The following is a 57,671-nucleotide window of genomic DNA, read 5'->3' on the forward strand; positions in this document are numbered from 1 at the left end:
ATTTCTCTCTTCTTATTAGGTTTTCGATTTGGGATGCATGGTGTTTGTTGTGCCAAATAAATCTTTGTATAGCTGTAACTAATGTAATTATTCCTAATACTTCAGTTTGTATAGTCCGTTTATAGTCTTCTATACTAAGTTCATTCAGCAACACCAAAAAGCGATGATGCAATACTTCAATAAGTGATAGCGAATTCTCTACGGGCAACTTCTTGTAATCAATTAATTCTCCCCACAGATCTTCTCTATATGTATTTGCTAATGGATTATTTTCAGTTAATCCTCTTTTAAATCTTAGGTACGCATTCATGTCATTATCAGCTAAGTGATGTATGACCTGCCTTACTGTCCAACCGTTCGGCCGATGCGGAGTCTCCAATTGGTATTGTTCAAGACCAATCAGCAATGTATTTAATCGCTTAATTAGCTCAGGAATTTGTTTAATAAGATTTATTATTTCATCATTTGAAAGATTGTTTTTGGGTTGAAATTGACCAATCGGATATTAGACTTGATCCATTGTATTTCTCCTTTCTTCTTTAGAATTGCAATAATTACGCATAACGTTCCTGTATTCATGAACCCCAAAGGGGTTGTCTGCTGAAATGCCTCTCCGAGATCCACTTCGCAGACCAAGGCTCCAACGGAGCCGCTACTTGAATATTATGTTATACGATGGAATCACTTCTTCGGTTAACCAACATTCATTCTTGATTCTAATCTGTCATTTGTTCTGCTATATGTTCCAATAAATCTCCTGGCTGACAACCTAAAGCCGCACATAATTTATCAATCACTTCTAATGACACATATTCGTTCGTATTGAGTTTCGCCATTGTAGCAGACGAAATACCTGTCATTTTCAATAAATCCTGCTTCTTAATCTCCCTGTCGATCAATAATTTTTGAAAAGGCTTATAACTAATCATCTGATATTCCTTTCACGCATCAAGTGAATTTTTCTTTAATTATATGAAAGTATATTTTCTTTATCAAAAACATCTTCAACATGTATTGATTTAAATATTTAATAAAGTAAAATTATATTTAATAAATTCAACTTTTATTCATAAAATCAAATACATTGGATGGTATTCAAAATGTATAATTCCTTAGAAGTCTTGCTTGATTCACTGATTCAGACTCGAATTGAATCTTTATATGGCGAGCTTATCAAAAACAACTGCAGCTACAACCAGTTCTCATCCGAACGGAATCTCTACTTCAAGCAGTTACATGAAGGAGTACCGGAGAATATACAGAAGACCCTATTTCTTTACGATGATGCTGAGCTTTCTGTTCAAGCTATTTTAGAACATGAAATTTATTTGCTAGGTTTTAAGGACGCTCTTCATCTGCATAACGAATTACATATATCTTTAGATTGAGAGCCTTCTGGCTCTTTTTCATTTTGATTCAGTCGTATAACGTATGTACATTCCTGAAATGCCTCCGGCGACCAAGGGGCGAATGCCCCGCAGTAGGAATGTGATGTTAGGCGATGCAGACAGTTATACCCGAAAAATTCCTGACTTCAGTCTTACGATCTCATAGTTATTAGATCTTATATATTCCCATACCGGTTCTCTAAATTCTTTATAAGAACTTATTACTTTACTCTCCGGATCTATAGTACATATTCGTTGATTTCCCATATCACAGACGTAAAGAAGTTCATCGTAAAAGTATATACTTTCAGGTAAGTTAAATAAGGTTCCTTCAATGTCTCCTATAGAATACAATTCTTTGTATGTTTTAAGGTTATAACACTTTATTGTATTCCTTGTTGGGTAAACAACCCAAATCAGATCCTCAGAAACAGCAAAACCATAGACTGTATCAAATATATCTTGATGGATAAATTCTAGATTTCCGTTACTGTCAAACTTATGAATGTCTGATTGTTGATAGTATGATACATAGACGGAGCCATCTAATGACCTGCATGAATCAGTTATATTGTCCTGAAAATAATTCATAATTTCAACATAGTATGGACCGTACTTATGATAAAAGTATTCTTGTTTAGAAATAGTATTCACCTGTGAATTGGACCACTTAGCATAACCAAGCTCTTCACCTTTTTCACCCATTAGGTGAAAATAAGCCTCTTCTTCATCCTCGAATATTCCCCAGCCTCTTCTATGTATTAACTGCATTATATTCCTTCTTCCTTAAGCTCAGTTTCGCCTAACGTTCTTGTATTCAAGCCCCCAGCGAATGCTGGGGTGTTCTGTAGCTATCTCCTTCTCCGAAATCCTTCTGCGGGTCGAGGGCCTATGCTCGATGCGTGAATAGTATGTTATCAGATGGACTATGACAATTTTGAAGGTATTCACAAAATTTCTTCTGCCTTTAATATTTCATTTGAGAACTGGTCCACAGCCAACCACGTTGAAACATCCTCTTCGATATTCTTATTCCAAGCAATTAAAAAATGTACTTGGCATATCTCATTAGAATCAATTAGTGTCATAGGAATTTTAATGCCTTTATCAGAACTTAGGATAAAACCGTGCTTTTCAAAGTCAGAGTTTAAACATAGCGATTTAGGAATCATATCTCCTTGATTTCTTCTTGCCATTAACATATCCCCGTCTTGTGTCCCCAAGTGTAAACGGTATACCTGATTCTCGTATTCGACAGCTGCAAGATCTTCCCCAGTATTAGATTCATAATCTGTCCAACTGTAACCCTCCTTCCAAGAGGCAGAAAAGCTGCACGTACTTATTTGAGTGTTCGCATGAGGCTTTATTCTAAAAACTGCTCCCCAACATTCTTCTACTGTCAGATGTAAAGCGAGATTGAGCTTGGGTCTACAGACAACTAGCTCACAATCAAATGAATCATAATAATATTTATATAATGATCCACCATTTTTGAGTTTATAACTTTGTTCTGGATGATAGAAGTTATCAGAGACTGTGAGTGAAAATTCAATTATTCCAAGAGGAGTATGTATTTGTGGCTGTAAGAGATTGTTTTCTTTAATTAAGACTTGTTCTCCATGAAATAGCTTCATTATTTCCCTCCTCATAGTCTTTCTGATAACGTTTCTGTATTCATGAACCCCAAAGGGGTTGTCTGCCGAAATGCCTCCCCGAAATCCATCCGCAGACCAAGGCTCCGAAGGAGCCGCTGCTTGAATATTATGTTATACGACGGATTCACTTCTTGAATCTGCCCTCATTATTGATTATCTCCAGGTAGATATTCAATCAAATCAGATAATTTACAGTTAAATGTATCGCAAAGCTTGAATAAAGTCTCCAGCTTTGTTGTTTCTATATTCGTTTCCCTATATAGCTTATTAATTGAATTCCGACTCAATCCCGATTTCGCCATCAATTCTGTTATATCATCTATTCGATGTTCTGCCATGAGTTCCCTTATATTGCACTTGATTACAGTCATCTTTTCCCCTCCATAATTCTATCTTATCTTCCATATCAGTAATCATCAACGAAAAGCAAAGATTTAACTCTACAAAGTCAAATATTCACCTTGCAATTAACTCTATAAGGTTATATAATAACTTTATAGAGTTAATGAAAGGAGGAACAACATATGATTAATGCATTAGAATCATTGGCAGAACCACTTATAAGAATACGTTTAGAATTACTCTATGCTGAGCTTCTGGAGTACCATACGGAGTACAATCAGCTTTCTTCGGAGACAGATCGGTACTTTAGAACGCTTCGCGAAGCGTTACCCGATCAACTTCAACATACGGTTTTTCTGTACGAAGATGCTCAAATTTCTCTCCAATCCATCTTAGAAAGAAGCATCTACATACAAGGTTTCAAAGACGCTCTACAGCTCTTTAATGAATTGAAAAATTCTAACATCTAGAGGATCATATGATCCTCTTTCCTATTGTTTTTGATTCTGTCGTATAACGTTTCCGTGTTCACGACGTCCAACTCCCTTAAGGCCCGTAGGGCCGGCCGCAACGCGGTAGAGAGTTGGATGTGTCTGCTGAGTTCGCTTCCTTGAAATCACTCTGGCAGACCAAGGGAGCGTTAGCGACCGCAGTAGGAACATAGTGTTATATGATATCAGCGCCTTCTTCGAATTACCTACAAATTTATTTTCTTCCAGTCTTAAATTAACGTCCTCCGTTAGCTTAATTAACCACCTTATCCCGAATTATCAGATACCAATAACTTTTTGATTTCATCCTCTTGTTAGTGTTGGGTTAGACAAATGCACAATCAGCTGGACATCCCAGGTTCTCGAAAACTGTACGCGCGGCAGAATCTACCGGCAGGAAAACCTCAATTTGCGGATATAAGCGGCTACCTTCGGAAATCGAAACCTGTCTGTAGCGAATGGCAACAAGCTCATCGGAGCTTTCCATTCTGGCTAGTATGGTTTGTATTTGATCAACCTTTGCCCCTACATCCGGCACATTCAGATATTCGTCCACGTTATATTTCTGAACTCTATCAAACAATTTTTGATACCACGCATCATAACGCGAGAGCATGTGCTCCCTCTTGAAGGCGTGTATCCCGTATTTGGCGTGCTCCTCCCACTGCTCAAAAGACGCTTTGTCAAAAGTGGAGCGGGGCCTGATAGGCAAATCGGAATTAAAATGAAAATCGACCCTATTCATTAAACCGTCATATGAACGTTCGAGAGGGATATCGAACAAATGACGAAACGGCTCGTTAACCCCCTTAATGTCCTGCGTGTGTGTTACGATCATGGCGGGAAAAGGAATGATCGTCATCGTTTGCTGAGCCCACTCCAATGCACGCTCCAACGACCGCCCCTCCAATTCGGTCAGGATCGGAAGATAACCGGCTGCTAAAAGCAAATCGTTACGCTCGTCGGATGTACACTCAAGATATTCTGCAATATTTATAATCGTCTGACGATCCGGTATGCGGCGGGTACGTCCAACCAGCAGATTTTTATACGAAGGAAAAGCCTCGTCGTTCAGCTCTTGTTGAGTAAATCGTTTCAAGGACGGGTGAGGTCGGTCGGCAAGCTTTTGCTGGCGTTTCACCCGCAGCGCTTCAATTTCTCCCATTACGATTTTATGTCTGGAATTCTCCGTATCTATATCCATCTTCTCATCCCTCCTCTTATGAAGTGTAGTTCTGCACTTGGGCCAAACATTTATTTAAAGTATACTCCTCATTGAAATTGAAAGTCATCTAATGACACACAACCATACATGGAGGAGAAATCATATGATTCGTACCATTGTAGTTGATCCGCTTGCCCCGTCACATTTGGCGTTCAAGGAAGTTGACGCCCCGGAGGCAAAGCCTTGGGAAGCGCTCGTGCAAGTAAAGACCGTCTCTCTCAATCGCGGTGAAGTGAAAGACGCTAAGAATCAGGAAGCATCCAGCCGCCTCGGCTGGGATTTCGCCGGAATTGTCATCGAGCCGGCCAAGAGCGGTGCAGGTCCACAAAAAGGGGCCCGGGTTGTTGGTTTGCTCCCGATGGGAGCCTGGAGCGAGCAAGTTGCGGCCCCCGTATCGATGCTGGCCGAAATCCCAGAAAAGCTCACTTTTACGGAGGCGGCGACACTCCCCATAGCAGGGCTCACGGCTCTCTATGCACTCCGCAAAGGTGGCATGCTGCTTGGCAAACGTATTTTCATTACAGGCTCTACCGGCGGGGTTGGTCTATTCGCCCATCAGCTTGCAGCCCAATCCGGCGCATTCGTTGTAGGTACGGCAAGCTCGGAAGAGAAGGCCGAGCTTGTTCGGGAGGCCGGATCCGACGAAGTGATCATTGGATATTCCGAAATTTCATCAGCCCGCAAATTTGGGCCATACGATCTGATCATCGATTCAGTAGGCGGCAATACACTGGCGGCGTTGCTGCCGCAGCTAGCGCCCCAAGGGGTTTGCGTTGCGGTAGGATTTTCCTCTTCAAATACCGCAACGATCGATATGATGAATCTGGTAACCAGCGGAGGAAGAACCTTGTACAGCTTCTTTTTAGGCGAGGAACTCACTCGTCAATCAGCAGCGGACGATCTGAGCCTGCTGGCCCGGCTAGTCACAGTTGAGCGGTTAATCCCCCGGATCGAAGTGGAGGCGCCTTGGACCGAAATTGACACCGTTGCCCGTAATCTGATGGAACGGAAATTCTCCGGCAAAGCCGTGCTTCACATAGTTTGATTGTATAAGTTTGCAACTATAATGCCAGAAACCTAAAAACGAATCTGAAAAAGAACCGGCAGCGGTACTCCCTGACTCGTTTCGAATAGGGAGTACCGCTGCTTTTAAATGAACCCGGCTATTTGATCTTTATATTTGGTATAGTAGTCCATCCAGTTTTAATATGAAGACAGCTTTTTTCTCCGCCCTCAGTGGCCCCGTTTCAAAATCATCCGCATACAAGGATTAATAACTGCTAGTTCGACAAATTACTAGCTCCTATCTCATCAGAAGAGGGGTTATTGTCGCTAGCTGAATTATATGACCAGGGTAATACGAAGGAAAAAAGTTTTCATTGTTAAAAATGTCCATTTTCTCTCACTATCCTGTCCGTTCGTTGAAAAAATATGATTTTAAAAAGTATTAGTGTATTGCGCTGATTTCCGATAACGTTCCTGTATTCACGACTCAGCGTATGCTGGGTGGCCGGCGACTGCCGGACCAAGGACGAATGTCCGCAGCGTGAATATTATGTTAGGTGATGTACAAGTCTTCTTCGAATCTCTAAAACTCAGTTTCTAACTTCTTAATTAAGCTTTCTATTGTTCCGAAATCAGTATTATACAAAAAGACACCTCTTATATTTGAAAATTCATTTTCTTTCTTTGGGGTAGGATATCGCCCATCCCAAATTGTATAGCTTGTTAACCTATTTATTATTTCTTCTTCACTCTCTGTTATTTCAATTTCCAAGTAACTTACGAGATCTTTAAGGTTATGACTTAATCTAAACATCTTGTTTAAGCTTGCTTGATTATGAGGTTCTCTTGAGATAAAAATTCCTTTCAAAAAAACCTCTACTGCAAAACCAATCAGTAACATATACGAATTTGATAGGTTAGTTGAATTTAAAGTAACTCTTAAGCCTTGGGATTCATCATTCAACTCATTATTTAATTCTTGTTGAATACTGATTTTCAAAATATTCGCCACAGAAAATAAATCATGCGCTTTTATGTACCAAGAATCTTTGTTATAAATTGTTTCCGAAAAATTAGAACCAAATGTGGAAATTCTTTTATTAATGATATCCATATCACCAAAGAATTTTATGCTGTTAACATCCATGAGTTATACCTCTCTATGATTTTACTTGTATTTCACCTAACGTTGTTGTATTCACGACGCCCCACCACCTTAAAGGAACGAAGTGACTGGCCGCAACGCGGTTGGGTGGTGGGGGTGTGTTCGCCTGAATCCACTTTCAGCTTTGCCTCATCGGGCGAACCGAGGGCCGAAGGTCCCGAAGCGTGAATATTTTGTTATCTGAAGGATCGGTCTGCTTGAACTACTATCAATAACTATTCAACCTTTACTTCAGCAATAAAGAAATTCTCTCCAGGTATTGAATCTCCAGCCATTCTTCTTATCATTGACAATTGACCAACATGTGTCATTGCATCTGATAATGGTCCTTGAATCAGTTTTTCGATAATTCTATCTTTATTTGGTATTCCATTTGATTTTATTAAATTGTCTAAGTTATGCAGCTCATTAAAAAATGTCTGTACTTCGTCATTCCAGTTTCCTGATTCTTTCTTAAGTTGTACTTGGTTATCAAAAACGGATTGGGCATATCTTATGACATCAGACATGTGTGCCAAAATTTCAATTGGAGTTCTTACACCGTTACCGAGCTCATAATTCGGGTAATTACTTGGAGCATTTAGAATTGCTTTTGAACATCGATACTTGAGAGACGAGAGGTAATGTCTTAAAAAGTAAATTTCATCCATTTTTATTATCCCCTTTTCTAATTCTTCTCTTTTTAAAGTTCTACCGATCTTTCATATAACGTTCCTGTATTCACGACCCAGAGTATGCTGGGTGTCCGGCGCATGCCGGGCCAAGGACGAATGTCCGCAGCGTGAATATTATGTTATGTGATGTCTGCTTCTTCTTCGAACTACTTAGACAGCTTGTTTGATTTCTTTGCCATGCTTTTAAACTCTTCATATTTCTCTTTAGCAGCTTTAATTTTACTTTCCACTACATAAGGAGCATCATCTGAAAAACTGGGTAGTTTCTCATTTATGTAATCGTATAATGATTTTTTCTCAGCAGTCGTTGGAATTATCGGCGCAACAGGTATAGGTAGTGGCTTATCTTCTACTCCTACTCCCACTCCTACATGCAAATCAGCCATCCCAAAAGAAAGAAAATTATGAATAGCTCTTTTTCTATCTTCTTCTGTCTGTTTATAATTTCCGTCCGAATCTAAATGAAATCTATCAAATTCCACCATAAGTAGTTTATGCGGCTTCCTGTCTTTATTCCTGTAATATAAGATCACTTCAAGTACTTCCTCACCTGATAATTGAGGAACGGATTTATGCTTATGATCTTTAGGTCGGGCGATCTTTATAACTTTGCCTGCACGAGATACAAATAAATATCTGCTTTGAATCATCTATCTCACTCTTTCTCTCTTATTTAAGCTGATTTCACATAACGTCTTATTTACGAACTTCCGAAAAAATGCTCTCTTCGTCCTATTCACGAACATCGTGAATCCTGCACTTTTCTCCTTATTCCCGCACTTTCTGCGTTTCAATCGTCCAGCCCGCCCAGCCGATCTAACGGACTTTGAATCCGCCCAATGTCCCGCCTGCTCACATGTGTATACCGCTCCGTCGTTCGCACACTCTGATGCCCTAGCAGTTCCTGAATATAGCGAAGATCAATCCCATTCTCCAGCAAGTGGGTCGCAAAGGAATGCCTTAGCGAATGGATACTCACCTGTTTGCGAATGCCCGCTTCAGCCAGCGCTTTTTCAAACACTTTCTGCGCTGAACGTTCCGTCAGGTGGCGGCCTTTTCTCTGCCCTGGAAACAGCCAGTCTGCTGGCTGCTCCCCCCCTATATACTGCTCGACCACCGCAAAAGCCGCTTCGGAGAGCAGCGTTTGCCGATCCTTCCTGCCCTTTCCCTGACGGACTTTCAGCACTTTCCGTTCACGGTCGCAGTCTTCAAGACGCAACCTCACCACTTCGCTTACCCGCAGCCCGGATGTATACGTCAGGTACAGAATAGCCTTATGCTTTAGATTTTTCACTGCTTTCAACAGACGCATAACCTCATTCAGGGACAGCACATCAGGCAGTTTACTCTCCTTTTTCGGACGAACATAGGCGGCGGATTTGGGCTGCTTTAGCACATGGCGAAAGAAAATTTCAGCGCGCTGATCGCTTGGTTAACATAAGCGTGCGAAAGGCCTTTTTCGAGCAGCGCCAACGCATATTTTTGCACCGTCGCATCATTTATGCTTGCTTCGGTCCCTTGCAATCTTGCAAAAAAGCGTTCCGTTTGCGATATGTATGCTTTAATCGTCTTGCTGCTGTAGCCCCTTGCCACCAATGCATCGCGCATTTCTTGCCGCTGATCCGGGTTCCATTCACCTCGTTCCGAAGAAGAGGGAACCGCATTAGCCTGCGTGTCCCGCCGATCCAGCCATTCCCGGATGAACGGCAGCTCTTTATTCAAGCGCTCGTCGCACTCGAACTTGCAGCTCCGATACGCTCCCAACAGGCTTTCTACAGCCGAGATACTGTAAGGAATGGTCCATATTTTTTCGTCTGGAACCCATTTCCTGCTCGGTATGGATCGAATCCCTTCTCGCTCCTTGACTCCGTATCGCTCCAACCGTACGCCGATCGTTTTTTCATCCCGATAAAGTAGGTTTATCTTCATCTCACTTGCCTCCTTAGTATATCAGCCGTTCAAAAAATTGGAAATCTAATTTTACACAAAAAAAGGGACTTAAGATGGATATTCATCTTAAGTCCCTGATTCTTTCAGAGTAAATTATTGATCCATTAAGTTCAATTTACATTATCATAAAATGTCTTACCTTTACTTGTCCAGTTCCTCCGTCACATCATCCCATAGCAACGCCGTCACCTTCTCCAACAAATCCCCCGGCATAAGGTTCAGTAGGTATCCTCTTGGAACTTCCCCACCTCACCGCAGAAACAAAAGAAGAGCCTGATTATTTGTTTCTCATTTATTAAGAAAATAAGGATAAGCCGCTAAAAAGCGTAGTTTCCCACCGTTTCTTTCAGGCAAACCGCTTACATTACAATCATATATAAAGAACAACGAATTATATTTACCATCTATTTTACTCAAGTCATTTAATAGTGGAGATAAAAAAGAATCAACATAGGAAACATCTCTTATGCCCTCATCTGCTCCATCGATCAGAAAGACTCCTTCAGCAAAATCTTCGTCAAAATCATCTATTTTATGGTCATTTAAAAAACCGCTAAAAACATCCTCATTCTCATCTTCCGGGTAATTTATCTCAACATATTCAAATAACTCATCATCAGAGGCAAAGTGACCGTACCAGACGGACACCATATTTTTTTCAAAGCAATTCATATCTTCACCCCGCTAAAATTTCAGTTAACACGTATGGTCTATCTGTATCCCCGCAACAGCTACCATGAACCCTACCTCCACAACGGCTGTTGAATGAAGGAATCTGTTCACCTTTGCTTCGCAGTAACTATATCAGATACACGCCTACCTTTGTACCAAAAGAAGCAGAAAGCATCCTATTAAAAATTCTGCTATAATATTTTCCAGTGTCATTCCCCCTTATCAAATAAAAAGGTGAACAACCATGCTATCATTTTCCAGATTAATTAAATGCAAACCCCCGATCCCGTAATTCCTTTGCCAGCTTATTGAGATTTTTGAATGATAAGGGGGATACTGGCTGTGCAAAGAAAAATCTCAAATCCATCGTTGTTGTTATTCATTATCCTTGTCGGTTTCCCGCAGATTAGTGAAACGATATATACACCTTCCTTGCCGGATATTGCTCGTCATTTAGGAGCAAGCAATAGCATGATCCAGCTAACGCTCAGTGTGTACTTTCTGGGCTTTGCCTTCGGTGTTTTTTGCTGGGGAAGGCTGTCCGATTCTATCGGACGCCGTCCGGCCATGCTATGGGGTATTCTTGTGTATGCAATAGGCTGTCTTGGTTGTTACTTGTCTGCTCTGTCCAATGGTTATTGGTCTGTCGATTTATCCAGGCTTTCGGGGCCAGCGTCGGCTCTGTCGTCACTCAGACCATTTTGCGTGAGCACTTTGATGGGAGCCGTCGTCATGAGATGTTTGCCCAGATTTCCGCAGCGCTTGCATTTACACCCGCCATAGGACCACTCATTGGCGGATGGGTCGATCAATCGCTGGGCTTTCGGGCGGTATTTTTCACGCTCGTTGCTATAAGTGTAGCGATATGGTCATATACTTGGACTTCCCTACCGGAGTCCCGAGTGGAATCTACAGTGAAAATCAGTATTCTTGCTGTGACAAGACGCCTCCTCACTGATCGCAGAGTGTGGGGATTCGGGTTTCTCATCGGGGCAACCAACGGCATATTGTTCAGCTATTATGCGGAAGCACCATTTATCTTTATTAAATTTTTTCATATGAGTCCTGGTGTATTTGGTTTCTTCGGTATCCTAGTGGCGCTATCCTCCATATGGGGAGCGATGCTATCCAGAAGAATGCTGATCCGATTACAGGCAGAGCAAATTATTATGCGCGGCTCGATCATTTCAATGGTGGGCGCTATTAGTTTGACAGTGCTTGCTGTTATCGGAATAAAAGCTACCCTATCTGATCTGGTGCTCATCCTCATAAGCATTTTCATTCTACTGCTAGGCATAGGCATGACGATTCCGAACTGTCTCAGTCTGGCGCTGATCCAATATGGAGATGTTCTCGGTACAGCAGGAGCGATCTTCGGATTGGGTTACTATGTGATCGTTAGCTTGATTACCAGTGGCATGAGCCTTCTGCATAATGGATCATTGGTAACAATTTTTTCAGTCTGACCATTGCTATGGTTCTGGTAAGCCGGCTGCTTGCTCAATCTAAAGTGAGATAGTCTGGTATTTCAAACAATTTATCATCGTTAGCGCTGACTTTAGCTATAGTGAGCGACCATAGATGAACGAAGAGAAAGAGCCTGTATATTCGCAGGCTCTTTCTTCTCAACATTATAGCCGCCGAGCAAACACATTCTTGGTAAAAATATGCTTATCGTATGTCAATGAAAAAAGGATTCGACTCCCATTAACCGCCTTAAATCTGCTGTTGAAATAAATAGCATCCTCTAGTTCCATATTCCCTACAGTTAATTACGAAGAAAACCAATGGCAACTAGGAAAATGTGAAATTGAAAAAGCCCGCGCTGCACGCGGGCTTTGCTGTATATAAGTCAAAATCTTGCCTAGTAGACCTGTTACTCAACCTTAAACTGCTTTAATTCGTCTTGCAGCTTAGTGGACAATTGGTTTAATTGTTTGGATAGTTCAGCAACCTGTTCGAAGCTCTCCAATTGTTCCTGCGTGCTGGCACTAACCTCTTCGGTTGAAGCGGAATTCTCTTCTGTGGTGGAAGAGATGATCTCCAGCGCCTGCAAAATCTCATCTTTGTGCTTGTGGACTTTGGAGGTGTTCGTGCTGATCTGGATCATTCGCAATTTCAAATCTTCCAAATCCTTGTTAATGCTAAAGAATACTTGCTTCGTGTCCTCCACCGATCTGGCATTTTCTTCTGCAATTTTCAGACCGTGAACCGTATGCTCAACCGATACGCTGGTTTTTTCTTCAATCACACGTACCTTCTTGTAGATTTCCTGTGTCGCCAGCGCCGTCTGCTCAGCCAGCTTGCGAACCTCCCCGGCAACCACAGCAAACCCTTTGCCCTGTTCTCCCGCACGCGCAGCTTCAATGGAAGCATTGAGCGCCAGCAGGTTGGTCTGCGTTGCAATTTGGTTGACCGTATCCACGATGCTGGAAATCTCATGACGGCTCAGATCAATCTCCTGAATAATAGACGACATCGCTTGTGTGGAATTGTGATTCTCTTCCGCCCATCTGGAAAGCTGATCTACTACTGCAAGCCCTTGTCCGCTTTGCTCAGCAGAGGTTTGCACCATCGTTTCGATGGTTTTGGCATCATTGGCAATTTCGTCAATTTGGCCGGATAAAGCTCCGGTTTTTTGTAAAATGTTATCCGTTTCGATGGATTGGTAGTTCGTTGCATTGGCAATCTCATTAATTGCTGTCGCAGTATCATTCATCGTGATCGCGGTTCTGGAAGAAATGGATTGCAAATCATTTGAAGACTGATTCAAGACTTGAGCTGAGCCGCCCACCATTTGGAGCATGCCTTGAATTTTTTGAACCATATTGTAAATTCCTTGAGAAATTTGCCCGATTTCGTTGTTGGAATGCGTATCAAACTGAACGGTCAAATCTCCATTTTCAATCAGCTTGATTTTTGCAAGCAATTTTGGGATTGATCTCAACAGATAACGGAGCGTTATATAAGAAATCACAACCAGCAGAATGGTGGCTGCGGCAAAGCCGCCAATGGTAAGCCAGGTAAAGGTTTTTAATTCTGTGAGCACCTCTTCTTCTGAAATGGTTAAGCCTACAGACCACCCCGTATCTTTACTGGTTGCATACCCAATATAACGAGGTTCCCCATTATCATTAATGAGCTGTACTCCGGACTCACCAGCAATCATTTTCTTTCCGATCTCCCCAAGATCACCTGTGCTTTCGTTAATCTTTTCTTTCAGCACTTTATTTTGATCAGGGTGATACAAAATATCACCTGTTTTGGATGCAAGAATCGAATAGCCTGTGCTTCCAAGCGAATAGCTTTGCATAACGGCAGGGATGTCTTTGAAAGCAATATCGACAGCAGCAAATCCGATTAATTGGTTACTGCTATCTTTAATCGGATAGAAAATGCCCATGAGCACATTACCCGAATTGACGTCCTTATAGGGTTCTGAGTAGTATAAACCGTTTGCTTCAACTGCCGGTTTAAAGTACGGGCGTGTATTGATATCGAAATCCGGTTTGGAAGCAACACCATCGTTCTGGAGAAAGAAGCCTTTACCAGATATTCCTGCAATCCAGGCGTCGGCAAAAGATGGCTCTGCCTTTACAATGGCTGCCAACGTCGCTACTGTTTCCGCAGCATAAGGAGAAGTTTTCACCATTTCTACCGATGGGGTGGTTTCTAAATATTGCTTAAAGGTGTTGTTCGTTGACATTTGCTGGACAAGTGAGCCCTTTTCCTTAAACAACGCATCGAATTGACTAACCATGGCCTGCGTCTTGGTCTGGAGCATGGCCTCTTGCTGCTTGACAAGTATGCTTTGCGTGCTTGCAAACATGAACGTCCCCAAGGTTGCAAAGACGACAACGATAATGACTAACAAGACCATGGCCAATGTGTTCGCGATACTGGATGATCTGAATACGCGCTTCTTCATATTTTGTGACATGCTGCCATCTCCCCGAGGAATATTGAGCGAAAAGCTCTTAGATAATATGTCGGAAGTTCGCAGCTGTTTTAATAGGTTTTTAGTATACACAATTTAAAGTTTTCACAGGAGCTCCAAATGCCACAGGTATGCAGAAGATGCAGCGTATATCCGAATGAGCGCAGGCCTAACCGCTTCAGTTTGCAGCGGTTAGGCCTGCTATTGCTCTACTTTTTCAGATACGAGATCCTCCACACATACTTCGGCTGTATCGTCTCCACTAATTTATCAAGCTTACAGTTGGGTCAAGGACCGCTTTAATCTCATCAAAGTACATCGTGCTAGTCAGTTTGGCCCCATCCACAGCATTCGTATAAATGCTGAATTCTGTCACACTCTTAAGTCGATCTTTAGTGATTGAGCCTTGCGTACCATGCACGGGAACAAATTCATTAAAAGGCATTCTCTCCAGATGCGGCTCTGTATTGGTCGTCTTAGGATAGTATTCGAACAGCTTGCCGTCCATCTTGAGTTGAATCACAAGCTTCTGCCCTTGACCATCCGGTGTGAACTGCATCTGAAGCTGATTGAATGCTGACCAGTCTACACCGCTGAGTACCTTAGTGACTCCTGCGTAACCTTGAGTAGACAAGTTATACGTATACTTGAGCTGATGTCCACCTTTAGCATCATCTGACAAAGCCACCTGAACTTCATCGCCACTGCTTGCACGAACATACTTGGACTGGAGGATTTTGTTACCGCTATCGCCAGTTCCGTAGGATTCGAAGTCATCCACAACAGCCGGGTCCAAGGATGCCTCATAATAAGCATTGTAGAGCTGAATCTGATCCACATAGACTGGACCGCTTTTCAAACCACTGCCTACAATTGATACCGCCAGGCCCTCAGTTGCACTGGTTGGTGCCTTCATATCGATGACAGCCTCATACTCATAATAGGCGGTATTATTAATTTTAGCTTGCCCAAGCGAAGACACCTTCTTCAGCGTCTCCTCTTGACCATACTTCGTCTCCGACTGCCCTGGAATCATGGCCACTGCACGAAGCGAAGCGCCATCAACTGTCGAATTTACCGGAACGAGCAGTTTGAGCTTAATGCGATTCACCTGCTTGTAATCTACACTCGGATCTTGGAGCAGCATCTTAAACTCCTGCCAAGTCTGGCTTGGATCAAGACCGTTTACATTGATCTTGAGCATGCCATTTCCTTTCAACTGAACACGGCTGAAGGAAGTCTTCACGCTATTCGGGTATGCTCCGTTATTTCGAATTTCGTTCAGTTCCTTCGTATGATCGAAGCTGTAGGACTTGATCGGAATTTCGTTCACTCTGACGAATACCTGAATCTGTTGACTCAGCGTGACACGGTTTCCTTGATATACCTTAACTGCAATATTTGCCGTCTTGCCGTTCAGTTCCAGTGGCGGGGTCCAGTCGGCTGCATAAAACCCATTCGAATCAAGCTTCATCTGTTGCTCTTTCTCAAGTCCGCTGGCTGTGAACGTCACCTTGGTCGGCTTGGTATCCAGCACGCGAGCCAAAACTTTTGTCGTCCGGCGTGTGACAGAGGAGCCTTCTATCGGAGCAGCAATATGCATAAACGGTTCTTTGGCAATCGTATCCACCTTATAATCATAGACACCCTTCACATCCTTAAGGAAGCCTGTATAATCATTCCGATAATAGTTTACGAAATCATTCAACAACTCGTGGTCTCCAAGACCATTCGGTGCGTTCTTATATGGAACGAACAAATTGCCGTTCGTGCTGAAGTTCGCCCAAGTAAGCATATAGGACATGCGCTTCGCATCCGGATTGGACTTGATCGCATTCAGCACCTTAGTGAACCATTCCGTATCCAGGTTACCGCTGGCCTTCATTCCGCTGGGTGAGTATCCGAATTCAGAGAAGGTTGAGACCTTGCCGGTAAGGTCGGCCAGTCTGGAGATCATTGCAAGGTCACTAACCAATCCGTTCAAAAATGACTCTGTTCCTGGTTTAGCATCATTATCGTATTGATCCATTCCCAGGACATCAACATACAAGTCTCCAGGATAAGTGGTCAAATAGTGATCTTCTTTACCGCCAAATGGCCCATTCGGAGAATATACATATAGGAAGTTGTGAACTCCCTTATTATCCCGTAAATATTCGACCGTATAACGGTATAGTGCTACATACTGACTTGACGTGGTCGTCTTAGACCCCCACCAGAACCAGCCGCCATTCTGTTCGTGGAACGGACGAAACAGCACAGGGATTTGCTTACCTTGATCATCCTTGAGATCCTTGGCGAAGACTGCAATCTGATCGAGAAAGGCATTGAAGTCTTCATTCTTATCCCCTCCCGGTAAAATATGCTCGACTACATTGCCCGCAGTATCGTTAAAGCTACCTCCGGTCACAAAATTCGGAAAATGGGTACTCAGATTAAGAATAGCCCCCATCTCATGAGCCTGCTTCATAGAAGAAACCAGATTGCGGCGGCTCTGTTCAAGATCGCCAGCGACGCCCGGCTTCTCCTTGCCTTCAAGACTCAAGGTATCCCAACCGAAGACGGCAGGATATTCACCAACGGAGTTGTATACATCAGATTGAACCCCTGCCGCATCCGGCTTCAAGGTGATACCTTCATCTGTAGCATGCTGATGCCCGAACAAGATCTTTTTGCCCCGAATATCATTCAAATAGGCGAACAGAGAGCGGGTCTCTGCAGTTGCCTGAGGATCAACTAAAGTAATTTTGCCTGGCTGCTGTGTGACTACAGTGGGCTCTTCCTGGCTCGCAGCCCATGCTGGAGAAACTATCGAAAAGGTAAGAATAACAGTAAGTAGAGATACAGAATATGACTTCAATCCTTTCATGTAAACGCCTCCATTTATCGAATGATGAAATAACATTAAGCAAACAAATGCTAACAAAACGAAAAATAAACTACATAGCGAAACAAAAACTCACGCCACCTTTCATTTTAGGGATTTAAAAATAAATTGTAAACGCTTTACTATGCGATTATATGAAAAATGAATTCAAAAGTCTATGCTAATAAATGAAATTTTAGGTTGATTATATCCTAACAAAAATAACAAAACACGTGATTCAGCATATATAAACATAAAAAATCCACTCAGAGAGAAAACTCTAATGAGCGGCGTACTTTTTTCTTCATATCAATGTATTTATTTATCAACAGCTGCGGATCAGGTGTATGAGTGGTGTAATCTTTGAGGGCATTCCCAATCGCTTTCCTGCACACAGGAGCTCGAATATGGATTTGAATTTATTTCGCTAACCCAACTGCATCGTTGTGATACACGTATCGTTTTTTTCATATGTAGAGAATTCAGTTTCGGCCGTTTTACCTTCATGATTCACACTAATACGATATGTTTTATCCCTTGGTAGCCATAGATCAATAAAACCATTGGATTGTGATTTCATGGCGGCATTCTCCATGATGACATTCCCTTCGGAGTCGTGAACGGTCACATTGAACGCTCCGTTTTTTATTTCGCCTTGGCAGCCGGTTAGACTATGAGTTGCACAAGGGTGGGTCTGTTCCACATATGGCGCAATCGAAACAAAAAACTCGTTGTCAGGCAAATCATAATTCATGGTCTGAGTATCGTCCCCTGTGACAATCAACTGACTGGAATTAATGGAAGCGGACTGGGCTGTTGCCTTGCCTGCACTGATATCATGCACCAATTGCTTGATATCTGTCGTCTCATGGTTTTCCGCCCCTTCTCTCTGAATATTCCCTGCAATTAGGTACGTCCCCAATGCGGCAACAACCAACCCTGAAGCGACCAAGATTCCTTTTTTCATCTGGAGTTCATCTCCTCGTCTATTTTGTATTATTATAAAGGAGAACGCACCGTAATGGGCAAAATGGGGTGCTGAAGTCACCAGATATTCACATATCTGTGTTGTGTGCTCAGACATATTTATATCACATTAGAGGATTACCGATGAGCGAAGGAGCATGGCAACTCTTCTGTCTCAACGTAAAAACACCCCATTACACTCTTGTGGAGCAATGGGGTAGACTCGTTTTTTAACGGTCCCGGTTCACGACATAATGTATTAAGTGCTTCAGAAAAGCAATATTACGTGGGATTTCTTCCAATGCTTCCATCGCGAGGCAATAGTGTTCCCACATCTCTTTACTGGCACCTTCTAGACCAAGGATGGACACGAAATTCGAATTGTTATTATCAGAATCTTGGCCAACAGGTTTTCCGAGTAAGAGCATATCTCCTTCCACATCAAGCAAATCATCTTTAATCTGAAAAGCAATCCCCATATGATAGGCAAATTTCTTCAAAGCAGCAATTTCCGACTCCTTGACCTGTGCAAGCATGGCTGGCATAACCAGACAAGCCTCAAACGCCACTCCTGTTTTGTAGAAGCACACCATATTCAGCTGCTCCAAGGTCAGTGCCTTTCCTTTGGAATCCAGATCCATCGCCTGCCCCATACACATATCTTCTGCTTTCTGGGCCGAGTATTGTATCAAAGCAAGCACCGTTTCAGCACTGAACTGGTCAAGTGACGATTGTTCCCCAATCGCCTTCTGGATCAGATACAGACCGGTTAGTTCCGCAGTGGCGCTGTTGTGCATCTGATGCAAGGTCTGACGCCCTCTACGGGTAGAGGCGTTATCCTGGGAAGGCAAATCATCAAAAATCAGGGAGGCTGTATGCATATATTCCAATGATCTCAGAAGAGGCACAATTGCCGATGCATCTAATCCATATTCGTTCACGCCCATGACCCAAGTCAATATAGGCCGTATCCGCTTCCCGTCACCTTCGAGACTGTAATTTGCAGCCTCAATAAGCTGTTCTTTCATGGCCGGAATCCCTTGAGGCTTGGTAATTTTCAAGTGGTTGTTAATCTGCTCACGGACCATTTTGACCGTATTCATAAAGTCTTCCTTTTCCCTCGCATCGTTTTTCAGATGGGTAATCATTTGGTCCCGGAGCAGCTTATCTAAGAAATCTACATCATCCGCTTTTTGTACCATCTTCTGAATGAGATTATTAAATTCTGGATTTCCGGATGCAAAAATCTCCATTATTTCATTATACTTTTCAATACCTACACGTTCTTTATAACGTTTGAGCCCATTCATTGCACGGTCCAGTATCACCTCACGAGCCACGGCATCGGAAGCATATACGTTATGGATCAAATAGGAGATGACCGCCCAGTATAATTCAAAGGGATTGATCAAATCCGGTCTCTGATGATGATATTTTAAATAGTAGGTATAGGGTGTTACCGTACCGGCTTTCATATCGTCAACTATATCCGCGAAATCATCAGCAAGCTGGTTGTAGATACCATAAAAGAATGTTCGTTGCTCAAACCCCTCATCCGCAGGAGCACTAATTACGGAACGGACAATCAAACGGGACGAAGAAGATTTTAAGATAACGGGTATATAAAGCTCTTCATTAGTATAAGTAGCTCGCGTTAGGTCCTTAACACGGTCAATATCTTGAGAATGAAAAAAGACATAGGACTGCTCGAAAAATGTTTGCTGTGTGTCCGATCGCTGATGTTTCTTTATATACTCAAATGCATCCGAGAGCTCCGAATGTATGTATTGAATCAACTCCATATGATTTCCGGTCCAATCGCCCAACTCAGGCACAGATCCACTGAGAAGCGCGGCACGTATCATACGGGAATATTGTTCTTTCTCTTGAACCGTCAAAAGCTGGGAGTCGAGAAGATCATCAATGAAAGGATAGGTTAGACCATAGGAGTACCCAAGCCTGATGGCTTCATCAAGTCTGCGAGCACGTTCCACAGGTGACACAGCTTCGTCCATTTCTTCCATAACATGCAGAATAACTCCAATAATGATTTTAATCAGTTTGCGCTGGGCATGCTCTGCATCCATTTCGTCGGGAATATGGGAGGATACGAACCTAAGTTTGTTGATCACCCAAATTATCGCGGTCTCTATACCTTCCCTCTGGGCCCACCGATACACCCCGGCCAAATTCATAAATTCCGGTTGGTCTGCCCCGTTTGCACGGGTGGATTGGACCAAGTGTTTTTTTACGTCTGCAATGACACGCTGAATCCGGGTATGTGTATCAGGAGAATCCATAGCTTTGCCTAGGTCCCTCATATAAATATAGGAGACGCTTCGATCCAGATAATCATCCAATTTGCCTGTATAATTCAGCCATTGAATGTATCTATTATAGTCCCGAGTATCAGGTTTTCTCTTTCTCCGCGAAAAAAAGGATATCCATGAAGACTGATGAATATGATTCCTTTTCCACCTTTGAATATCTTCTGTCAAGGTAGTCACATAAGATTTGTCTATGACCTGATCATAAAGTAATGCAAAATACTGAATCGCCTTCCGCTCAGCCAGCTGATATCCTGTATTGGCTTGTAATTTTTCATTCATATGATGCATTACCTCAACTTCTCATTTTGTTAAACATGGTTGCATTTCTCCCTGAGGGAACGAATTTGGATCATGTTTTTATCTTTATACGGAAAAAAATCTGTGAGGTTACGAAATTATCATGCTGTTTACCGCTGCCCCTCTTTGGCTATATCCATGAATTTAAACCAAGAATATAGGCTCAAATTACTTTCAATCAACAAAAAAACCACGTCGGACGTGGGTTTTTACGCTAACTCTTCTATAGTCACCTGATACAGCAGAGAAGCTTCACGGAGCAGCAGGCGGTTTTTTCTGAAATCCTGTTCTTGCGGCTGAAGAAACTTTTGATCGTCATTTAAAAAACGGATGTTTTGCCCTTTGGACAAGCTCCCTGGCTTCACATTCTTTTTCAGGACATATTGTCCACTCTTTCCATACCCGCTGTCGAACAAAAAGTGATATCCATCTGTAGCCACCCCAGAGCAGCCGGAAATCCTCGGATTCATAAACGTAATATTCGTATGATCACTACCGGAAATACGTCCTAATGAAAAGTCTGAATAGTAATAAAACCAGATTTCCTGTTCGCTGACTACGTTTAATGCGTAGCAATCATCAATGGCTGCTGCTTGGTTCTCATATATTTTATCTCCCTTTTCATTCCAGGCGACAAGGCCGGAGGACCCCACAGGCTCAACCCAACCATAATTTCCGAATATACCTTCGTCAAAATAACTGGTCCAGATCGTACCTTTTTCTGTAACCTGAACACTCTGGATACCGTCTCCAAGCAGCAGTTCATTCACGGTACGGCCTTCATAATCAATAATTTTACCATTTAGATCGTATTGGCCAGGTCCGTAATAATGGCACCGTGCTCCGACGAGTAACAAATGATTTTTTAGAGGCTGTACATAATGATAGTTAAACTGCTGCCCCTCCATACATACTTCTTCGATATGATCGTCTATGATGAGTACCTTGTAAGTATGTCTGTCTTTAAGAGAAGCAGGCGTGAACATCCCCCCGCACTCGTTCTGGGATTTTATCAATCAGCAAAATATACACGCGTCCATCAGGGCCAAATTGGGTCGAAACGATCTCAAATCCTTTCATATAATCGGAAATATCGACAAATGAATGAAGCGGTTTATATAGATGTGACAATGTAGTTCCTCCTCTGAAAGATCAGTAAAGTGAAGTGTTATTTGTATTGGACTTTATTTTGTCATAACAACATGTTACTGAGTAGGGCGGAAGTATGGCGATATAGCAAACAAAAAAAGCCGGGTTCTGCTTCATAAGAAAAGCAACCCAGCTTAATCTTTATAGATGTTCCCCTTAAAGTGTTTGGTTCTTGTCGGCCTTCTGCCATAAAGCCTCAGTCAGCTCATCTATCGTCTCCTTCATCGCCAGCTTCTCGCGCCAATGACTCGGGATACCGCTTAGCCCGTAATAAGCTCCTGCAATTTGCCCGTACACCGCCCCGGTCGTATCGGCGTCATCCCCCAGATTTACTGCCAGCAGTGCCCCCTCTTCAAACGAAGCCGAATGGTGAAATGCCCACAGCGCAGCCTCAAGGGAACGAATGACATACCCGCTTCCTTGTATTTCGGGCGGCACCTTATGCTTGTAAGATCCCTGAATGATTTCTTCAATGGCTGCCGAATAAGCGGGCTCGTCCTGCCGCCACTTATAGCAGACGTCGGGTGATAACATGGATTCTTTGTCCGCTCCCCGCAGACCTGCCACAAGGATTGAAGCAAGCACGGCACAGGCCTCCACACTTTCAACTGCTCCATGGGTGGTTCGCGAGCTCATCTCAGCGTACATCACCGCCTCTTCCGGACGGTTCGCATAGGCCATAGCCACAGGTGCAAGCCTCATAATAGAGCCATTACCCGCAGTCATGGGGTCAACGGACCCGCTGTACGGATCTCCGGTAGCTTCGAAGCGATGCAGTGCTGCTCTCGTTGCACCACCGATATCAAAGCACGTTCCCGTGCTGCTCATATATCCCAGGTGGTACCAATTGGTGTAGCGGCGCATTTGGTCTGCTGGATCAAATCCATCTTTACGCACCATACTCTCGGCCAAGCAGAGCGCCATAGACGTATCGTCTGTCCACTGTCCCGGCTTTAACCCAAAGACACCGCCGCCCACGATATCCGTTACAAGTTCAAATGTACCTGGACTGCTGAATTCTACAGTGGTTCCCAAAGCATCACCCACGGCCAGCCCAACCAGGCATCCCAAAAAACGATCCTTGATAAGTGCCATTTTGGTTTTACGCCCCTTTTCAAATGTAATAACTAACGCATATTTCCCATCTCGCCAAGAAGGAAGCAAAAATGCAGTAACGCCTTTATTCATAGATCAAGGCTGTGCAACGGCTATCCGGTTTTAATTCAACGAAAATCCCTGCCTCGTGATGGTAAATAAGTGGAAACCGCTCCGTATCTACATATTCTCGCACACCGCTTGAAAGCCGCCATACCTGAAGCGGGACTTCTTTTCCCCATAAGAATAATCGGTCGCCGGAAACGGCCATATCTGCTTGGGGAAAAGGAAAAGTCCCGTCTTCAACAGGCTTACAATCTAGGGATGGAATCGCTGGAAGCACACGTCGGTACCCGGGCTGAGCCATATCGAATAGGACAACCGCCGGTTCAACTCCTTCCTCTCCCCAATCTTCCTCCTCCAGCAAATCAGCATCCATCTGTCCCCAAACCGCCAATGTATCGGGTCCTGTCCAGCACACCGGCCCATCCCAATCTATGGTTTGCCAAAGATAACGAACCGACGGACCCTTCTCCGATTCCCATGGATTCAGTAGCCAATCCGATAACGACCAAGTTCGGATGACTCCAATCGGAGCCCACACCCATCCCGTATCCGCAATCCACTTTCCCCCTGGTGAAATCAGTAGCCTCCCATGAAAATAATCTAGATAGTGCTCATTTTTGCTTTCGTTGTTATAAATAGGGGTAGGTCTTGCTGTCAAAAGCATGCCTGTTTCTACAGCCGTCAGATCAAGCCGGTTCCATTCCGTCCCATGAACAAGAATACATGCACCGTCTTGGTGTACAAATGCCAAGGGAAACATACTTTTATCGTAGTGATATTCATCCCGTGATAGTTGCAATTTTTCTTGAGCATGGACTAAGTCATACACTGCCGCATGCCGTCCAAAACGATTGGATATGGCTACGTACTTGCCGTCAGGACTGGTAACTATTTGGACAGGTTGCATGGGATTAAAATCAGGAATACAAATACTTGTGCATAATTCCGCGCTGCCTGAGCGAAGTTCTAGCCTCCACAGTTCTGCTTGTGTGTTCAAAGCCAGCAGGGTTATGCTTCCCTGAGAGCTACCTTTTACAGGATGAATAGCCGTAAGACGTCCGATAGACGATGGTAAATCAGGTAAAGAAACGTGATGGAATGGCATCATTAAACCCCTTTTACTCTGGATAAATAATAATTTATACCCGCATTTGTGAAGCTGGATTTATCAACAAAAAATCTGATTTCAAGCAATGCAGTTAATACTTTCATAAAAACTCCCGGTTTCTTCTTGCAAAACAACTTAAGATATGTAATTTCGCTGGGATCATTTTTGAGAATAAAATAGGAGTAATTCATCAAGATCAAATTGGAGATGAACTGTTCTGTTGGAGATTGATGCTCATTTATACAGTCGATCAGCACCTCTAATACCCTATTTTTATTAGAGTTATAGGCTTGTATAAACATCGTTGCTTCTACAAACGGCTTGTTGAAATCATCATACGGAAAATCATATACATCATGACTGCCCAGAATGAAGTTGACCAACTGGCCTTGCAAAATTTTTATTTTCCCCAGCGCTGTTCGGGTATCCATATCCATCTTATTTTTGTTGATATGCTCATGCAACATGTCAATTAGAATGTGCAAATCATACTGCTGTGCGTCTTCCAACCTGTACATGATCTTATTATTTTCAATCGTTAGACGATCATAAATGTCATCACCTAAACCCAGTTCAAATAAAAGATGGTGAAGAAAAAATAGTCTGTCCTGAGTAAGCGAGAATTCATTCCCTCTCTCTGCTAGATGTGAAACTTGATATTGAAAATAAAAACAACATAAGTTTTTTCGGCTATAAACAACATCTTTATGTATATCAAAAACGTTAAAAAAGAGAGAAAGCAATCGAATCAGACATTCAGCATCCGCTACACTTATAATGGGGTGATCCATTTTTGCAAATAGCGACCTGCCAAATAAATCATGCCATCGCACTAGAGAAACATGATCCTGCTCGTTTATATTCAGGGTTAATATTTTTAAATTTTGCTCTTGATCGGGATAAGAATAAAATAGATATTCATGACTTAAATCAGAAATACGCTCATTAAAATAAGCTCTTAATTTGTAATCATATATTTTAGAAAATGACATGCTTATCCTCCTTACAAGTAAGCCTGATCATATTAAACTAAGCACAAAACATGTTCGAACTCCTATATTGTAAAATTAATCTGGATAGACTGGCAAGGCGGCACACAACTACAGAAACATATGTTCTCCATGTCTATATTATGATATCTTTAGCTAGAAATGAAACATTATTGTCGGAGGTCATAGCCTACGATTAGAAAGGAATGAACACCTATGAAACAGCTAAGCGAAGCTCTGGCCCGTTTTGTACACCAGCAAAACTTGTATAATGAAGCCTACGGGCTGTTCCAAAACCATGACATCCAGCCCCGGATGGAGAAAAGATCAGATTGCTGGGACAGCCGGATTCCCGTATCCCCTGAACTTGAGTATCTGTATAGCCACTATGAAATGATCGATGCCAAGGCAGCGGGAACACACAAATTAAAAAATGCGGCAGTTGAAATCGGGGATGCTGCGGTTCTCTTTTTTGTCGCGCCAGAACATCTGTATCGCCAACAGCTAGGCTACCGCTGGATTACATCTGGTGAGCTTGTCCAAGAGTCTTCTTCGTGGCCGTCTCATCATGTCGTGATCGCCACTTTTAATGACGATCCAGTCATTGTCGATACTTGCGCACCCAATTCCCCTGTATATGCTGCATTCGAAGGCGGTGCGCCGCAGCTGGTGGCTGACTCTTTGGCTAACTTCTTTATTGCTCTTTCTACCCTGATTGAAGGTGCCTATACCTTTAAGGGAGAATTGAAAGATGAAGAAACATACGAAACCAAAACAGAATATATCGAGCACGTAAAACCATTACTAAATCAGCTGTTGAGCGAAAATCAAACCACATATTTATTGGAATACCTATCCCTTTGTTAGAAATCCTTTTTGTTTAAAGAGAGGTGGAGCTTTTTATGATCTATATCGCATTACTGCGGGGCATCAATGTTGGCGGCAACAACAAGATCGAGATGAAGAAGCTCAAGCAAACGTTTGAACATGCAGGTATGGGACATGTGACGACTTACATCAATTCTGGAAACATTATTTTTTCCAGTCAAGGTCAGTCCAACGAGGAACTATCGCTCAAACTGGAACAGGCGATTCTGGAGGATTTTAGCTTACCCATCCGTGTCATCGTCCGTAATATGAAGGAGATTCAGACCATTATAGAGGCACTGCCGAATGAATGGTCTAATGATACACAGATGAAAAGTGATGTAATGTTCCTGTGGGATGAAATTAACGATATCTCCGTTCTGGACAAGCTTCCATTGAAACCGGGAATAGGCCATGTAATATATACGACCGGGGCCGTTCTGTTTTCTGTCAGCAAAGAACAGGTCACAAAAAGCGGGTTAACGAAATTAGTCGGCACCAAGCTGTATCAGCAAATGACTGTGCGAAATGTGAACACAACACGGCAGATCTATAAGCTGATGCAAACGGCTGAACAGGAAGAGTTACGGGATACGGACTCTGACTGTAGTCCAAAAGCAACCTTGGAAGAGTAAACTCAAAAAGGGAGCCTTTTTTACGGCTCCCAACTGTTTTTCTTCGATGTAATGTTTTCCCTAGTCCCTGTGTATTGGCCCCGTTAAATTTTAAAACCTTCGACCAGTTCATTCAGTCGGGCAGCGCTTTCCTTCACCTGATCAGACTGTTGTGCCACATCAAGAGATTTCTCCGTCGATGAAACCATATTCTCTGCAATGTGCTGAGTGGATACAGCGGACTGTTCGCTGGCTGTTGCAATCTCATGGATTGCTCTCACCATGGTTTGGATCGTTGCATTCACCTGCTTAGAGGTGGCGTTCAAATCATTGACCGTGTTCGTATGCTCCACGGCATCATTGTAATATTGTCCTGCTGTATCCTCAAGCAGCTGATAATCTTTGCCCACCTGAGCTTGCAGGAAGTGCAGTAGTTCTTCGGCATTGGTAGTCAGATTTTCTACAGACTGCACAACCTCTTGAGTAACACTCTGAATTTGGTCTACCGCGTGTTTGGAGCCGTCTGCCAACTTACGAATCTCGTTAGCCACAACCGCAAACCCTCGACCTGACTCACCCGCACGAGCCGCTTCAATGGATGCATTTAGAGCCAGCAAATTGGTTTGTGCCGTAATTTCTAAGATGGACTGAGAAAGTAAACGAATTTGGTCTACGGCCTTGGCTCGTTCTAGCGCTTCCTTCATCTTCACGTTGGCCTTCTGGTAAATTTCCTTAGCCACTTTATTGGATTCACTAGCCGCATGCTTCAATGTTTCGGCTTTTACACTTGTATCATGGGCAGACTGAGCTCTTTCTTGAGTTTTGACCGAAATGTACTCTGCTGCCCGCTGCATTTCTTCCGCAGAATGATTCATGTTTTCAGTGTATGCTGAAGTCTCCTCCATAGCTGCTGACAGCTGTTCGACCGTGGCGGATACATCGCGAATCCGTTCATTGAGATCTGTCATATTAACATTCGTCTGATCACTTAGCTGGTTAATTTGTCGTGACTCATTGACCACTCCCGTAATGACTATTGAGGTTGAATCTGTCATTTGCTGAATGGCACGAGCAATGACAGCGATCTCATTATTCCCTTTGAGCAAGGCAGGATCAAGGGCTGCCGTTAAATTGCCTTGGGTAATCTCTTCGCAGTATTTCGTAATGGTGCTCATCCGAGAACGGATATTTCGAATGGCCACAAAGGAGATCGTGATCAGAACAGCCAGCACAAGAGCCAGAACCGTGATCAAAACAATTGTGCGCATTTTAATCTCATTTTGCGTATTTTGATATAGGTTGGCGGATTGCTCATTGTTATAATCTGAAATCGTAGTCAGCATCGTAACGATTGCCGTACTGGATTTATTAATCCGTCCTCTTTCTTCCGTGTCATACGTTCCACTATTTTTTTTGACTGTCATGATTTGCTCAATATCCTGATAATATGTGTCTATACTGCTTCTTAGTTCCTCATACAATTTCTGTTCCTTAGCATCCAAATTCCTTTGTGAGAATTCATTTAGCCCGGTTGTAACGCTATCTTTTCCTTTCTGCACCTGCTTATACTGTTTATCCGTATAATCCTTATTGTCGAGTATTTTTGTATAATTAGCCCGCATATTATAGAAATCACTTTTGACTTCAAGAATATTCGTTTGGTGTTGAAAGCGATCCGTATACAAAATACCTTGGCCCTCTTTAGCTTGATACATACCGATAACCCCTACCAACGATATAATAAGCAACCCCACTAAGCTGATCATAATCATGGAGATCATCGTTGTCGTAACCTTTAAATCCCTAAAACCTTTTCCTTTTTTAGTCCTGTCCGATAGCTTGTTACTCATCCAAACCCCTCCAGATCGTCTATGGATAATAGTTCACGCTGCACTCAACTTTCACGAGTTTCCGATCGGTCTCCTTGACATTGCCCTCCAAGCAACAAAATGAAGCAGATCACAGAACGTGATGAAATATATCTATATATATCGGTAGAAAGCGCTTAAATTTATAAGTGAAATTAACGGTACTGCAAAAATAAAGAATATTATAACAGACAATTTCATAGTTGGACTTGCTATGTAACTCAAAATTTTAGATACTCATGGGCTTAAAGAATTTGCTAAACCTAGCTACTATTTACTTTTAGCAATAGGATAACAAGCCCCGAGATAAGTTATTCCATCGGGGCTTATTATCCTATTGCTATGGCCTTCTTCTCTTTATTGTTAAGTCTTCATTTTAAAACCTAGTGTGATAATTTCATGCGGCTTTACAGACTGAAGCAACTCATTAGATGAATCCACTACGATGTCTTCTCCTGGTTCTTCGAGGATATTACTTTTATAAAAATTGTACTGCTGCGGTCTGGGCTTGATAATTAATTCGGCTATACTATTGCTCATATTGTACCAGCGTAACAGCACATCCCCCGACAGCTCATTCATTTTCATAGAGGAAAAGGCAAGCTCCGTGCTTTTCCAATCAAACGGCGCATAATCTGGAGCAACTGTACCCGCATGAATCCCCGCTTGTTTTACAATCCAAGGAATTTGGTATTGATAGGCTTCTGTATACGCGCCGGACTGAATACCGTCACCATCATGTGGGATGATTTCCAGACGGGCGGTATGCTCACCTGGGGATTGCGCTTCCGGCGTCGGGAACCATCCCCAATCACCCAGCTCGCCAACTGAGCGAAGCAGCGTTACTGCAATCGTGTTACGTCCATCACGCATCATTTCATATTCATACAACCCGAGATTGGCCACGGTCAGACCGGTTTGTTCCCCGCTTACATCCACAAACGCCTGCTGATGCTGTGTATTGCTTGGGTTTTCCCACTCAGGTGCGGGCTCATTGTCCCGGATTGCAATTTCAAACATGGAGTCCACCCGATGCTCACCAGAATCTATATCTGTCGGAAATAGAGCGCGAAGACGGTGATCCTTGGCCTGATTGTTAAAAGTGGTTTCCATGGAAACACCCCTGCTGTTCCGAGATAAAGAAATGACAGTCCGTATCGTCAGCGGAACGGTCTGTCGGGAGCGCTGAGCCTTGCGGTACGGATAATAAACCAGCTCTCGCTGCTCCTGCTCTAGCGTTTCATCCGCAGAGGCTGGTATTTCCCAATGATGGATAATCTCCATGGATGCCAGATAAGGTGTATCTTCAAGCACACGGATGTCAGCAATCAAATCTTCGGTGGTCAGCGCCTGCTCTCCCTCGGGCTGTCTGAACATGTACTCGTTGCCGATATCACCCACATTTTCATATATGCCAAGGCCTTTGTAGCTACGGACTGTACGCTTATCCGTCAGGGTAAAAGAGCCGTTATCCGCAATTTCGACGTGAAGCAGATCATTTTCCATACTGCGACTGCCATGAAAGAGGGAAGAGGAGTCCGTCTCGACATTGCTTCTCAGCCAAGCATAGGTTTTTAAGCCTAGCAGAGGCACACGTTCAACCTCAAAGGTAAGGCGAACCCGACGAGACATGTAAGGCTGGCGGAATCGGTCATCCGGCAAATCATAACCAAACTGTAGCCCGAGGTCCTCCACCTTGCATGCGACCGGACACCCTTCACTGTCCACCAGTATGCGCCCGGAAAGATCCACGTTCTTCGCTTGATGAGCAGCCTCCTCAAGCGTGTATCCTTCACGGAAGTACAGACGCACCACTTCCAGTTCTGCCGACACTACACCACTGCGTTCCCAGCCTGACGTATTAAAAATAACGAGCGGCAACGCATCTGCTCCATAGCGACTGAAGCCCGTCGTATCCACTGCTTGCGCAATGACTTCTATGCTTTCATCCACAATGCTCTCAGCCACATGTCGGCTCTTATCAAAGCGGGTCACCATCTCACGGTGTACCTCGTCCACACTACAACCGCAAATACTGTCATGCGGATGATTCTGCATCAGTGTTTTCCAGGCATAGGTGAACAAATGGTGAGGATAAGCCTGCCCCAACAGATGCGCGAAAGTAGCAAGCGGCTCAGCCACTTTTTCCAGCATCACTTGTCCCAACTGGTTCATCTGTTTCAAATACACTCGGGCAGAAGCCGTATTCACCAGCGTTCCCCAGCCGTCCGTGCGCTGACTGCGAAACTCTCCCTTCACTGACGAGAGTTGCCTTTGGGAAGCCCGTTTCAGAGAGGTCAGATAATCGTTGAAATTGGAATGAATAAACTCGATATCCGGATAAAGCTTCTGTGCCGTACGAATTGCTTCCGGTAAATCAAGCTGTAAAGGCTGATGATCGCAACCGTTCATGAAAAGCAGCTCGCCAGTTGAAGCATATTTTTGCGCATCATCCAGTTTACGCTTCCAATAAACCTTGGCTTCCGCCTCATCTACCGGAACCTCATTGCCGTTGGAATACCAGTTGGCGAATAAAATACCGAGTACCTCCGATCCGTCTGGCCCCATCCATAACAGTTCCGAAAAGGAGGACTCGTAGCCTCTATCCGACACCGTATTGTTAAACCCTGTGGGCTTTACTCCCCTTCCAAAGAAAACATTCGTAATCCCCGACTGTTGCATGAACTGCGGAGTCTGCCCAACCAGACCAAACGTATCGGGGAAGTATCCGATCTTGGACGGATTGCCATAACGTTCGGCATCGCGATGCCCAATCTGCATATTGCGTACATTGGCTTCGCCGCTGGTCAGAAAAGCATCCTGCAAAATGTACCAGGGTCCGATAAAAATACGACCATTGCGAATATGCTGCTCCAGCCGTTTCTTATGCTCGGGCCGAACCTGTAGATAATCCTCCAGAATGATCGTCTGCCCGTCCAGATAAAAGCTTTTATAATCCGGGTCCTGCTCCAGCTTATCCAGCAGAGAATCCATCAGGCTAATCAGGCGCATATGGTGCTTCTCATAAGGCAAATACCACTCCCGATCCCAGTGGGTATGCGAAATAATATGTGCTGTCGTCTTGCTGCCCGTGTATGTGTCTACTATCCTGCTTATCACTTGATTGTTGATTGGTTCATCCCTGTGCTCGCTCATTGTATATCTCCTCACCGTATGTCTTGACCTGCCATTGTTCACTGCATCACTTCAATCGTCACGTCCTCGGGTCGATATACCGCTAGCAACTGACCTTCTCGATCCACAGCAAACAAGACAGAGCGGCTCCTTGGCAACAGAAAAGCGTAGGATAATCCAGTCTCCTTATCCCGAACACGCACCTGGGTATCCCGGGAAAACTCCGATACGAAAATATACAAGCCCCCATTCTCGAAATTCAGCTTACGTCCATATAGTCCCTGCTGATCGCCACCGACTATCCACTCCAGTTTTCGCTCCACCCCGGCGGCAGTGAGAGCGTAGCGATATAGCTCAGCAATCGGCTCATCCCTGCCATTCAACTCCAGTGGAAGCGGACTCCAGATCAAGCGCCCCTTACCAAGCGGCAGGTTCACGACTTCATCACCCATCGCTCCATCCGCTTCCGGTGACAGTTGTGCCTCCTTAGCCACCTCAGCAATTCGCCGCTGACCGAATGAGACAGGGAAGGTTTGACCCTCCAGACTCAGTACTTCCTCCCGTTGGACGTTCCCCAGTGTACGCTGCCCAATCAGGTCATCGACCCGGTCGGTCATTTTCCAGTAAGGATCAAGTCCCAGTGGCCCGGTGACTAGTAGCGTCACACCGAAGGATTGCACCATTTCCAAAAGATATTCCAGCGATGTACTGTCGAAATTGTGCGCGCTGGGGATCATAATCAGTTTTGGTAACTGCCGCTTGAGCGAGTCCAGATGATACTCAGAGACGGCACGGAACGGCTGCTTGAGATCATAGGACATCACCCGGGTAAGCCGTGTCGTGGCATCAAAGGCAAGTGATCGGTTGGAGAAATCATTGGAATACGGGAATACAACAGCCGTTTCCTCCAGCTTCCGGTCTGTAAACAGATCGCGAATATCATTCATAAAACGCCCAAAATCGTAAGATACCTCTGCTTCCGGCTTCTCGGTCCCATCCGCACGTAACGCACCAATGTGCGATTCATTGGCATTATCCATATAAAAGTTCGTATTCCAGATCCAATGAATCGCACCCGCTCCACCAGTCGAAAAGGCATACGCATACTTGCGCTCCAGCATGTCGCGCAGCTCCGCCTCTGAACGCTTGGCTCGACCATCCGACGTCTCAACATACATGATTCCGGTTTCCTGCACGAGATTCGGTTTGTCTGGTGTTTTGGCAAAAATACCGTCCCACACCAAATGATCATTCAACCACCATGAATGCACCGTCGTATAATCCACCACAGCCTCATAAAAAAACGGAGACGGTCGCTGCGCGCCCAGTGCCTCGTCCTGACCTACAGTTACCAAATGCCCAGGACAAAGCTCCCGAATCGTAGTCGCCAATTGCTCAGCCCACAGATTGTGCATTTCCATCGAGAACAGACAGTAATCCAGCCACTTGACTCCCTTTTTGGCCTGATGCATATCCTGAACGTCGAAGTTGATCTCCTCCGGCTCGGGAACTGTGGCAGATGCAAAACAGGGAAGCTGCTGTGGCGTCATATTCCATGCTTCCTGCAAAGCCTCAATGCTGCCGTGCCGTTGCTCCAGCCATGTGCTGAATGCCGCCTGTTCCCATGAGTCCCTCGCAGAGCGTGGACCCTCTGCGAAAATACGCGACGAATCAAACATGGAAGGCTCGTTTATCAGATCCCAATCCACATGGGTTGTAGCCGTGTGACGGCTGACAATACTGCGAATGAAGCGCTTTTGTGCTTCCACGCTTTGCGGATCGAGATAAGGGTTAACCCCTTCCCATGTTTCCGGTGTAAAAGAAAAGAACGTGAACGTCACCTGCAAGCCATGCCTTTTAGCTGTCAGCAGAAAAGCATCAATCGCACGAAGCACCTCTTCCGAAGCGTGTCCGTCTATCTGCATCATATTGCGATATGCCGTCCATACCCCTGTACGAATCCAGTTGATGCCCGCTTTGGCCATCTGGGCCATATCCCGGTCCCAAATTGCCGCATTGGGCAAAAACAGAAACTTCCGTGCTACGTCTGAGGTCATATAGGTCATGCCGACAACAGGCAACGGGCGCCCATCCTTTATAAAATAGTCCCGACTACGCATGATGATCTGTCCTTCAGCCAGCAGTTCGGCATCCTGCCCCCAAAAACCCTGTCGCAATATACGCACTTCACCATCCGATGACTCGGCTCGGCAAATGACCCGATATAAACCGCTTAGGATGGAAAAGGCAAGGGGAATACGTACAAAGTCCTGTTCTCGGCTAACCTCAATCTGCAAGCGCTTGCTCCATGCCTGCTGACTGTGATCATCCAATATTTGCTCCACCATCAGGTCAAAGTTCCATATCTCGTGATATCTGGGCGTGGTTCCTCCTCGCTGCAATCTTTGGGTTTGGAGTGTCAGTACGGCTCGTTCCCCAGGCTCATAAGCAGCATAGTTTGGCTTGATAGATAGCTCCGTCACCCCCTTAGCGCAAAAACGTGCCCATTGGGCAAGCAGCTGCTCACCATCCTGTTCCCAAAAGGAAGCTATCAACGGTAATTGGACAAACATCCAGCGTGCGCCAGCAAACAGACCTCGGGCATGCTCCCATAGCACCACCGGGGCGGCAATGTCCCGTCCGTCTGCACTGACACCTTTTAGCAAAGAATAAATTTGCGTATTCATCGGCCCGGCAGAACCCATTTGGTGCGGCAGATCGCTGCCTTTGGTCGTATGTGGAACGAGATTCCACGTATCCGCCACCCGGAACAGAGACTCCTGACCACACAGCACAGGAATATCCTCTGATGCGACCAGGGAAGCCACCTTCGACGCGTCTACTCTCAGCACCTCATGAATATGCAATTCCTGATGATACGCAGTCTGCTCAGTCTCAATCCACCAATCTCCATGCTCATCAGCAGGATCGCGGACTGGATGCTTAAAGGGTGCTCCCCCAACGTTAAGCAGCCCCCCTCCCCTGCGAAGGAATGCAACGATTTCGGTCCAAGCGGATTTTGGGAAATACGGTGCATGCAGATTGACAAAACAGCCACTTTCTATATGTTTTAACGTTTCAGCCAGTTCATCGGCTCGTACGACCACCACGTCTGCAACTCCATGAAACGCCTCGTCCGGCAACAGGCTACCTATAGCGGGAAAGCCTTGCTCACTAAAAACAACGATGGATGGGCTTACTGTGGATTCATTCATAACAAGCCATCCTTCATGGCCTTATACACAAGCTGGGCAAACAGACTGTTGGACCAGGCGAACCATTTTCTCGTATAAACCGTGGGATCATCTGCATGAAAGCCTTCATGCAGATATCCGGTGTCGCCATCGGTCGCTTCCAGCATCCGGATCATCTCCAGCTTTTCTTCTGTGGTCTGGGCCGTTAACCCTTGCATAGACAGGGACATATGCCAGATGTAACCCGGCAGAGTGTGCGGACTTCCGATGCCTTTAGCCGCCTTGCCTTCATAGTAAAACGGATTCTCCTGACTTAAAGCGAAGCGTCTCGTATTTTGATAGATAGGATCGTCCGCCGTCGTATAGCCCAAATACGGAATGGACATCAATCCAGGTGTACCCGCATCATCCATCAGGCAGTAGTTGCCAAATCCGTCCGTTTCATAAGCATATATAGGCCCGAATACCGGGTGTCGGTAAATGCCGTACAAGCGGATACCGTGCTCCACCTCAGCTTCCAGCTCCTTCAGCTCGTTCAGGAAGTCCATATCACGAAATACCCACTCCGCAAACTCCTGCATCTGCCGTAAAGCAACCACAGCAAACATATTACCGGGTATATTGTAGTGGAAATCGCAAGCATCATCACTGGAACGGAAGCCCGACCAAATCATCCCTGTATAATTTACAGGCATGCCGAGTCCCTGATTGCGCAAGGAATCGGTGAAAATGCCGTTATTACGCGTAAACCGATACGCAGATTGTTCTTGGTGACGCTGCTCCGTTTTGAACACATCCACCATTTTACGCAGAGCCATCTTGAATTTTGAATCAAAAATATCGGTAAGCTCTGTTTCCTTCCAGTACATATAAGCCAGCCGTATAACAAAACACAGCGAGTCGATCTCAAATTTTCGTTCCCACACCCATGGCGACATTTCCGTCTCATCGGCCGCGTTCCAGTGCCAGTCATTCGCCGTCTCATTGAACGCATTCGCGTACGGGTCTATGAGGACATAATGAATATGGCGCTTGATCAGACCACCAATGATACGCTGTAAATCAGCATCCTCCTTGGCTAACGGCACATAATGAATGACCTGCTCCACGGAATCCCGCAACCAGAGAGCCGGAATATCACCTGTAATGAGAAACGTTGTCCCATCATCCATTAGTTTGGTCGTCGTCTCCAGTGAATTTGGAAAGCAGTTTTTAAACAGCTTCAGCAACTTCGGCCTATGAGCCAGTGCTTGCTCCGCTTCCTTAAGTAAGTCCTGAACAGCCTGCGGCAAGTCAAGGTTGGGCATTGATATTTTGGGAAGTCTGAATTGTTCCAATAGCTTTTTCACTCCTTTATCATATCTATTGCAAGCGTATCGTTTTAATTTCATAAGGTGTAAAAGACAATGTGAGACAGCTACCTTCCAGCTCAAGCGGCTGCAGAGGTTCCTCCAGCGCATTCGACACGTAAGCTGCGTTGAACATGTAAGGCCAGGTCAGCTTGATCGTTTCCCGTCCCCCGGAAGATTCGTACAAACGAAGAATCGTCCCCAGTCCATCTTCGGCCGGCTTGATCGTATCCAGCACAATGTGACGGCTATCCAAACTGATGAATGATCCGCTGCTCGGCAGCACTCCAGTGCTGTGCTTTTGTTGCTGCACAACAGGCATATCTTGGTTTAGCTCAGCCGCATGACGCAAGGTATGGGCGCTGCGCCAGTCTCCCACATGCGGATATAGCGAATACGTAAAATCGTGTTCGCCCAGATCGGCATCTTTATCCGGCCATTTGGGTGCACGCAGAAGAGACAGACGGAGGGTGCTGTCTTGAATGTCGTAGCCATATTTGCAATCATTGAGCAGACTCACGCCATACCCGTACTCGGAAACATCCGCAAATCGGTGTCCGCACACTTCGTACTGCGCCTGCTCCCAGCTCGTATTCCGATGGGTCGGCCGCTCCAAAGCACCGAACGGAATTTCATAAGTCGCCTTGTCCGTAACCACATCTACAGGAAAGCCTACCTTTAGCAACTTGTGCGCTTCATTCCAGCTCACATGCGTCTTGAAATCAATTCGCCGCTCATGATGATAAAAGGTCACGTCCTGTGTCATTTCAGATTGATGGATTCGCCAACGGAAGCGCAGCACATCCTTCGTTTTCCCCTGAAGCACTAGTTGTTTTTCCAGCAACTCGGCTTCTTCTGCTACCTGTTCCTCATAGCGGTCATCCAAATCCCATGCATCCCACAGCGTCGGACGGTCATGGAAAAAATAAAAACGGTTTGCCCGTTCCCCTTGCTTCAAGATTTCACGGTTTGCTGCTTTATCCAGCAGACGAATCATTTCGCCCCGTTCGTTAAATTGCACCTTATAAAATCCCGTCTCCCACATATCCCCCAGCGATCCAGATATCACAGCGATCTCGGGCTTCTCACCTGCTTGAGCCTGTTCTCGCTCCAACCAAATCGTTTTGTAGCCCAGTGCAGGAATGTCTGGAATACGCACCGAAATGCCGCCTTCCTCCACATCGGTGTCTAGCCGCTCGGCTTCATCATTAGCGTAGTGGTAGGCATACAATCCCTTTGCCGATTCCGTAGCGATATGGATCACAGCACTACGGCTCCAGCCCAGGCTGTTAAACACAAGATACGGCATTCCTGTCCTCGAGCCTTCCGTGTTCACTTGAGCCGCCAGCGTCGTAATCCCCTGTTGAAGCCCGACATGTCCCCATTCGAAAATTTGCTGATACTCCTTATCCGAAGTGCCGTAAACCTCGGTAATCGCAGAGCCGGGGATAATATCGTGGAACTGATTCAACAAAATCAGCTTCCAGCCCTCATGCAATGCCGAACAGATGTCCTGCACCTGCTCCGGCTCCAGCTTTGGTAATGCCAGCGTGCTCCACAGCTCTGCCTCGCGGTAGACTCCCTCCGCTTTTCGATTATTGCGTTTGTTGCGGGCATGAGTCGTGTAGGTTCCCCGGTGCAACTCAAGGTACAAGTCACCATGCCATTGGGGAAGCTTCGGATGCGCCTGATCTATGCCTGCAAAAAATTGCCCTGCCGTGCTGAACCGACTCGCAGGCAGTCCCACCATTAGCGGAGAACGCTCTATATATTCCAGCATTTCACGCGTAACGCCGCCACCGCCGTCTCCATGTCCATAGAGCAACATGTGCTCAGGATGAGCCGATTTTTCACGATAGGACTGCCAATGGTCATGAATATCCTGTGGCCGTGTATTTTCATTCACGCCATGATTGAGGTAGGACAACATCGAAGTACCATCGATGCCCACCCAGTGGAACAAATCGTAAGGAAACACATTCGTATCATTCCAGCCGAGCTTGGTTGTCATAAAGTAGTCTATCTTCCCATGCTTTAAAATCTGCGGCAGGGACGCACAGTAGCCGAACGTATCCGGCAGCCATTCGATATGAGAGGTTTTGCCGAATTCCTGTTGGTAAAAACGCTGACCATACAGCATTTGCCGAATCAGTGATTCGCCACTGGGCAGATTCAAATCAGGCTCTACCCACATCCCCCCAACCAGCTCCCACCGTCCTTCGGCGACTCTTGCTTTGATCCGTTCATACAGCTCTGGATCATTTTCCTTTACAAAAGAAAACAGCAGCGGCTGACTCTGTGCATATTGATAGGCCGGGTATTCATCCATCAGCGCATCCACCGTTGAGAAGGTTCGGCTTGTTTTCCGCACGGTCTCGCGCATAGGCCACAGCCAAGCAATGTCAATGTGCGACTGTCCTACCATGTGCTCCAAACCTTGCGCATTTTCACCGATCTCCTGAACCTGCTGAATGAACTCCTTTTCTGTGGCTGAGATCGCTTCCCCTACTCGAATGGCGTCTTCCTCCAGATTCGCAAAACGATCCATCACCCCATACAGAGCCTTCAGCAGGCGTATTCTTCGGATATCGCCCTCAGGCAGTAATAGAGCGGCTTCGCTAATAACGGTAACGGTATACATCAGGCTCTGCACGGGCTTATTGGGCCGTACAAGATAGCTTGTAATAGAAGAAATCGGAGGTTGAATGACAGCCTGCCGATTGAGCGGATCTACGGGCTCAGGTACAGGATCAAACAGCTCAATCTCCAATTCCGGTGAAGTCCCAATGACCTGCGGATTAAGCGTGACATAAGTATGATTGCGATCAAGCCCGTGATAGGAAGCACCATTGACCCGCAGCAAACCTTCTCCCCCGGACTCAAACACCAATCCAAAAGGCTCTCTCAACCATGCTGTCGGGACATCCAACTGCGTTCGAAAAAAATAAGTCGTCCCCTGACTGCTGGGGAATCGCTTGAGGTCCAGTCCTTCCATTAAAGGTGCGGCGTCTTCGTATTGACCTGGTGTTTGGTAAGTGGAGCGTGTCATGTTCCAGCTTCGCAAATCCAGCTTCTCCAGCCATTGGCATTCCGACAATTCTCGAATCAGGCGTTTGATACGCTCCATTATTCATCCTCCCGTACGATTAACTCGGCACACAGGGTATCTTTGGAGTGCCTGCCTACTTGAATAGAAAATCGCCCTGCCTCAACGACTGGCTGTAGATCACGCCCTATATATTGCAGCTTGTCGGAGCCTACAACAAACTCAACCGTCCGTGTTTCTCCTGGCTTTAATACAATCTTGTAAAAGCCCTTGAGTTCCCTGATTGGACGGGTCACCGAGCTCACCGTGTCCGAGATATACAACTGAACTACTTCAGCCCCTTCCCGGTCGCCCGTGTTGGTTACATCGACTGTAACCGTAACGGATTCGCCCGCTCGGATCGAATTGGCGCTTAATGTAAGCCTTTCATAGCTAAACGTCGTGTAGCTAAGACCGTAACCAAACGGATAACGCGGCTCGGCATCGTCCTCCAGATACCGCTTGCCCCGGGAACGTTTGCCGTTGTAATATACCGGCAACTGCCCCACATGTTTAGGGATGGAAAGAGTCAAACGTCCCGAAGGGTTTACATCCCCAAATAAAATATCTGCGATTGCATGCCCTCCCTCCTGACCGGGATACCATGCTTCCACAATGGCGTGTGCGTGCTCCTCCACCCATGGCTCAGCAATCGGTCGCCCGTTCATATAAACGACGACAAGCTCTTTCCCCAGCCTGTAGACTTCCTGCATAAGTTGGAGCTGTACGCCCGCAAGCCCCAACGTCATCCGGTCGATGCCTTCGCCGCATTCCATGTCGTTCCAATCGTGATCCGATACCTTCGATGCGCCGGTTTTCAGATCAATCGTTCCTTCCCCGAAATCGCGGGTGCTGGACCCTCCAATCACCATCACCACGGTATCGGCCTCAGCCGAACATGCCAGTGCATTTTCAAAGCCTTCCCGGGATTCTCCCTTGATCCGACAACCAGGTGCATATAGAACGCCAGCCTGATGCTTGCTTAATTTGCTACGGATGCCATCAAGTACAGTTACCACACGGGATCTCTGCTGCGGTGATGTATAATCGCCCAGTTGGTTGTAGATCTGATCCGCATTCGGGCCGATGACCGCAATACGCTTGGAGGTTTTCGGCAGGGGAAGCGTTCTATCGACGTTTTTGAGCAGCACAATCCCCTCGGTCGCAAGCTCACGAGCCAACCGAATATGCTCCGCCTGACCAATCACCTGCTCTGCTCGTTCCGCATCCACATACGGTTTGTCAAACAGACCCAGCCTAAATTTTAATGTGAGCACCCTGCGAACCGCCCGCTCCAGCACGCTCGTCTCCAGCTTGCCAGCGTGAACCGCCTCGACCAGATGACTTCCGAACATTTCGCCGGACATTTCCATATCAATCCCTGCACGAATCGCCTGCACAGCGGCATCCGATCCATCCTCGGCCACATCGTGCCCGCTCGCTAACATTTCAATCGCGCCACAGTCCGTAATGATCAGACCGTCAAATCCCCACGCCTGACGTAGAATATCGTCCAATAGCTCAGCATTCACAGTACACGGTACACCGTCGATTTCGTTATAGGCTGGCATAATAGACTGCGCCCCTGCTTTCACCGCTTTTTGAAATGGATACAGATCCACTTCCAGAAGCTCGCGCCAGCCCATATGCACAGGTCCGGCATTACGTCCGCCTTCCGAGCTGCCATAACCTGCAAAATGCTTTAATGTGGCAGCTACGCTATGTTCGCTGAGTAAGCTCTCCCCTTGGAGTCCCTCCACTGCGGCAACAGCAAATTCGCCGATGAGATAAGGGTCTTCGCCATAGCATTCCTCCGTGCGCCCCCAGCGCGGATCACGCACAACATCAAGCACGGGCGAGTACGTGACCGCCCCGCCCTGAGCACGGGTTTCACTCGCAACCGCACGGCACATATCGCGGTACAAATCCACATTCCATGTGCTACCGATGGACAGCGGAACCGGAAACACAGTGCCGTCAATCGCCATATGCCCATGAGAGCATTCCTCGCCGATCAGTATCGGGATACCCAGCCGGGAATGCTCTATCGCATAGCGTTGAATCAAATTCACAGCCTCCGCCCCTTGCTTGGCGGATAAGCCATTCTCCAAGGTCACCCCGGTCCACGGATCGGCCCGAAGCACTCCGTATAAGGAACCAACTCCCCCATTTTGCACCTGCTGCTTGAAATCATGATGTAGGGACAATTCCCCGTCTATGTGCTCATACACTTGCCAGCCAAAGGGCTGTATAAGCTGCCCCACCTTTTCCTCTATTGTCATCAAACCGATTAAGTGCTCCACCCGTTCTTCGATCGGTTTGCTTTTATCTTTATAAATCAACATGTTCATGTCTCTCCTTCCCTGTTATTCCTTCACAGCCCCAACCGTAAGTCCCTGCACAAAGTAACGCTGGAAAAAAGGATACGCGAATATAATAGGCAGCGTCGCTAGCACCACCATCGCCATCCGTGAAGTATCCTGCGGAATGGATTGAAGTGCAGCCAGACTCATAGAGCTGTTTTGCGAATTTTGCTGGATGAACTGAATGCTGGATTCAATCCGCATCAGCATGGACTGAAGTGGCACCAGATTGGGATTGTCAATATACAACAGGGCATTAAACCAGTCATTCCAGTAACCAAGCGTGCTGAATAAGCCAATGGTTGCAAGTCCGGGCAGAGAGAGTGGAAGCACGATTTTTAAAAAGGTGTAAAACTCGCCTGCCCCATCTATTTTGGCTGATTCGACGATGGCATCTGGCACGCTGGTGCTATAGAACGTGCGAAGGATCATAATATAAAAGGCATTCATAGCCAGCGGCAAAATCAAAGCCCAAATCGTATCCTTGAGCCCGAGCAATTGGGAAACGACCATATAGGTCGGGATCATTCCGCCATTAAAGAGCATGGTTAAAATCGCAAAAATGGAAAAGAATCTCCGGTAACGGAAGCTCTTTCGTGAAATGGCATACGCATATAACGAAATGAGAATGAGGCTGATCACCGTACCGATGACCGTTACGGCAATCGTCACTCCATAAGAGCGCAGTAGCGTATCACTGGTGCGAAATATGAAGCGGTAGGCTTCCAGACTCCATTGAGCCGGGAGCAACCGATATCCGTCCCGCGCCAGCGTTTTCTCATCGGTTAGGGAAATAATGACGACGAACAAAAAGGGAAATACACATAGAAACGCGAACACCCCTGCTATCACATTTAGAACAGCATTCCAGCCCCGTGAAATATGATGGAAATCTCGTTTTTTTCTTTCTTTTCCAGAAGCCACAGTCCACACCCCTCTCCTCTTTTCTTAGAACAAAGCGCTGTCTTTATCTATTTTTCGCACAACATAATTGGATAGAATGACGAGAACGAAGCCAACCACCGACTGATACAAACCTGCCGCTGTGCTCATCCCGATTTCCCCTGTCGTTTTCAGCCCACGATATACATAGGTGTCGATGACGTTCGTTACCGAATACAAGGTGCCCGAATCTCTCGGCACCTGATAGAACAAACCAAAATCCGCATAAAAAATCCGTCCGACTGCAAGCAGCGTCATAATGATAATGATCGGCGAGAGCAAAGGGATCGTCACATTACGAATTTGCTGCCACTTGCTGGCTCCATCTATCATGGCTGCTTCATATAAGGATTTGTCGATACCCAAAATCGAAGCCAGATATACGACACTGTTATAGCCGATCGCCTTCCATAGACTGACTAAAATCAAGATATACGGCCAATAGGCGGCCTCCGAATACCACTGAATCGGCTCGATGCCAAACCCTGCGATAATTTGATTCAGCATTCCCCGATCCATGCTCAGAAAGCTGAAGGCAAAGTAGCCCACGATGACCCATGATAGAAAATATGGGAGAAACATGCCTGTCTGGTACAGCTTCGCCAACCGTTTGTTAATCAGCTCGGAGAGCAGAATAGCCATAGCTACTGAAAAAACAAGGCCAAGAATAATAAAGACCAGGTTATACAAAAGGGTATTTCGTGTGATGACGTAGGCATCATTGTTATTGAACAGAAACTTGAAGTTATCCCAACCCACCCACTTGCTTGTATAAATACTGGCCCAGAATCCTTCCCTGTTAAAACGATATTGCTTGAAAGCAGACACTGTCCCGACCAGCGGCAGATATGAAAATAAGAAGAACCAGATAGCGCCGGGCAGCACCATGAACAGCATAACTTTGTTTCTAATCACATTTCTGATAAATGCGGCCATAGGTAGCCCCTCCCAATCTGTAATGAGAAAATCAGCTAAAATAGCTATTGGAAAAAGACCGGGCGTAACTTGCGCCCGCCCGATCTCGCTTATATTTCACAATCTAAAGTATTATTTGCTGTCTTTTTCCTTCCAGGCATCAAGCTGGGATTGCGCTTCCACCATCACCTTATCCAGCCCAGCCTGCTTGAATTTCTCAATTACTTTCGGGAGATTCGTTTCCGGGTCCAGCGTGCCTGTCATCAGCGAAGCCCAAAATTGCTCTTTGATGTTCTGAACGGCTGCCATCTCCGCAGATACTTTACTGCTGTCAAAGTTGAAGCTCAGGATTGGAGAGTTTTTTCCTTCCGAGTTGAACTTCTTGAATTGCTCCCATTTGTCAGCAGGATCATTGGGATTCAGATACAGGAGCATATTGTTGCCGAGCGAATAAGAAGGCATGTCATAGTTTTTGGAATCAGCCAGATTTTCGATGTACTGGCCATCTGTTTTTTTGTAATGCACTCCTTCAATACCAGAGTCAACCATATTACGTAAAACCGGATCTGTACTCAGCAGGTTCAGGAACTGCATCGCCTTTTCAGGGTTTGCCGAGTTAGCCGAAATCGCCATAATGGAACCCTGAACAGACGTATTGGTCACAATTGGATCACTGGCAGGTGTCGATATCACCGGATAGCCGTAACTTGCAGACCATAGATTATCGGCTAGCGGTTGAGTCTGCGCACGATCCAGAAACCAGTTTCCGGACGTTGTTAAATCATTGGTCGAGCCTGTGGTTGCAGCTTCCGGTGATACGTATCCGGCCTTGTAATACTTATGCATCGTCGTCAGCGCCTGCTTCATTTCAGGCGTTTCCAAGATGTTTACGATCTTATAATCCGTAGTATCCAGTTTGACAGCCATCGGCAGGTTTTGAATGATATAGTCATAGGGAACATAGGGAACATAGTTTTTGTCCATGCCGAATGCCGTTACGCCGGGCTCGTTTTCTTTAATCGTTTTGAGCAGAGGCTCCAGGCTATCCAGCGAGCGGACATTGGAAAGGTCCAGCTTGTATTGGGTCAGCAATTTTTTATTGAACCGCCATACCTCTTGCTGCGGAAGCTCCTTGTTGGCAGGAATGCCATAATGATGACCATCCACCTTGGAGCCTTCCAGAAATGCAGGATCAATCGTCTTTTTAAGATCCTGACCGTACTTGTCAAGCAAGTCGTCCAGTTCCATGAATGCACCCTTTCTGGCATTTTGCACATAATCAAAGCCACCGGAAGCCGTAAATACAATATCCATTGGCTCTCCCGAAGCCACATTCACCTGCATTTTTTGCGGGTAGTCGCCCCAATCGACCATTTTCATTTTGATCGTGGCGTTTATTTTCTTTTGGGTATACTTGCTAACCTCTTCCATCACCCGATCTACATCTTTTTGAGGCGTACCAATGGTGTACCAGATCAGTTCTACTGGCTTTTCCGCTCCTCCATTCGTCGTTTCCCCGCCAGCGTTGCTTCCTCCACAAGCACTGAGAATGAGCGTCAACACCATACACATCACCACAACAAACGAGTAGCTTCTTTTGCTTTTACCCATGTATGATCCTCCCTTATTTTGCGAAATCCTCATTTATGAAGCAACTACGTTAACCTTAACTAATGTAAGCACTTTCATAAAGAAGATAAACTTAATAAACCAAGGTACAAATTAAAGAAATCCATGTACACCTGGTATTTATCCCAATCCTTTATAGTCTGTCGGGGAAATGCCCACATATTTTCTGAACTGCTTATAAAAATATCCCGTCTCCCAATACCCCACGTTCCGCGCAATTTCGTGTACCTTGAGATTGGTGTTTTTAAGCTGTTCCTTGGCTTTTTTAATCCGGTACTGATTGATATATTCAGCAAAGGTTTCGCCCGTTTCCTTATGAAACAACTGACCGAGATAAACGGGATGAAGGTGGTACTGGTATCCTAATATTTTTAATGATAGCTCCTTGGCATAATGAACATGGATATAGGACAACACCTGACTTACAATAGGGTTTTTCATATCTTGCAGCAGTGAATTCACCGTTTCTGTCGCCACATGCTGAAGCGCACTCACCAGCTCTGCCCATGTCGTACAGCATTTTATCTGGTGAAGCCCCTGCTGAAACCGGTCCGACTCATTGGAATGCTTGATGCTCTCCAGTTCCATCTTAAACCGGATCACCAGCTCCAGCGCCATATTCCGCAATTCATCCGGGGTAACACTTTCAAGATGCTGGATTTGCTCAAAATCACTCTGAATCCGTGCGGTAAGCGCATCTAGGTCTCTTGCTATAATCAGTTTCGCATAATCCTTCCATTCGATGGAACAAGTCTCGCCAGCATTTCCCCCGCCCTCCTTCAGCAACGTATAGTCCATGATCCGGCGGTCATCATATAGCATAAAATATTCCAGTGATTTTTTAGCTTCATTATAGCTGCGTGGAGCTGCAGCAAGCGAACCGGCGCTGCCTATCCCGATATAAACTGTTTCTTCCCCGTCCTTCGACCACTGAACAGAGAAATTCTCCAACAGCGTTATCAAGTCCTGTCTGCCCTCATCATAATTCGGTAGTGCAGCAATGATTACACTAACCGCATCAACATCGCGAAACAATGTTAAATCGGGCTGGTGTTGAATGTACTGCCTTAACTGTTGATGCATTCCTGCCGAATCCCCTTCCGTCCGTAACACGGCTACCTCCATGAAGGGGATATTTAACGAAAAACCTATCAATTCAGCACGTTCCTGAAATTCTGTAGGCGCAATCTGTCCTGTCAGCCAACGGTACAATGTATTTTCCTTGAGAACCTGCACCCCAAACGTCTCATATTGTTGATCCAACCGGGACCTGTCCAACTTCTCCGTTGTATTGCATAAAGTGGATTCCAGTTCCTCCACATTAATCGGCTTCAAAAGGTAATTTTCGATGCCCAGCTTCATGCCTTCCTTCAAGTAATCAAATTCATTAAATCCGCTCAACACAATCACCTTCAAGTCAGCATGCAGCTTTCTCGCCTCATAAATCAGCCTGAGACCATTCATCGTCGGCATAGAAATGTCCGTAATCAGTACGTCCACGGGTCTGGAGGCCAGCGCTTTCAGCGCCAAAGATCCATTTTCCGCATGTCCGACAATTTCTAGCCCAAAAGAGGTCCAATCCACAATATCGTATAATCCCTCAATGATAAAAGGCTCATCGTCTACAATAAATACTTTATACATATATGGCATCCATCCCTTCCCTGTTGGGGCATCGTACCCGAATCGTCGTTCCCTCGCCGCTGCGGCTCTCCAGTTCAATCCCGGAATCGGCTCCATGTAAAAACCGAAGTCGGGTGTGCACACTGCGTAATCCAAACATTTGTCCATCTTCCTCCTGGCGTTCCAGTTCCTCCAGAATCTGTTTCAAACGCTCCTCTTCAATGCCCTTCCCATTGTCACGGATCTCAACCAGCAGAACCTCCCCCGTGTCCCGCACATCAATGGTCAGCACATTATCATTCCGGTCGCTTTGGATACCATGAACAATATAATTCTCAATGATGGGTTGAAGCATCAGCTTCATGACAGAACGGGTATACAATTCGGGGTCGACCGTAATCGTGTAATTGAACCTTTCCTTGTAGCGTATTCTGAACAACTCAAGATATAATCTGCAAGCCTCCAATTCATCTTTAAGCGTGTATATTTTTTTCTGCTGAACCAGGCTTTTGAACAACACCGATAAGCTATAGATCATTTCTCCTACATCCTTGGCTCCCTGGGAAATCGCCCTCATACGTATCACTTCAAGCGTGTTATACAAAAAATGTGGATGAATACGTGCCTGCAAGGCAACGAGCTCCGTTTGCTTTTGCTTGATCTCTGCTTTATACACCCGTTCAATATATAGATTAAGTTCATCCAGCATATCGTTGAAGCTTCGAGAGATTTGTCCCAGCTCATCCTCTCGGGGGTCTTGGATGCGAGCTGTGAGGTCACCATTTTTCACCTGACGAGTAAATTTAATAATCCGATTCGTTCGTTTAGCAAAGTTAATGACGAAAAAGGCAGGGAATAGCACAGCAAACAGAATACAAATGACACTGATTGTCAAAATCGTATTACGGATACCCCGGTACGATTGAGCCATTTCCTCATTGGGGACTGCCCCAATCACGACATACCCTTCATCTGGAGAAATCAGTTTGTTAATGTACATATTTTGCTTTGCCTGAATGATCCCAACATCGGCATCCACATCGTCATATAACGATCGGGTCACTTCCACATAAGGGTACGTTTTTCCGTAATAGTTATTCCTTGAATCGAACAGAACCGTTCCATGGGTGGACAGAACGATAATTTCTCCCTTCAGGTTGTTCCCATAGCTGGCAAGTGCATTGGAGATACTTTTGGAATTTAGAAATACTAGAAGCTGACCGGTATTTTTGAGTGTTTGCTTATTGTTAATGGGGACTTGTAACGAATATAACGAGGGGCTCCACTGACCGACCGCCTTCCGAATCCAGTAATTCGGAGCAGAGACGCTTTTGCTTTCGGCAGCCATCACATCCGGTACAAAGGAACGCGCCGCATGCACCGGAAATTGCTTGAATTGCTTGCTCTCATTGAAGGTGGACAAATATTGCTGGTCGGCACTGTACAATATCAAATTGCTAATATCGCTATTTTCATCCAGCCAATTTTTAAAATAGGTGAGCACATCTGTTGAATAATCATGACTCTCCATGTACGTTTCGTCCATGCGGTGCTGTACATATTCGGAATACGCGTGGTCCATAAAAAAAGAAACATTCATCGAGAGCGCCTCATTCCGGTACATATCCCGTACCATGTTCTGAACGGATTCATGCCGGAGATGGATATAGCGGTCAACACTCTCCATCGCTGCTTTCTGAGTATCCAGTTCCCGTCGAACGATGGATTGCGATATGGATATATACGTGACATATGCAATCGTAATAATTGACAAAATGGCAATACAGGAGAACAACACTAGTATCCTCAGGAACATGTTGTTTTTAAAATAAGCTGTGTATCTATGGCCCCTTTTCATCGTATAAGCCCTCCAGGATCGTTCATGCGTAAATAAAGTATACCATGTCCTTCGCAGGAGATAAGTAAGCGCATTCATGAAAAGCGTGATTTTCTTTAATTTAAACGCTATATCTTTAATTTATCCTCTATGTAAAAACCATTTTATTGATTATCTTTAGGGGGATAAATACTCGCTAGGGGGATGAACTATGAAACGTAACAAGGTTCACAAGTTCGCTTTAAAATGGACTGCGCTGGTTTTGACTTCTGTCCTGTTAAGTCAAACCCTCTCTCCATCCGTGTATGCAGGCGATACCCTCCCGTATGAAGGAGAAAGCGCCAAAGGGCCGAATCAGCCTTATCAGCATGGATACGCCAGCTCACATATTTTGGACTGGACTCCTACCCAGGATGTCTATGGAGATATGCTTCGCGCCCGTGTCCCACTACAACAACGAAACAGCCCCTTTGCAGCCACACAGGCTCAGCCTGCTTTAAGTCCTGACACGCAAATGTTTACACTCAGCGGCGATTATGGAAACGCTTTCTTCGATAGCTATCCCTATACCAATAAATTCAGCCAATATTTGTTCAATTACTGGCAGTATACTGACTATTACGGCTACTGGCATGGCATGCCTACCGCCCATGTTCCCGAAGAGCTATACGATCCCCAAAAGGATTGGACGGAAAAATGGTTCGAGTTCAGCATTCTGAACATTCCAAATCCGGGCTATACGAATGCGGCGCACAAAAACGGCGTCCTCTCCATCGCCTGCATTTTTTTCTCGGATAATGACCGTGGACCGCAAACGTATAAGCAAATGCTCGTGCAGGATGCTCAGGGTGGATTTCCGGTAGCCAAAAAATTGATCGAAATGGCGAAATATTATGGCTATGACGGCTATTTCATCAACCAGGAAGAAGCTTCAAAGGGCGTAGCTAAGGAGGACATCCCCCGTTACAAGCAGTTTATGAAATACTTACGAGATCAGGGCATGTATGTGCAATGGTACGACTCCACCGTAAACGAAACCGGTAAAATTGCTTATCAAAATGAGTTTAATGCCGTGAACAGCCCGTTTGTCAAAGACAAGCAATACGGACAGGTGTCCGATTCTATTTTTCTGAATTATTGGTGGGACAAAGCGAAGCTGAAAAGCTCCCGCGACCATGCCAAGCAATTGCGTCTGGACCCTCTTAAAACCGTTTTTGCTGGGATTGAGGGCGGGAACGGTGACTTTGGCAGATGGAAGCAAAAATACGATCTTCGTCTGAATATCGGTGATAACGGGCAGCCGATGAACAGTATCGCAACGTTGGGAGCAGATTTCACACATAATGCGCTGGATGAAGAGTTTGGCGGACAGGACACCAATCGCAGAGCTGACAATGCCTATCAATGGATGACCTTTATCCGCGACCGTGTCTGGTGGTCCGGTCCGAATCAGAATCCCGTCCATGCACAAAGAAACCCAAGTGTAGATTTGTCCGATGTAAAAGCTTCAGGCGCAAACTGGGACGGTATCGCGGCATATATCGCCGAACGTTCTGTCATTCGTGGCTCCCATTTTAATACCAGCTTCAATACTGGACATGGCTTGCAGTATGTGGTGAATGGAGTTGTTTCCAATCCCAAGGAATGGTCCAACATCAATATTCAGGATATCCCGGTGACCTGGCAATGGTGGCTCGATACCCAAGGTAAACCGCTCTCGGTTGACTACGACTATGGCCTGAATTATGCCAAAGGTACTCGGTTTACCTATCAGCCTGTGGGCGCTTATCAGGGCGGTAGCTCCCTCGTCGTTAACGGAGAGCTGAATTCAGATAACTTTTTACGCCTGTATAAAACGGATCTGTCGGTAAATAAGAATTCAAACTTGTCCATCACGTACAACAAGCCTTCCTCCGATGACAGCTCGATGCTGAATATCGGACTTATTTTCAAGGATAACCCCGGCCAAGTCGTAAAAGTCAGCATCCCTAACTCTGGTAAACAAACCACGGGCTGGGTAAGCCACAAACTGGATTTGAGTGTCTATAAAGGAAAAACAATTGTAGCTTTCGGTTTATCTTTTGATAACGCGAATAAAACAATCAAAAACTATCAGATGAATATCGGCCAAATCAAGATAACAGACAGTTCTGCCCGGAAACCAGCTGCGCCGACAGGATTTAAAATCACCAAGGCACTGACCGATACGAACGAAATGCTCGTAGCCTGGGACCTTGAGGATTACTCCAAAGTTAAACAATACAATCTGTATGAGAACGGCTCCTATATCGGCGGAATTTATGACTCAACCTATTATATTAAATCCCTAAACCATAAATCCGGTGAATTAATGCTTACCGCAGTTGGGGCTGATGGAACGGAAAGCGAACCGGCTCGATTAGGCTACGATCTGAATGCTGCCGTCAGTGACATTAAAGTGGAGACTCAAGAAAACGGTAAGGCTACAGTAACGTGGAAAAATCCCTCTGAGGCGGACAGATCGGTTAAATTGACCTTGACCACCGACTATACGGACACCGCATTCCAGAAAACCATTACGGCGGACAATGGCGCTGAAACGGCTACGTTTACCGATCTGCCCACAAACGGTGATCGCTACACACTACGTATCGCCATCGGTGATCATGAACCTGTAGCATATACCGGGCATCTCGCAGACACGATGATAGAGCCTTATGCAAAAGAGAATGTGACGGTCACTGGGTCAACGTATACGCTTGCTCTACCAACCTTGAAGGACTGGCATTATTTATATGTATACGAAAACGATGTGCCCAAGCAATTTGGCGTAACTTATGTATCGAAAAAGTTTCCTTACATTGTCCGGGGAAGAACAAAATTAAGTGAACTGACTTTTACCCCTACTTCTCGTACCAGCTCGCTAAAGATCGTGCTTGAAGATTATGCCGGCAATCAGGCCACAACATATGTAAGATAGCTTTGTGCAAAAATATAACACAATAGCGAGAAGTCCAATTCAATGGACTTTCTCGCTATTGGCTATATATTGGGCAGAATCATACAGGTATCAATATAATGCCCATTTTTCCGTACACAGCTCTATAAAAGAATGGGCAACCTGTTCACATTCGTCATACCCCAAGCTACCAGAATGAGCAAAAAGAACGGGATATTCGTTGTTTCTTTTTTCCTCTCTCATATCAAACATATAGTGGTTTCCGCACCCATCCATCGCAAACGACACGGCACCCGGCATATACTCTGGCAGCTCGTAGGCGAGGTTCATTTCTCTCAAATCTTCGGTATTGAAAAACTGAAAATAACGTTCTCCATTTTGAAACTCCCCGCCGTTAGAGTATTTCAAAAAATCCATATAGCTGTCAGGAAATTGTCCTTGGGGCAGATGCCAACCAACAGGATCTAGAGGTTTATATTGATCATAAAATGGAGACGATTTTGGAAAAGGGTTCACTTGTCTTTGCTTGATTTCGTGAACCTCCTGCTCTGATAGCTTTATGTTCCATGTTTTCAAAAAATTTATGATTTGTTCATCCGTTGCTTCCTGACTTATTACAAACGGTTGTTCAAAGTGAATACTCCACATATCTACCAACCTCCATACCTCGATGCCTCTAAGAGTTGTTGTTTCTACCTTTTTCAACCTTCTCCATCTTTTTCAACCCATTCAGCCACACTTTCATGAGGTTGAAGGTTCTCACGTTTATAGTAATAAACGGTCTTGAGCTCGTACGAGCTATTCCTTATCCACTACCGCCTGCCACGCTTCTGTTACCGCTATAGGCGATTTTTGGCTGGTCTCTCCGCCACCTTCCTGAGTCCATAACGGCGGGTAATAAGCAAATACCTCGCCTGGCTGAAGTTGCTCCATATCCGACTGCCAACCATTCCAACGGAATGTCTGGTAGAACAAGCCCAAATCTCCCTCAGCCAGCCAGCTCAAGAAACCGAAATAGGCCAGCTCTGTAGATTCCCATTCCAATGCATCTGGTGTAAAATAGTAGATATGACCGCTACGTCCGAATTTCCCTGTATCCAATCCAAAAAATCCACCTGCTGCATCATAGGCCACAATCAGCATACCCTCAAGCGCAGGAACACTTTCCGGCTCTTGAAGCCCGTTCCATGAGGTCAAGCTACCGAAAATTCCAGAGCCACCCGCCCCCAGCAAGGTGATCCAACCGCAATCAAACACGATTCCCCCTGTCTCATAGGCAACCGTTCCCAAGTACGATTTGGTACTCACCTGCAGATGGTATAGCGTATCTCCCCTAGCAGATTCCGATTCTGCCGATACAATGCGATATGGATTCCTCCCTCCTTCCAGGATATTTCTGACCTCTTCCCATGCATGGTTGTCCTGATCCACCAGTTCATCCACCGTTAACGTATGCATGTTCATTCCCCTTCCTGTATATTCCAAAATTCACATTCAACCTGCGAACTGATTTTTGAAAACCTGCGTTTGATCTAAAATCACCCACTGATTCACTTCGTCGTATCCTTTTACAATTGCTGTGACCTCATGCTTCGGATACATCCACTCGGATGGTGTCTTTTCCTCATATGTACGAGTGTCTAACAATCCGACCGCATGATGCTGGAAAATATGAATAAGCGTACCATGTGGAAAAAATGCTTCAATATAACCCTTTACCTTAGTCCCAACGGGCAGTGCATTTTTGATTTGATGCCATTCCTTGTTGAAGGTGTGAAGATTATTGGACCAGACTTCTTCAAACTCTTTTTTTGTAATTTTCGTATAATAGAGCTCCGTATCATCAATTGCTTTCTCGGCTAACAAGAAATGATATTGCTCGTGCTTGCGATTAGAAGCAATATACGTGCCATCATCCTGTATAACAATTTGCCGATAGGCTACGCCATCTGAATCTATTTCAAAGTACCAGGTTCCCATGCCTGGTTCTGGACAATCTTTAAGATATTTCATTGGCCCCTCCTAAAAGGATGTATAACCGCATCATTTCATCTTCCTTTTTCCGCTATAGGTCCTTGCCAAATAAGCGAGATATTCCGAACGTGTCAGTCCTCCCGTTTGACGGTTGAACTCATCATATGAAATGTCTTCCGGGAATCCGAATTCGGCCAGTGCTTTTCGACGCTCCTCCCGATACAACGGATTATCCAGCGTTTTGTGCCACTCCCGCTCTTCCCAAGGACCAAAACAGTCCGCAACGATACTTGAATACACACCGTTATCTAAAAATTTCCGCGAAGACTTGAACACTGTCTCCCCTTCCGGTTTGGAAACCGTGCCCGTTCCCCAGGACAGACTATATGTTCTGTCTTTTCTGCTATCCGTGCTATAGCCGTAACCGATCGGGAACACAATATCCTCTTCTACCAACGGTTTATTCCCTACCCGCTCGTAGGACCCCCGCATAAAGAAATCATCCATGACAATCCAGGTTGTATCAGATAACGGGGCGGCTGTGATGGATTCCAAAGCTGTTGAACGGTCACGACTCGTAAACAAATACGGACGCACGAATAAAGGCATGGTCATGACACTGTTCCATATGCTCTCCTCTGCAAACAACTGATCCTTTTGCATTTGGCGCAAATCTCCGATGACCAGTACATACCCATCTGTGAAAAGGTCTATTTCCACGCGGCATTTAGCTCGTTTATTCATACACTGTTCCAGCTTGGACCAACTCTTCCTGAATCCAGCTACTGCTGGTAGAAAGCTGGCGCAAGTCGGCAGAGATCTGTTTGACCTGCTCTTGCAATACGTGTGACTGATCCGTTCCTTCCAGAAAGCGACTCAAAAAATGAAGAAATACATCTACCTTCCTAAGCAGCATCAATACAGGCAAAGCATCAATCTCAGTGTGGCTTAAATGAACCTGGCGGCTGAAGCCCCGGCAAAAATCCCGAACGGCTGTCGCCTCCTCTGGTTGTCCCAAAAATCCTGATAAGATGACTGCCGGCTCCATAACCCGAACGTCTAACGTACAAAATTCAAAATCAAGCAGTGCAGTTACTAGACTATGATCCGAATCCTTTACTAACAAATTGGAAGCATTCAAGTCTCCATGTACAAGCTGATGCGGCAACTCTTCCAATGCATGAAGCGAATCTGTAATCTCTTCATAAACCTCTCTTATTAATCGCAGTTCTTCATGCAAATCCTTTAGAGGCTCAGGAGGATGTAAACAAAACCCTTGGACCGTTTCTCGGTCACATAATGGATAGGATTGCTGCAGAGCATAATACGGTCGATAGACTGGAGTCATATCAAGAATGAATGTCGCAAGTACAGCCGATAATTCCCCCGTAGTCTCGCCAAAAGAATAGGCAAAGCTTGAATCCTGCTCCAGTGGTGATATGCCTTCTATGTATTCGAACAGACACATATATTTACCGCTTCCCTTCTCCAGTTGAGCAAGCGTCTCTCCCGTGACCGTTGGAATAGGCTGGGGTATCCTGAATGATAGAGAATGCTTACTCAGCTCCTGCAAAACCGCATGCTCAAATTCAATTTTGTCCCGATCCCTGTGTGTATCGTAAACACGCAGCACCCCGCTTCGTCCACCACGCTTAACAAAATACGTCGTATTATTCCAACCCCCGGTTCGTTCCTGCAGCGTTCCGTTCCACTCCGGCCAGTGACGTCTTAGTATTGCTTCCAAGGATGTATCCTCCCTTATAAACACCAGCTTAATTTGCAGATATTATAACAAATATAGACGCCCAATAGAATTGGACGTCCTTGTATATCCTTCATTTCCTCAACTGTTTGTTTCGGATATTTTGAGGGGTAGCACCATACGCTGTTTTAAACTTTTTATAGAAAAAACTCATGCTGTTATATCCTACCTGCTTAAATATCATTTCGAACGGCAGATTAGTATTCACTACCAAAGAATAGGCTGCATTGAGTTTAATGTTAGCAATAAGCTGAGTGTAAGTAAGACCGGTTACTTTTTTTAACTTATTACTTAAATACGTACTATTGTAATTAAAATGATTAGAAAGCTGCTGCAGGCTTAAATGCTGATAATGCTCTTCCATGTAATTGAGAATAGAGGTAATATTATTTTCCTGCTGGTTTAATTGAATATTATGCTCGCTTTCCAATACACGGACCAATTCCCCAAATACAATTGGCAAATAAGCCTTGACCAACTCCATCGAATCCTCTTGCCTGGAAAAATATTCAATCAAGATTCTACGCAATATATATTGAAGGTTTTCATTATGCTGCGACTTAAAAATAATAAAGTGATTATGGTGCTGATGCTGGAGGACAGAGTTAGCCAGAAATTCTCCAATCAGACTTTTTTTCTTAGATAGCCGCTGCAGAAATAGGGATGAAATCGTTTCTCTTTGCAGCAAGATATTAATAAGTATATCGTCTTCTCCCAAAGGGGCGATGCTGTGGGGCACATCCTTATCCAGGACACATACTTGGCCTTCACAAAGCTGAATTTCTTTGCCCGCTATGATTTGATTGCACTTACCTGAGTAAACATAGTTTAATTCAATAAATTCATGCATGTGCTCCAGCATAGAAGCAAATCTGTTGTGCTTGTTAATATAAATATCATGTTCTCCGAAGAAAAATAAAGCGGGCATTCGATACATTTTCTGATTCATATCAAAATATCGCTCACTTTCCGAATCCTTGGAGAGATCATTAATCACCTGATTGTTTTGCTGTTGTAAAAGTTCAATTTCCGTTTTGTTTCTCAGCAACTGATCCAACTCATGAAGGTTCATAAACACTGACTCCTCCTTCAGACTCCCCCATTAACTGTGGACTGCCGCCTGAGTTTTGCTTCCCTTTCCTCTAATAGCGATTCCCAGACAGAGGAGTGCTGCAATCGTAAATACAATCGCAGAGACAAGGAAGGAAAATGAGGCCGTTTCATTTCCAGACAACACGCCAACTAACTTGATCACATAAGGCGAAGCAAACGCTCCCAAATTGGAGCCTACCATCGCAATTGAAATAGATATCGTCTCACTGCCTTTAGGTACGATTTTAGTTAGTATGGTAAAAATATAAGGAATAAATAGCGCAAAACTAAAGCCAATGATCAGCATGGCAACGGTAACCATGGTCACATTCTGAGCAAACCATAATAGTACAAAACCTGTTGCTGTTAATAGACTGGAGATAAAGGGAGCGTAATTTCTAAACCATTTATATATTCTACCAAACAGGAAGCCTGCAATCATGGTGGACAAGGAAAACAGCGTTAACGCAGTTCCTAAAAAACCAGCATTGGGCATACTCTTTTCAGCAATCATAATGCCTGTTTTGGTATATACAATCATGATAAAAGTCATAAACAGAAAAAGTGCAGCCCCTAATCCAAGTACAGGTATGGATATTCCCCCGCTCTTGTGACCCTTTTCTGTTGAACTCTCTACTGTAGGCTCCTCGTGCTCTGGTTCGGGAATGATTAGAAAGAATAATAGCGCAATAGGAATGGTAATAGCATAGCATAAAAAAGCGAACTGCCAGTCGATTAGGGCGAGCTGCCCTGCCACAAAGGTAGCCAAGCTACTTCCGAGCCCTTGAACGGCGCTTTGAAAGCCTACTAATTGAGCCCGTTCGTCCCCTTCAAAAAAATCACTAATTAAACTGACGGCCAGCGAATTGAACATCCCGAGACCTGCACCTAGTACCAAACGCAGCGCAAGAATCCATGTAATGTTCGTCGTGAACATGGGAAGTATTCCGCCGATGACCACGAGCAAAAGCCCTAGCAGGACTGTATTTTTTTTACCCAATCGGGAAGAAATCGGGCCACTCAACAGCACAAACAGCATCATCGAGAAAGATGGAATCGTGACTACGCTTTCAATCAGCGAACTGGAGACGCCTGATAATTGGTTCAGCATCAT

The 57,671-nt window shown here is 45.1% G+C and carries 44 protein-coding genes and 1 pseudogene (2 of these 45 cut by a window edge); 6 read left to right on the forward strand and 39 right to left on the reverse strand.

The window, feature by feature from the left end; translation table 11 throughout:
* The 5 genes from AC5ELV_RS12480 to AC5ELV_RS12500 form a co-directional block, all read right to left on the reverse strand.
* On the reverse strand, positions 1-499 hold the 5' portion of the coding sequence (locus AC5ELV_RS12480) for a YfiT family bacillithiol transferase (RefSeq protein ID WP_493430702.1). Its footprint begins 14 nt before the window's first position; the window shows 499 of its 513 coding nt (coding positions 1-499); it begins with the start codon at positions 497-499; its stop codon lies off the left edge, out of view.
* A 217-nt stretch (positions 500-716) separates the two neighbouring features.
* Positions 717-929 carry a helix-turn-helix domain-containing protein gene (locus AC5ELV_RS12485; protein WP_019688142.1) on the reverse strand — a complete coding sequence of 71 codons (213 nt, stop codon included), beginning with the start codon at positions 927-929 and terminating at the stop codon, positions 717-719.
* A gap of 582 nt (positions 930-1,511) precedes the next feature.
* Positions 1,512-2,159, reverse strand: a complete 648-nt coding sequence (locus tag AC5ELV_RS12490) for an NHL repeat-containing protein (RefSeq protein WP_493430460.1) — start codon at positions 2,157-2,159, stop codon at positions 1,512-1,514.
* Between the two features lie 176 nt (positions 2,160-2,335).
* Positions 2,336-3,022 (reverse strand): hypothetical protein, encoded by a 687-nt coding sequence (locus tag AC5ELV_RS12495; protein WP_493430461.1) that lies wholly within the window; start codon positions 3,020-3,022, stop codon positions 2,336-2,338.
* Between the two features lie 167 nt (positions 3,023-3,189).
* On the reverse strand, positions 3,190-3,414 hold the full coding sequence (locus tag AC5ELV_RS12500; protein ID WP_069291285.1) for a helix-turn-helix domain-containing protein: 225 nt from the start codon (positions 3,412-3,414) through the stop codon (positions 3,190-3,192).
* Between the two features lie 153 nt (positions 3,415-3,567).
* Here AC5ELV_RS12500 and AC5ELV_RS12505 point away from each other — a divergent pair, with 153 nt between their 5' ends.
* Positions 3,568-3,855 (forward strand): DUF6809 family protein, encoded by a 288-nt coding sequence (locus AC5ELV_RS12505; protein WP_493430462.1) that lies wholly within the window; start codon positions 3,568-3,570, stop codon positions 3,853-3,855.
* Positions 3,856-4,201: 346 nt separating this feature from the next.
* On the opposite strand, the gene AC5ELV_RS12510 is transcribed toward AC5ELV_RS12505, so the two are convergent.
* Positions 4,202-5,080: a hypothetical protein gene (locus tag AC5ELV_RS12510; protein ID WP_493430463.1), complete on the reverse strand. Its 879-nt coding sequence runs from the start codon at positions 5,078-5,080 to the stop codon at positions 4,202-4,204.
* A 124-nt stretch (positions 5,081-5,204) separates the two neighbouring features.
* Here AC5ELV_RS12510 and AC5ELV_RS12515 point away from each other — a divergent pair, with 124 nt between their 5' ends.
* Entirely contained in the window at positions 5,205-6,146 is a 942-nt protein-coding gene (locus AC5ELV_RS12515) for a zinc-binding dehydrogenase (protein WP_350339147.1), read from the forward strand.
* A gap of 543 nt (positions 6,147-6,689) precedes the next feature.
* On the opposite strand, the gene AC5ELV_RS12520 is transcribed toward AC5ELV_RS12515, so the two are convergent.
* From AC5ELV_RS12520 to AC5ELV_RS12545, 6 genes are all read right to left on the reverse strand, one after another.
* Positions 6,690-7,253, reverse strand: coding sequence for a hypothetical protein (locus AC5ELV_RS12520; protein WP_493430464.1), 564 nt, complete (start codon positions 7,251-7,253; stop codon positions 6,690-6,692).
* Between the two features lie 233 nt (positions 7,254-7,486).
* Positions 7,487-7,921 carry a hypothetical protein gene (locus AC5ELV_RS12525; RefSeq protein ID WP_337682706.1) on the reverse strand — a complete coding sequence of 145 codons (435 nt, stop codon included), beginning with the start codon at positions 7,919-7,921 and terminating at the stop codon, positions 7,487-7,489.
* Positions 7,922-8,091: 170 nt separating this feature from the next.
* Positions 8,092-8,595: a hypothetical protein gene (locus tag AC5ELV_RS12530; protein ID WP_493430465.1), complete on the reverse strand. Its 504-nt coding sequence runs from the start codon at positions 8,593-8,595 to the stop codon at positions 8,092-8,094.
* A 140-nt stretch (positions 8,596-8,735) separates the two neighbouring features.
* The gene (locus tag AC5ELV_RS12535; RefSeq protein WP_493430466.1) at positions 8,736-9,278 is read right to left on the reverse strand and encodes a tyrosine-type recombinase/integrase; all 543 of its coding nucleotides are present in this window, start codon (positions 9,276-9,278) and stop codon (positions 8,736-8,738) included.
* 56 nt (positions 9,279-9,334) lie between these two features.
* Positions 9,335-9,874 (reverse strand): phage integrase N-terminal SAM-like domain-containing protein, encoded by a 540-nt coding sequence (locus tag AC5ELV_RS12540; RefSeq protein ID WP_493430467.1) that lies wholly within the window; start codon positions 9,872-9,874, stop codon positions 9,335-9,337.
* A 309-nt stretch (positions 9,875-10,183) separates the two neighbouring features.
* Positions 10,184-10,567, reverse strand: a complete 384-nt coding sequence (locus AC5ELV_RS12545) for an immunity 22 family protein (protein ID WP_493430468.1) — start codon at positions 10,565-10,567, stop codon at positions 10,184-10,186.
* Positions 10,568-10,888: 321 nt separating this feature from the next.
* Here AC5ELV_RS12545 and AC5ELV_RS12550 point away from each other — a divergent pair.
* Positions 10,889-12,033: pseudogene (locus tag AC5ELV_RS12550) on the forward strand (multidrug effflux MFS transporter).
* A 410-nt stretch (positions 12,034-12,443) separates the two neighbouring features.
* On the opposite strand, the gene AC5ELV_RS12555 reads toward AC5ELV_RS12550, so the two are convergent.
* The 9 genes from AC5ELV_RS12555 to AC5ELV_RS12595 form a co-directional block, all read right to left on the reverse strand.
* Entirely contained in the window at positions 12,444-14,507 is a 2,064-nt protein-coding gene (locus AC5ELV_RS12555) for a methyl-accepting chemotaxis protein (RefSeq protein WP_493430469.1), read from the reverse strand.
* 259 nt (positions 14,508-14,766) lie between these two features.
* On the reverse strand, positions 14,767-17,373 hold the full coding sequence (locus tag AC5ELV_RS12560; protein ID WP_493430470.1) for a glycosyl hydrolase: 2,607 nt from the start codon (positions 17,371-17,373) through the stop codon (positions 14,767-14,769).
* 424 nt (positions 17,374-17,797) lie between these two features.
* Positions 17,798-18,337 carry a CueP family metal-binding protein gene (locus tag AC5ELV_RS12565; RefSeq protein ID WP_493430471.1) on the reverse strand — a complete coding sequence of 180 codons (540 nt, stop codon included), beginning with the start codon at positions 18,335-18,337 and terminating at the stop codon, positions 17,798-17,800.
* A 229-nt stretch (positions 18,338-18,566) separates the two neighbouring features.
* On the reverse strand, positions 18,567-20,954 hold the full coding sequence (locus tag AC5ELV_RS12570) for a polyprenyl synthetase family protein (RefSeq protein WP_493430472.1): 2,388 nt from the start codon (positions 20,952-20,954) through the stop codon (positions 18,567-18,569).
* Between the two features lie 218 nt (positions 20,955-21,172).
* Positions 21,173-21,949, reverse strand: a complete 777-nt coding sequence (locus AC5ELV_RS12575; protein ID WP_493430473.1) for a YxiH-YxzG fusion protein — start codon at positions 21,947-21,949, stop codon at positions 21,173-21,175.
* A complete protein-coding gene (locus AC5ELV_RS12580) occupies positions 21,927-22,094 on the reverse strand; it encodes a hypothetical protein (RefSeq protein ID WP_493430474.1) in 168 nt (55 codons plus the stop codon). The genes AC5ELV_RS12575 and AC5ELV_RS12580 overlap by 23 nt, the downstream gene beginning before the upstream one ends.
* Before the next feature lie 174 nt (positions 22,095-22,268).
* Positions 22,269-23,207, reverse strand: coding sequence for an ADP-ribosylglycohydrolase family protein (locus AC5ELV_RS12585; protein ID WP_493430475.1), 939 nt, complete (start codon positions 23,205-23,207; stop codon positions 22,269-22,271).
* Between the two features lie 85 nt (positions 23,208-23,292).
* Positions 23,293-24,378, reverse strand: a complete 1,086-nt coding sequence (locus tag AC5ELV_RS12590; RefSeq protein ID WP_493430476.1) for a hypothetical protein — start codon at positions 24,376-24,378, stop codon at positions 23,293-23,295.
* 2 nt (positions 24,379-24,380) lie between these two features.
* Entirely contained in the window at positions 24,381-25,373 is a 993-nt protein-coding gene (locus AC5ELV_RS12595) for a hypothetical protein (protein ID WP_493430477.1), read from the reverse strand.
* Between the two features lie 213 nt (positions 25,374-25,586).
* On the opposite strand from AC5ELV_RS12595, the gene AC5ELV_RS12600 reads away from it, so the two are divergent.
* Together AC5ELV_RS12600 and AC5ELV_RS12605 are read left to right on the forward strand one after the other, a co-directional pair.
* Positions 25,587-26,237, forward strand: coding sequence for a hypothetical protein (locus AC5ELV_RS12600; RefSeq protein WP_493430478.1), 651 nt, complete (start codon positions 25,587-25,589; stop codon positions 26,235-26,237).
* 35 nt (positions 26,238-26,272) lie between these two features.
* Positions 26,273-26,872 carry a DUF1697 domain-containing protein gene (locus AC5ELV_RS12605; protein WP_493430479.1) on the forward strand — a complete coding sequence of 200 codons (600 nt, stop codon included), beginning with the start codon at positions 26,273-26,275 and terminating at the stop codon, positions 26,870-26,872.
* A gap of 83 nt (positions 26,873-26,955) precedes the next feature.
* Here AC5ELV_RS12605 and AC5ELV_RS12610 read toward each other — a convergent pair whose 3' ends face one another.
* The 11 genes from AC5ELV_RS12610 to AC5ELV_RS12660 form a co-directional block, all read right to left on the reverse strand.
* Positions 26,956-28,701, reverse strand: coding sequence for a methyl-accepting chemotaxis protein (locus tag AC5ELV_RS12610; protein WP_493430480.1), 1,746 nt, complete (start codon positions 28,699-28,701; stop codon positions 26,956-26,958).
* A 381-nt stretch (positions 28,702-29,082) separates the two neighbouring features.
* On the reverse strand, positions 29,083-31,875 hold the full coding sequence (locus AC5ELV_RS12615; RefSeq protein WP_493430481.1) for an alpha-mannosidase: 2,793 nt from the start codon (positions 31,873-31,875) through the stop codon (positions 29,083-29,085).
* Between the two features lie 38 nt (positions 31,876-31,913).
* Entirely contained in the window at positions 31,914-35,069 is a 3,156-nt protein-coding gene (locus AC5ELV_RS12620; protein ID WP_493430482.1) for a beta-galactosidase, read from the reverse strand.
* Entirely contained in the window at positions 35,066-36,385 is a 1,320-nt protein-coding gene (locus tag AC5ELV_RS12625; protein ID WP_493430483.1) for a glycoside hydrolase family 125 protein, read from the reverse strand. Before AC5ELV_RS12625 ends, AC5ELV_RS12620 begins: the two co-directional genes overlap by 4 nt.
* A gap of 25 nt (positions 36,386-36,410) precedes the next feature.
* Positions 36,411-39,524 carry an alpha-mannosidase gene (locus AC5ELV_RS12630; protein WP_493430484.1) on the reverse strand — a complete coding sequence of 1,038 codons (3,114 nt, stop codon included), beginning with the start codon at positions 39,522-39,524 and terminating at the stop codon, positions 36,411-36,413.
* The gene (locus AC5ELV_RS12635) at positions 39,524-41,827 is read right to left on the reverse strand and encodes a glycoside hydrolase family 3 N-terminal domain-containing protein (protein ID WP_493430485.1); all 2,304 of its coding nucleotides are present in this window, start codon (positions 41,825-41,827) and stop codon (positions 39,524-39,526) included. The genes AC5ELV_RS12630 and AC5ELV_RS12635 overlap by 1 nt, the downstream gene beginning before the upstream one ends.
* Positions 41,828-41,848: 21 nt before the next feature.
* Positions 41,849-42,769 carry a carbohydrate ABC transporter permease gene (locus AC5ELV_RS12640; RefSeq protein WP_493430486.1) on the reverse strand — a complete coding sequence of 307 codons (921 nt, stop codon included), beginning with the start codon at positions 42,767-42,769 and terminating at the stop codon, positions 41,849-41,851.
* 24 nt (positions 42,770-42,793) lie between these two features.
* Complete coding sequence (locus tag AC5ELV_RS12645; RefSeq protein WP_493430487.1) at positions 42,794-43,723, reverse strand: ABC transporter permease; 930 nt, start codon at positions 43,721-43,723, stop codon at positions 42,794-42,796.
* A gap of 111 nt (positions 43,724-43,834) precedes the next feature.
* Entirely contained in the window at positions 43,835-45,313 is a 1,479-nt protein-coding gene (locus tag AC5ELV_RS12650; protein WP_493430488.1) for an ABC transporter substrate-binding protein, read from the reverse strand.
* 138 nt (positions 45,314-45,451) lie between these two features.
* On the reverse strand, positions 45,452-46,975 hold the full coding sequence (locus AC5ELV_RS12655) for a response regulator (protein ID WP_493430489.1): 1,524 nt from the start codon (positions 46,973-46,975) through the stop codon (positions 45,452-45,454).
* A complete protein-coding gene (locus AC5ELV_RS12660) occupies positions 46,968-48,812 on the reverse strand; it encodes a sensor histidine kinase (protein ID WP_493430490.1) in 1,845 nt (614 codons plus the stop codon). The genes AC5ELV_RS12655 and AC5ELV_RS12660 overlap by 8 nt, the downstream gene beginning before the upstream one ends.
* Positions 48,813-49,002: 190 nt before the next feature.
* Here AC5ELV_RS12660 and AC5ELV_RS12665 point away from each other — a divergent pair, with 190 nt between their 5' ends.
* Positions 49,003-51,750, forward strand: a complete 2,748-nt coding sequence (locus AC5ELV_RS12665; RefSeq protein WP_493430491.1) for an endo-beta-N-acetylglucosaminidase — start codon at positions 49,003-49,005, stop codon at positions 51,748-51,750.
* 90 nt (positions 51,751-51,840) lie between these two features.
* On the opposite strand, the gene AC5ELV_RS12670 is transcribed toward AC5ELV_RS12665, so the two are convergent.
* The 7 genes from AC5ELV_RS12670 to AC5ELV_RS12700 form a co-directional block, all read right to left on the reverse strand.
* Positions 51,841-52,377 (reverse strand): SMI1/KNR4 family protein, encoded by a 537-nt coding sequence (locus tag AC5ELV_RS12670; protein WP_493430492.1) that lies wholly within the window; start codon positions 52,375-52,377, stop codon positions 51,841-51,843.
* 150 nt (positions 52,378-52,527) lie between these two features.
* The gene (locus AC5ELV_RS12675; RefSeq protein ID WP_493430493.1) at positions 52,528-53,187 is read right to left on the reverse strand and encodes a DUF2625 domain-containing protein; all 660 of its coding nucleotides are present in this window, start codon (positions 53,185-53,187) and stop codon (positions 52,528-52,530) included.
* Between the two features lie 36 nt (positions 53,188-53,223).
* Complete coding sequence (locus tag AC5ELV_RS12680) at positions 53,224-53,742, reverse strand: hypothetical protein (protein WP_493430494.1); 519 nt, start codon at positions 53,740-53,742, stop codon at positions 53,224-53,226.
* Positions 53,743-53,772: 30 nt separating this feature from the next.
* Positions 53,773-54,447: an immunity 26/phosphotriesterase HocA family protein gene (locus tag AC5ELV_RS12685; RefSeq protein WP_493430495.1), complete on the reverse strand. Its 675-nt coding sequence runs from the start codon at positions 54,445-54,447 to the stop codon at positions 53,773-53,775.
* Positions 54,440-55,447 (reverse strand): phosphotransferase enzyme family protein, encoded by a 1,008-nt coding sequence (locus AC5ELV_RS12690; protein ID WP_493430496.1) that lies wholly within the window; start codon positions 55,445-55,447, stop codon positions 54,440-54,442. Before AC5ELV_RS12690 ends, AC5ELV_RS12685 begins: the two co-directional genes overlap by 8 nt.
* A 91-nt stretch (positions 55,448-55,538) precedes the next feature.
* Positions 55,539-56,537: an AraC family transcriptional regulator gene (locus AC5ELV_RS12695; RefSeq protein ID WP_493430497.1), complete on the reverse strand. Its 999-nt coding sequence runs from the start codon at positions 56,535-56,537 to the stop codon at positions 55,539-55,541.
* Between the two features lie 30 nt (positions 56,538-56,567).
* Positions 56,568-57,671, reverse strand: partial view of an MFS transporter gene (locus AC5ELV_RS12700; RefSeq protein ID WP_493430498.1) — the 3' portion only. It continues 93 nt past the right edge of the window; the window shows 1,104 of its 1,197 coding nt (coding positions 94-1,197); its start codon lies off the right edge, out of view; it ends in the stop codon at positions 56,568-56,570.

This window comes from Paenibacillus sp. NMA1017 (assembly GCF_058895805.1).

What these genes read in the sequence shown, in the direction of transcription:
- AC5ELV_RS12500 (WP_069291285.1), bottom strand. Translation starts at nt 3,414, where the DNA reads ATGACTGTAATCAAGTGCAATATAAGGGAACTCATGGCAGAACATCGA.
- AC5ELV_RS12505 (WP_493430462.1), top strand. Translation starts at nt 3,568, where the DNA reads ATGATTAATGCATTAGAATCATTGGCAGAACCACTTATAAGAATACGT.
- AC5ELV_RS12545 (WP_493430468.1), bottom strand. Translation starts at nt 10,567, where the DNA reads ATGAATTGCTTTGAAAAAAATATGGTGTCCGTCTGGTACGGTCACTTT.
- AC5ELV_RS12555 (WP_493430469.1), bottom strand. Translation starts at nt 14,507, where the DNA reads ATGTCACAAAATATGAAGAAGCGCGTATTCAGATCATCCAGTATCGCG.
- AC5ELV_RS12680 (WP_493430494.1), bottom strand. Translation starts at nt 53,742, where the DNA reads ATGAAATATCTTAAAGATTGTCCAGAACCAGGCATGGGAACCTGGTAC.
- AC5ELV_RS12605 (WP_493430479.1), top strand. Translation starts at nt 26,273, where the DNA reads ATGATCTATATCGCATTACTGCGGGGCATCAATGTTGGCGGCAACAAC.
- AC5ELV_RS12665 (WP_493430491.1), top strand. Translation starts at nt 49,003, where the DNA reads ATGAAACGTAACAAGGTTCACAAGTTCGCTTTAAAATGGACTGCGCTG.
- AC5ELV_RS12630 (WP_493430484.1), bottom strand. Translation starts at nt 39,524, where the DNA reads ATGGAGCGTATCAAACGCCTGATTCGAGAATTGTCGGAATGCCAATGG.
- AC5ELV_RS12520 (WP_493430464.1), bottom strand. Translation starts at nt 7,253, where the DNA reads ATGGATGTTAACAGCATAAAATTCTTTGGTGATATGGATATCATTAAT.
- AC5ELV_RS12635 (WP_493430485.1), bottom strand. Translation starts at nt 41,827, where the DNA reads ATGTTGATTTATAAAGATAAAAGCAAACCGATCGAAGAACGGGTGGAG.
- AC5ELV_RS12590 (WP_493430476.1), bottom strand. Translation starts at nt 24,378, where the DNA reads ATGCCATTCCATCACGTTTCTTTACCTGATTTACCATCGTCTATCGGA.
- AC5ELV_RS12585 (WP_493430475.1), bottom strand. Translation starts at nt 23,207, where the DNA reads ATGGCACTTATCAAGGATCGTTTTTTGGGATGCCTGGTTGGGCTGGCC.
- AC5ELV_RS12510 (WP_493430463.1), bottom strand. Translation starts at nt 5,080, where the DNA reads ATGGATATAGATACGGAGAATTCCAGACATAAAATCGTAATGGGAGAA.
- AC5ELV_RS12490 (WP_493430460.1), bottom strand. Translation starts at nt 2,159, where the DNA reads ATGCAGTTAATACATAGAAGAGGCTGGGGAATATTCGAGGATGAAGAA.
- AC5ELV_RS12540 (WP_493430467.1), bottom strand. Translation starts at nt 9,874, where the DNA reads ATGAAGATAAACCTACTTTATCGGGATGAAAAAACGATCGGCGTACGG.
- AC5ELV_RS12600 (WP_493430478.1), top strand. Translation starts at nt 25,587, where the DNA reads ATGAAACAGCTAAGCGAAGCTCTGGCCCGTTTTGTACACCAGCAAAAC.
- AC5ELV_RS12570 (WP_493430472.1), bottom strand. Translation starts at nt 20,954, where the DNA reads ATGCATCATATGAATGAAAAATTACAAGCCAATACAGGATATCAGCTG.
- AC5ELV_RS12595 (WP_493430477.1), bottom strand. Translation starts at nt 25,373, where the DNA reads ATGTCATTTTCTAAAATATATGATTACAAATTAAGAGCTTATTTTAAT.
- AC5ELV_RS12685 (WP_493430495.1), bottom strand. Translation starts at nt 54,447, where the DNA reads ATGAATAAACGAGCTAAATGCCGCGTGGAAATAGACCTTTTCACAGAT.
- AC5ELV_RS12655 (WP_493430489.1), bottom strand. Translation starts at nt 46,975, where the DNA reads ATGTATAAAGTATTTATTGTAGACGATGAGCCTTTTATCATTGAGGGA.
- AC5ELV_RS12620 (WP_493430482.1), bottom strand. Translation starts at nt 35,069, where the DNA reads ATGAATGAATCCACAGTAAGCCCATCCATCGTTGTTTTTAGTGAGCAA.
- AC5ELV_RS12565 (WP_493430471.1), bottom strand. Translation starts at nt 18,337, where the DNA reads ATGAAAAAAGGAATCTTGGTCGCTTCAGGGTTGGTTGTTGCCGCATTG.
- AC5ELV_RS12515 (WP_350339147.1), top strand. Translation starts at nt 5,205, where the DNA reads ATGATTCGTACCATTGTAGTTGATCCGCTTGCCCCGTCACATTTGGCG.
- AC5ELV_RS12525 (WP_337682706.1), bottom strand. Translation starts at nt 7,921, where the DNA reads ATGGATGAAATTTACTTTTTAAGACATTACCTCTCGTCTCTCAAGTAT.
- AC5ELV_RS12575 (WP_493430473.1), bottom strand. Translation starts at nt 21,949, where the DNA reads ATGTTCACGCCTGCTTCTCTTAAAGACAGACATACTTACAAGGTACTC.
- AC5ELV_RS12615 (WP_493430481.1), bottom strand. Translation starts at nt 31,875, where the DNA reads ATGAGCGAGCACAGGGATGAACCAATCAACAATCAAGTGATAAGCAGG.
- AC5ELV_RS12695 (WP_493430497.1), bottom strand. Translation starts at nt 56,537, where the DNA reads ATGAACCTTCATGAGTTGGATCAGTTGCTGAGAAACAAAACGGAAATT.
- AC5ELV_RS12675 (WP_493430493.1), bottom strand. Translation starts at nt 53,187, where the DNA reads ATGCATACGTTAACGGTGGATGAACTGGTGGATCAGGACAACCATGCA.
- AC5ELV_RS12530 (WP_493430465.1), bottom strand. Translation starts at nt 8,595, where the DNA reads ATGATTCAAAGCAGATATTTATTTGTATCTCGTGCAGGCAAAGTTATA.
- AC5ELV_RS12670 (WP_493430492.1), bottom strand. Translation starts at nt 52,377, where the DNA reads ATGTGGAGTATTCACTTTGAACAACCGTTTGTAATAAGTCAGGAAGCA.
- AC5ELV_RS12560 (WP_493430470.1), bottom strand. Translation starts at nt 17,373, where the DNA reads ATGAAAGGATTGAAGTCATATTCTGTATCTCTACTTACTGTTATTCTT.
- AC5ELV_RS12495 (WP_493430461.1), bottom strand. Translation starts at nt 3,022, where the DNA reads ATGAAGCTATTTCATGGAGAACAAGTCTTAATTAAAGAAAACAATCTC.
- AC5ELV_RS12650 (WP_493430488.1), bottom strand. Translation starts at nt 45,313, where the DNA reads ATGGGTAAAAGCAAAAGAAGCTACTCGTTTGTTGTGGTGATGTGTATG.
- AC5ELV_RS12610 (WP_493430480.1), bottom strand. Translation starts at nt 28,701, where the DNA reads ATGAGTAACAAGCTATCGGACAGGACTAAAAAAGGAAAAGGTTTTAGG.
- AC5ELV_RS12660 (WP_493430490.1), bottom strand. Translation starts at nt 48,812, where the DNA reads ATGAAAAGGGGCCATAGATACACAGCTTATTTTAAAAACAACATGTTC.
- AC5ELV_RS12645 (WP_493430487.1), bottom strand. Translation starts at nt 43,723, where the DNA reads ATGGCCGCATTTATCAGAAATGTGATTAGAAACAAAGTTATGCTGTTC.
- AC5ELV_RS12485 (WP_019688142.1), bottom strand. Translation starts at nt 929, where the DNA reads ATGATTAGTTATAAGCCTTTTCAAAAATTATTGATCGACAGGGAGATT.